We start from the raw sequence: 57671 nt of genomic DNA, 5'->3' as shown, positions 1-57671 counted from the left end.
CACAAATGTGATCGGCGGTACGTTGATCTTCGTCGTTTTGCGGGACCACGGAGAACTCGACGTCATCGATCTGCAGTGGCTTGAGGAACAACGATTGCGCGTTGTAAATACGGTCGAACTGCGAGAGCTCCTTGCCCCGCCCATACACCGAAACAACGTCCAGAAAGGCCGCACACTCTTCCGCCGTACAGCCGTAATCGCCTCGCAACTCTTGAAACAGGCCAATAGAGCGCATCGTGTCATCAGTGATCCAGATGACTTTGACGCGCGCCGATCCTCCACGGTTTTCGGCGTTGATTGACGCAATGATCAACTGGTCAGTCTCGTAGGCCGCCAGACCCAGCCAGCGATCCAGACGCACCTTGCGATTGATGCGGTCAAAACGATGCTGGTTGCTGCTGTCAAGATTCCGCAGCCTGAAATTCACTGCGTTGCCGCTGCTCACCCTTTGCAGATAGATCGGCTCTCCCTGGCCACCATTGACATACACCGATCCGAAATCGACCGGGGTGGTCGGCGCGGCAGGATTGGTTTCGTCGATCGGCCTGAGCAGGGCCGGGGCATTGGGAGACAACACAGGGGCAAACTCCCCAATGGAAAACAGCGCCTCCACCCCGGTCTGATCAAGCTGAGTGGCCCGGCTGAATGCATCGAGGTCCAGCAAATCCTGATAGCGCTCACAGTTGAAGTTGTCCCGAAAAAAGTCCTCGAGCGGGGTATTCGAGGGCTCAACGACATGCCGGGTTCGCGGGTTGACCCAGGGCACCACTGGACTTTTATCACCGAGGGAGGACGAGGCGGGCGTGTGCCCAGGCTCGGTCAACAGCGCCTGCTGTCCGGGCGCCAGGCCTGACGTCATGCGCAAGGCAATATCGGAATTGGCACCACGGGCCCCCGTTTCCTTGAAGTACGGATACTGCAAGTCAGTCAGGCGCACGATATCGCCCAGCAGGTTGGAGGTCCTGCGAGCCTTGACGGAAGATTCAATGGTTTGCCAGGAGCGGTCGAAAGGTAATGTGTTCGGGTAGCGCGTGGTGATCAGCAAACCGTCGATGTCCAACGGAATCTGCTTGTTGGCCTCGATGTTGGCCATCAACACCTCGGTCACGATACTGATCGCCGGTTCCACACGATTGACCGCACCCTCGTCGATCAAAAGAGCCCACAGATCGGGACGTCGCATGTTCAGACCAATGCTTTGCCCTGGCGCCCCGCTGGGCTCAATATTGAGTAACGCCCATTGAATGATCGACATCAGGTACGCCACCGGGGAAACGCTCGATTCAATAGACCCGGCGGGGCTGCTGTTGGCCAGATCCGGCTTGAACAGATCGGCGAACGTCGGCCCGTCAACCAGCGCTCGCACGCCGGTACGCGGCCCGCGGCCGGCATCCTCGTGGCGCGTTAAACGCTGCTCGCGGAACTCACGCGCCAGGTACCGGGCCAGGCTGTAACTGCGCTGCAGCAACAGACGCCCCTCGTGCGCGGTGAGTTTGAACTCCTTGCACAGATCGGCCTGGCGTCGCTGCACCAGATCGAACACGTTACCGCCCTTGTCCATGAACGCCTGCAACGTGCCCAACCGGGCAATGCGCGCCTCATCGAAGAGATTAACCAGCAGTTGCTGGCTGGGACGAAGACTGGAACCTGTCATTGTCATGCTCCTTGATTGACCGATAGCGCCGAGCATCGGCCTGGGCGCTTGAAAAGCGCACACTGTGGGGGAGATTCAATACCTGCACCGGACCCTCGTCTACTGTCATAAATGACAGTAGACGCGACCATTTGTCTGAAGTTTCACGCATCGGGATGACACGCTCATTCAACCCGCGTTAACCACCCGCAACTGGACGTTTACCGGCATCCAGTCAGAAGCTGTCCCGGTTTTGGTTACATTCCCGTTAAGAACAAACAGGCCCACTGGCAACACACGTGTGACGATCGCCCAATGCCCCTGAGCGTCCGCCACACCCGTGCCGTAATCGGTATGACGGTCACCGCTCTTGCGCAGGTTCACGGTCGCCCCAGGCAATGCGGTGCCGCGGATCAATGAGCGAGGGGAGACTTGAGCATTGTTCTGTGGGCTGAGCACGACCAAGGGGCTGATTGTGGTGGTCACGGTGACGCTGATCGGGGCGCAATAGACTGAGAACTGGCCGTCGATAAACTGTCGCGCCACCATCTCATACAGCCCAGAATCCAGCACAGGAAGACGAAGCGACCACATACCCTGTGCATTCACGATGGCGCTGGCTTGGACCTGCGTCAGGTTGTTGTGCTTGTACACATCGACACGGGCACCCGGCATGCCAGTACCGTTGATCTGTGGCTGCACTTCGACTTGTTCGTTCATCTGCGGCCCGGTAATGACGGGGCCTGGAAAATTGGCGGCTACCTGAACCACAGTGAAAGCCTGATTTGACGGCCGCAAGGCCGACGACACTTCATCCCGGAGCTGACGAACTGAATAGGTAAACGCCTCTTCCGGCAACGCTTCCTTGAAGCTGGCCGTCCAACGACCCTCGCGGTCCACGAAACCACTGGCCAATTCGTTGAGGGCGTCTGCTTTAAAAATCTGAACATAAGCCCCTGGCACACCACTGCCCGACATCACCGGCTTGCGCCCTACGCGGTCACCTGACTTTGGGTAATCGACCGTCGGTGCCGCGAAGTCCCTGGCCATTTTCTTCACCATAAAACGCCCGCTTTCGACCCACTCCGACACGACGCCCCCAGAGATTTGTCGCACCACGACCCGGTAAGCCCCCTCCGGCAACGTTTGCGAGCTCTGTATTTCCCATCGCCCGTTGGCATCGGCAGTCGTGGACGCCAGCACCAGCGCAGGGTCGAAGCAGGAGGCAACGATGATCGCCGCCCCCGGGGTGGCCAGCCCCCGGTAAAACGGTTGGGCGCCCACCCAGTCACCGGCGGCCGGTTCGTAAAGGGTCGGCCCGGCAGCGAGCAACGTCACAATGCTGACGATACTCCAGTCTGACGTCGTTCCACCGAGGCTACTGCGTGCAATAAGCGAGTAAGGATTTTCCCCCATCAGCGTTTTGGTCAATTTGCCAGACCAGTAACCATGTTCATCCACCACAAAACTACCAATGACATCCATGATACCGTCCCGCATCACGCTCACCGTATCGCCGGGATAACCCGCCCCGGACGCCACTACCCACGCTGGCGTGACGAATTCGCCCCCGCCCGGGCTTTCGATCACCGGCGCATTCGATACGACGGTGAACACACGATCGATACTGGCCCGCTTCCCGCCCTTGTAACTCTGCTCGGCCACCATTGTTGTCGGGCCCACAGTCGGCAGGTTGACAGTCCGGCGCCAATGGCAATCCGCGCCCACCTCAATGTCGGATGCAATCACCTCGGTGCCAATCTTCAGCGTGACCAACGCTCCGGGTATACCGGTGCCCGCCACCTCGCTGCTGCGAGCAAACCGGGCATTAGCAGCGGGCGTGGTAATGACCGGCAACCCCACCTTGACGTTGAAGGTTCTCTCGACACTGCGTTCGGATGGATACGTCCCGAACTGTTGCACGACATAGATAACCTGCTGCCCCTCTTTCTCGAACTCCTTCTCGAGCTCAACCGCCCAGGCATCCGTGGTCAATACAGTCGTTTGCCCCAGCACCTTGCTGCTGCTCGTAGCGTCGAACACTTTGATCGTGCTGCCCGGGAAAGCGTTCGCGCCCCGGACGATGAGTTTGAAACCCACCTCGTCATTGTTCTGCGGGTAAGTAATGCCCGGCACGGGGGTTTTGACCGTGAAGGTGTGATCCTTCCAGTCCGATGTCTGGCCGCCAAACTTCGCTTGTACCTGAACGGTGATCCGGCCGGGAGACGTCAGCGTGGCGTTAAAACTCCACGCCCCTGTCGTGGCGTTGGACTTGAACTTATGGATCTCCGCGCCATCCTTGTAGCGCACGACGACCTCGGCATCCGGCCAGGTGGCGCCCACGAATAGTGTCGTCAGCGCCACGGACGCGTTGGCAGCCGGTTGGGTGACGCTCGGGAGGTCAGGTTTGATGATCAGATTGGGCGCTGTTGCCGCAGTGGACCAGAGGTTGTTCATCCACTGCAAGACAGTGACCGTGTAAGTACCGGGGGGCAACTTGGCAGTAGCCCTGACAGTCCATGTACCGTTAGTGGCCACATTTGTTAGCGGCAGAAGGAGATGATCGTTGCCGTTGAGCTGGACTCTGATCCTGGCAGCGGCCTGCCCCGCCCAGACGTTGCCTCGCCCGGTGAACGTCGGGACCTGCCCGTTCAGGGTGGATTCCAGGAGCACAGGTTTGGGGCAGATCACACTCGCCCGTACGTTGGTCCAGAGCGTACATTGGATTGTGCCGCCGCCGCCGTCAGGCACAGTCTGTTTAAGGTCGAAGGAGTATTCAGCAGCCCGTGGCAAAATCCCCGTGATGTCCTTTGTCCAAGTACCGCTTGAGCCATCGCCAACCCACAAGGCTGGAGTCACATTCGAGATATAGAGGTGGACCCGCGTTCCCATAGCCTTATGCGCGCTGCCTGAGAAGCGCAGGGTAGTCTCGTTGGGGTAAGTGACCGTGACCGCGGGCAACTGGGGGGGGCGGACTTTGAAGGTCAGAGGTGCACCACGCGGTGAAGGCGTTAAAAGAAACGTCTGCATAGCCGTGAGGGTGATCGTGCCAGGGTCGAGATCGAAGAGTTGCATCCTCCAGCGATCGGGGTCCGGGTCGGGCTCGCTACCGATATACCCCACGACCGAAGTACCTAAACGGTTTTCTGTTACGTCCTGAAATACCTGAACATAGGCCGTATTGAGCCCAGTGCCCTCAATCGTCAAGTCCCTTTCGACGGTTTCGCCGTTCTGATGACTGTCGATTACGGGAGGCTCGATCTTGATCGCCTCGTACTCGTACGTAAAGGTGACGGGATCACTTTCATATTCAGAGTCGAGGTATTTGGCGACAATCGTCTTCACTCCCGAGCCTGTGGTCGAGATCCATGTCGCCGACCAAACCAGGAGCCCCCCCCCCACTGCCACCAGCACACGCTTGTTATCGACTATTTCAAATACCTGAACCCAATAATTGGTGGTTGGCCCAAATCCACTGGCATAAACCACAGGACCTTTGAGGGTGCTACCTCTAGTTGGATACAGGATCGCCGGCCCGCCAATTGTGTCCCTACTTAGCGTCGGGTCCTGCTCAGAAACATTAGTGTCTGATTGATCTGATTGATCTGGTTGATCTGGTTGATCTGGTTGATCTGGTTGATCTGGTTGATCTGGTTGATCTGGTTGATCTGGTTGATCTGGTTGATCTGGTTGATCTGGTTGATCTGGTTGATCCAACATGATGGCGCTCCGATGCGAGGCGTACAGCCACTTTATTGAAGCCATTTAAAACCTGAAGGCTGTGCGCAAAACACCTGTAAAAAATGACAGTTCCGACGAACGGCAACCGTCTCCAAGCCCCATTTCCCGGCGTTTCCAACCCCCTCAGTCAACGGCTACATCGCCTTGCGCCGTTGCCTACAGATCCGCCAGAATCCGCCGGCTTGTGCGCCTTGGTATTGCCCCGTAACGTGATCCGCGTCGCTGCCAATCAGCGGCCGGGTTTAGTCGCCCGGGGTTGTTAGTAAGGTGCATAAGCGTCATCCAGTCAGGTATTCCCTATCCCTGCACTTGATGGTGGCTGTGCGCAGGGCGCCCTCGGGCGCGCCGGTTTTGCTAACTCCCCCGGTCGACTAACCTGCGTCCAGCCGCCACCCTACGTTTAGTCGCGATGTGGTTGCAGCCCTTTTATGGAGTTTGCATCTATGTTCAAGGCAACACCCAATCCCCCCGAAACCGACTCGGTTTCCCCCTACGCCACCCTCGATTCAAAAAAGCTCCACGCCGCCGACAAGGCGCTGGACCATTACCTCAAACCCGAGATCAACCACCTCCCTTCATCCCAGGACCGTGCCATGGAAATGTTCACCGTCGTCCCCGATGCAAATGCAGAAGCCCTGACTATCCAGACCTACGAAACCTTTTCGTCGGTCAGCATTCTGCTGCTCGACCTGGCCGAAAGCCTGGACGATAAGCCGCGACATCTGGCGATGGCGATTTATCGGATGAGTGAGTTGGGGTTGATGCTGGTGGAGAGGTCGCTGGAGATCGAGACGGCGATCAAGACGACGTAGCAATAAATATGTAATTGAATGGACTCGCCCTCGCTGTCGTTGGCTGTTTAGACTGCCACCGTGGCGCATTGACGCCTCGGCGTGGGCGAGTCCATTCAATTACAGGTTGTTGGCGTTCAGGCAGAGGCAGGCAACGGCTGAAAACTGAAGTACTGCTTCAAGGCATCCACCAATTGCCCATACTCCGGCGGTGCCCGTTGCAGGCTGAACCCGGCGTCGTAATGGAGAGGGGTCGTGTCTTCATGGCACCAGAGGCAACACGCCTGAAGATCAATGACCTGCATGCAGCCATCGCTGGCGGGAATTTTCAGGCGCAAATCGAAATCGGCGCCGATCATCATCGGCAACTGACTGATCAGCATCAGCCCGTCTTCGGACACGTTGCCCAGAAAACCGATGGGTTTGTCGGTGACGCTGTTGAACACTCTTAGAAAATACGGCAGTTGATGCCGCTCGATCCGGCGGTCAGTAAACATGTGCAAATGGCCCAGCAAGGCCCTTAAGCAGGGCCGCACTAATGCTTCGGAACGGGCCTGCTTCTTTTTATACAGAGGCCTAGGCGCGCTCTCCCCGATCCCGGTGCGACAGTCCATAAAGCCGCTGTCGCTTACTCCTGCCGATCACAGGTGTTGCGTCGATCAGAGGCAAGGCTCTAAACCGATCTATTCGACTATAGCTCACCACCGCCGGTGAGCCAGCCTTTGACAATCAGAACTGCGTCGGGCGCACGACCGCAGCCGCACTGCGCAGCGGATAGTGGCCCAGCGACTGCAAGGTTTCCAGGCGGGCGCGGGCGCGGTAGGCGTATTCACTTTGCGGGTACGAGGCGATGATGAACTGATAGGTTTGCGCCGCATCGACAAACAGTTTCTGCCGTTCCAGACACAAACCGCGCATCATCGATGCTTCCGGCCACACGTAAGGCCGAGCCCGGCTGGCGCGTTCGACTTTGGACAGTTCGAGCATCACCTGCTCGCAATTGCCACGGTCATAGGCGCTGTAGGCGTTATTCAAATGATGGTTCATCGACCAACGGGTGCAGCCCGTGACGCTGAGGACACTGATGGCAAGGGCGGCAATGAGCACGAATCGCATGGGGGTTCTCCTGTCTTGAGCTCTGTATCGACCCGTGGCGCGAAATCTTCAGGAATGTTCGTTTCAATAAACAAACGAATAAGTAGTGCATATGAACAATGACTACAACCGGAGACCATAGTAGCCTCACTCAGCGCTTGAACTCAGGAGTCTATGCATGTCCGTCCGTCGCACCAAAATCGTCGCTACCCTTGGCCCGGCCAGTAACTCGCCGGAAGTTCTCGAACAGCTGATTCTGGCTGGCCTGGACGTCGCCCGCCTGAACTTCTCCCACGGCACCCCCGACGAGCACAAGGCTCGCGCGAAGCTGGTGCGTGACCTCGCTGCCAAGCACGGCCGCTTCGTCGCCCTGCTGGGTGACCTGCAAGGCCCGAAAATCCGTATCGCCAAATTCGCCAACAAGAAGATCGAGCTGAAGATCGGTGACCAATTCACCTTCTCCACCAGCCATCCTCTGACCGAAGGCACCCAGACCATCGTCGGCATCGACTACCCGGATCTGGTCAAGGACTGCGGCGTGGGCGACGAGCTGCTGCTCGACGACGGCCGCGTGGTCATGCGCGTTGATACCGCCAACGCCACCGAGCTGAATTGCACCGTGCTGATCGGCGGCCCGCTGTCCGACCATAAAGGCATCAACCGTCGCGGTGGCGGCCTGACCGCTCCGGCCCTGACTGAAAAAGACAAGGCCGACATCAAGCTCGCTGCCGAAATGCAGGTCGACTACCTCGCCGTGTCCTTCCCGCGTGACGCTGCCGACATGGAATACGCCCGTCAACTGCGCGACGAAGCCGGCGGTACCGCTTGGCTGGTGGCGAAGATCGAACGCGCCGAAGCCGTGGCCGACGACGAAACCCTCGACGCGCTGATCAATGCATCCGACGCGGTCATGGTTGCCCGTGGTGACCTGGGTGTGGAAATCGGCGACGCCGAGCTGGTGGGCATTCAGAAGAAAATCATTCTGCACGCACGCCGCCACAACAAAGCTGTGATCGTGGCGACCCAGATGATGGAGTCGATGATCCAGAACCCGATGCCGACCCGCGCCGAAGTGTCCGACGTAGCCAACGCCGTGCTCGACTACACCGACGCCGTGATGCTCTCGGCTGAAAGTGCTGCCGGTCTGTACCCGCTGGAAGCGGTGCAAGCCATGGCGCGCATCTGCATCGGCGCTGAAAAGCACCCAACCAGCAAGACCTCCAGCCACCGCATCGGCAAGGTCTTCGAAAGCTGCGACCAGAGCATCGCGTTGGCGGCCATGTACACCGCCAACCACTTCCCGGGCGTGAAGGCGATCATCGCCCTGACCGAAAGTGGCTACACGCCGTTGATCATGTCGCGCATCCGTTCCTCGATTCCGATCTACGCATTCTCCCCGCACCGCGAAACCCAGGCCCGCGCGGCCATGTTCCGTGGCGTCTACACCGTACCGTTCGACCCGGCATCGCTGCCGCCTGAGCAAGTCAGCCAGGCCGCGATCGACGAGTTGCTCAAGCGCGGCGTAGTCGAGAAAGGCGACTGGGTCATCCTGACCAAGGGCGACAGCTACCACACCATCGGCGGCACCAACGGGATGAAAATCCTGCACGTTGGCGACAAGATGGTCTGAGTTTCAAATCGCTGAAAAACAAAAGCCCCGCCATGTGAATGGCGGGGCTTTTTGCTTTTTGTGTGGAGGTGTTTGGCTTGAGTTTTGTGTCGACTTTCAGATCCACCCCCCTCACCCCAGCCCTCTCCCCCCAAGGGGGGGCGAGGGGGAAAGGGAGCAGATCGGGGGCGTTTCAGGTCCTGAGTTCGGCTCGATCGTTCAGGTCGATGTAGTTAGCGCAAACAACTCGGTCGGCCCCCTCTCCCTCGGGGAGAGGGCTGGGGTGAGGGTAGGCTTTTCAGTGGCGTTTGATAAACCCGGTCAACGCCGCCATCGCTTCCGGAGAGCGCAACCGTTGGGTGAACTGTGCGCTCTCTTCTTCTATTGCCTTGCGCAGTTGCTCGCGGTCCGGGGTTTTCATCAATTGCTTGCTGATGCGCACCGCTTCCGGTGGCAGCGACTCGAAACGCAACGCCATCTCCCGCGCTTTGGCCAGCGCCTCTTCGCCACTGCCCAAGGCTTCAGTCGCAATCCCCCACTGCGCGGCCTGCTCACCGCTGAAGCCTTCGCCCAGCAGTAACAATTCCGCCGCTTTGGCCTGCCCGAGCAGTCGCGGCAGGATCAGGCTGGAACCAAACTCCGGGCATAACCCGAGATTAACGAACGGCATGCGAAGGCGCGCATCGCGGCTGACATACACCAGATCGCAATGCAGCAGCATCGTCGCGCCAATGCCCACGGCTGCACCGGCCACGGCAGCGATCACCGGTTTTCGGCATTCGAGCAGGGTGAGCATGAACTGAAACACCGGGCTGTCGAGGTTGCTCGGTGGTTGCTGGATGAAATCGGCGATGTCGTTGCCAGCGGTGAAGCACTCGGCGCTGCCAGTGATCAGCACGGCGTTGATTTCAGGGTCGGTATCGGCCAGTTTCAACGCTTCAGCCAAGTGGCTGTACATGGCACGGGTCAGGGCGTTTTTCTTGTCCGGGCGGTTGAGGCGCAGGATCAGCAGGCCGCGCTCACGTTCAAATTTGATGGCATCGCTCATGGTCGGTCTCGCATCGAAAATCAGCGCTTAACCGCGGAGAACAAAGACGTCCGCCAGCAGTTGATTGCGCGGCAATCCCGCCAGGTACAAGCGCCGGGCAAAGGCGTCGACGCTGTCAGGGGCCCCGCAGAGTAAGGCCAGGGTTTGCCGTGAAACAAGCCGCAGTTGCGCCAAAGCCGCGGGCAACTCGGCCGCTGTCCACAGTTCAATGCTCAGGTTCGGGCGGCTGGCGGCCATGGCTTGCAGGGGTTTGGCCAGGTAATGCGCCTCGGCATCATGGGCCAGATGAATGACACGAATGGCACCTTGGTGATCTTGCCGTAGTGCTTCACGCAAGATACCGAACAACGGCCCCAAACCCGTGCCGGCGGCCAACAGCCAAAGCGGTCGGGTGTTCCAGTCCGGGTCGTAATGCAAGGCCCCGCCGCGCAACTCGCCGAGACGGATCGAATCGCCGATTTTCAGCTGACGGGCCGCGTCGCTGAATTCACCCGGCTGGCGACAATCAAGATGGAACTCCAGAAAGCGATCCTCTTCCGGCAGGCTGGCGAGGGAATATGGCCGTGCCACGTTGCCCGCCCACAACACCAGATGCTGGCCGGCGCTGTAGCGCAACGGACGCTCGGGGGTCAGGCGCAAACGCAACACGCTGGCGCTTAACCAATCGACAGCCGCCACCTCGGCCGGGCGGCCATCCTGCTGAGGATCGAAGGTGTGCACCTGCAAGTCCTCGACCACCTGACACTGACACGCCAGGCGCCAGCCTTGCTGTCGTTGGTCTGCGCTCAGGGCGTCGGGGCGGCTGTCACTCGGCAGCCCTTGTACACATTGCACCAGACACGCATGGCAACTGCCGGCGCGACAGCTGTAGGGCACCGATACGCCGTTCTGATTCAACGCATCGAGCAGGTTGCTGCCCGCCGCCACCGACCATTGGCGTTCGCCGACCCGTAACTCAGGCATCGACGTTCTCCCACGCGGCCGCACAACGATTGCGGCCGTCACGCTTGGCGCGATAAAGCGCCTGATCGGCGCGCTGCAAGGCTTCATCGAGATCGTCGCCCAGTTCGAGCAACGTCATACCCGCCGACAAGCTGAGATGGGCGACGTTGAGTCCGACCAGCTCTACATCGGTGAACGCAATGCGCAGCCGCTCGCAACAGGAGGTCAAGCGCTCGGGGTTGCAATCGGGCAACAGCACGACGAATTCTTCGCCACCGTAACGGGCCAGAACATCGCCATCGCGCAAGCAGGCGGTGGCCACGGCGGCAAAGGCTTGCAGCACCTGATCACCGGCGGCATGGCCGTGCACATCGTTGATGCGTTTGAAATGGTCGAGGTCGATCAGTGCCAGGCCATGCATGACATCGACGTCCATGGCCTTCAGCTCACGGGAGGCCAGGCGCAGGAAATGCCGGCGATTAAACAGCCCGGTCAGTTCGTCGGTGGCCACCAGGTCTTCGAGCTGGCGCATCATCCCGCGCAGGGTGTCCTGATGCGCCTGCAAGGCAAATCGGCGCTGACGCATGCGTTGACGGGAGGCCTGGACGTGACGGGCATAAAGTTCCAGCCAGACCAGCACGATGAGCAGCACGCACACCTGCAACGCGGCCAGTGCCGGGTCGGGTAACTGGAAGTGGTAGCCCTCCCACAGCGTGATCGCGCTGAAACTGACGAACACCAACAGCGCGCACCGTAAGAAGGCAAAGCGCGAAAGATGGAACAACCCGAACAGCAGAATCAGCACGTAGAACACCAGGAACGCGCCGCGTGCCTCGTCCAGATGGGCGATCAGCCAGGTTTGCCAACCCAGCCCCATCAACACTTGCGCTTCAGTCAGGCTGGGGTCGGAAAAACGCAGGTTGCAGCCGCTGTAAAACACCGCGAACAACGCCGCCTGACTGATGACCACCAGCGCACTGCCGATGGCCACGTTGGACAGGGATTCATCGTAATGACCGGTGAAAAACGCCAGCCACAACAGCAACAAAGCCAGGGCGTAGGTGCCGGCTGCGAGGGCAAAGCGTTTGAGCAACAAGCGCTGGATGGCGTTATGGGTCAATCGTTGACTCACCGTGCGAAGGGAGGCTGCTTGAGTGTCCTACTCTACAGACCGAATGCCACTTTAGTAGCGTGCCTGATAAATGACCATTCAATTTTAAGGGCGGAAAACTGGCGCCAATGTCATGACTGCGCGTGTAAACCATTTCCCCTCACCCTAGCCCTCTCCCCAAGGGGCGAGGGGACTGACCGAGGTGATTAAAAGCTCTACATCGACCTGAATTACCGAGTCGATCTCAGGATCTGAAAGCCCACGATCTGCTCCCTTTCCCCCTCTCCCCCGTGGGGAGAGGGTTGGGGTGAGGGGGTGGATCTCCCTACCCCCCCAATCCTATGCGACCAACGATTGACTACCGGCGGGTGTGCCCGGAACCGAGGCGCGTTATACTGCCGCGCCTTTTTAGCGTCGCGCCAGCAGCCCCGGCGTGCCTTGTAAAGGTGCTTGCAACCGACCGATGCACCCAAGCTGCAAGCACCTTATTGAATGTTCCCGTCTTTTAGAGGAGCGCGACTCATGACCGTGATCAAGCAAGACGACCTGATTCAGAGCGTTGCCGACGCCCTGCAGTTCATTTCCTATTACCATCCCGTTGACTTCATCCAGGCGATGCACGAAGCCTACCTGCGCGAAGAATCGCCAGCGGCCCGTGACTCCATGGCGCAAATCCTGATCAACTCGCGGATGTGCGCCACCGGCCACCGCCCGATCTGCCAGGACACCGGCATCGTTACCGTCTTCGTTCGCGTGGGCATGGACGTACGTTGGGATGGCGCCACCATGGGCCTGGACGACATGATCAACGAAGGCGTGCGCCGGGCTTACAACCTGCCGGAAAACGTCCTGCGTGCCTCGATCCTCGCCGACCCGGCGGGCGCTCGTAAAAACACCAAGGACAACACCCCGGCCGTTATCCACTACTCCATCGTTCCGGGTAACACCGTGGAAGTGGACGTGGCGGCCAAGGGCGGCGGTTCCGAGAACAAGTCGAAAATGGCCATGCTCAACCCGTCCGACTCGATCGTCGACTGGGTGTTGAAAACTGTTCCGGAAATGGGCGCCGGCTGGTGCCCACCGGGCATGCTCGGCATTGGCATCGGCGGCACCGCCGAGAAAGCCGCCGTGATGGCCAAGGAAGTGTTGATGGAATCCATCGACATTCACGAGCTGAAAGCACGTGGCCCACAGAACCGTATCGAAGAGATGCGCCTGGAGCTGTTCGAGAAGGTCAACCAACTGGGCATCGGCGCCCAGGGCCTGGGTGGCCTGACCACCGTGCTCGACGTGAAGATCATGGATTACCCGACCCACGCCGCTTCGTTGCCGGTGTGCATGATCCCGAACTGCGCCGCCACCCGTCACGCGCACTTCGTGCTCGACGGTTCCGGCCCGGCCTCGCTGGAAGCGCCACCGCTGGACGCCTACCCGGAAATCGTCTGGGAAGCTGGCCCATCGGCCCGTCGCGTCAACCTCGACACCCTGACTCCGGAAGACGTGCAGAGCTGGAAGCCGGGCGAAACCGTCCTGCTCAACGGCAAAATGCTCACCGGTCGCGACGCTGCGCACAAGCGCATGGTCGAGATGCTCAACAAGGGCGAAACCTTGCCGGTAGACCTCAAGGGTCGCTTCATCTACTACGTCGGCCCGGTTGATCCTGTGCGCGAAGAAGTAGTGGGCCCTGCCGGTCCGACTACCGCGACGCGGATGGACAAGTTCACCCGTCAGATCCTTGAGCAGACCGGCTTGCTGGGCATGATCGGCAAATCCGAGCGCGGCCCGACCGCAATCGAAGCGATCAAGGACCACAAAGCCGTTTACCTGATGGCAGTCGGCGGCGCGGCTTACCTGGTGGCACAAGCCATCAAGAAATCCCGCGTGGTGGCTTTCGCCGAACTGGGCATGGAAGCGATCTACGAGTTCGACGTCAAAGACATGCCAGTAACTGTTGCGGTCGACAGCAAGGGTGAGTCGGTACACATCACCGGTCCTGCCATCTGGCAGAAAAAGATCAGTGAAAGCCTGGCGGTAGAAGTGCAGTAAGCGCTTCAGCCTGCCATTACGGCCGGGTCGTCTTATAGATGATCCGGCCGTTTTTTTGCGTGCCACTTTTACTATTCGCAATAAAGCGCAGCGTTTTTCACAGTATTAGATCTAAAAAAACCCGCCTCACCTGTCAGATCTGACAGGTCACACCTTCCCCTGATTTTGTTAGCGTCGCTCTATCACGCGACTCCGTTGCTACGGGAGAGCGCCAAGCCGACACAGGATCAGCCCCATGGAAGAACAAGCCTCCCTGAGCATCACTGAGCCCTCCATCGCCAAGAGCGCTTCCATTGCCACGATTGGCAAAAGCTGGGGATCGGTCGGCGTGACGGGCAGTGCTTCATTCGAGTTACCGTTGCCCCTTTCAGGAGGACGCGGTTTCGACCCCGCCATGGCGCTGAGCTATGACAGCCAGGGCGGTAACGGTCCGTTCGGTATTGGCTGGCGTTTGGGCGTCGGTGCTATCACCCGCCGGACCAGTAAAGGCGTGCCTGATTACCTCGCCACCGACATCATGGTCGGTCCCGGTGGCGAGGAGTTGATGCCCGAGCTGGATGACGAGGGCAAGTTAAAGTCCAGAATCGAGACCCAATACGGCAAACTCGATGATATTGGCGAGCACCGCGTGGTGTGCTACCGGCCGCGGGTCGAGAGTTCGTTCGACCGGATCGAGCTCTGGCAACCGGAAGAAAAGCTGCCCTTCTGGCTGGTGCACGGGGCCGATGGCAGTCTTCATGTCTACGGCAAGACCGACGCTTCGCGCCGTGCAGAGCCTGTCGACCCGGTCACCCCTGACGCGCCGCAGCGTATCGGTGTGTGGTTGCTGCTCGAAAGCATGACCCCCCATGGCGAACACATCTGTTTCGACTACAAGCCCGAAGATCAGGCTCACTCCCCGGATGACTCGCACGACTATCGTGCCCAGAGTTTTCTGCACCGGGTGTATTACGGCAATGCCCTGGCCAGCAAAGACCTGTACGCCTGGACGGTGGAAAACCCGGCAACTCTGAACTGGCATTTCCACCTGGTGTTCGACTATGGCGAGCGGACCCTGGATCTGGAAAAGAAGCCGCTCTACGGCCCGCCGTTCGATGCGCCCCCCGAGGATTATGGTGAGTGGCAGCTGCGCAAGGATCCCTTTCACAGCTACACCTACGGATTCGAACTGGGTACCCGACGCCTGTGCCATCAAGTTCTGATGTTTCATCATTTCCCCGAGCAGTTGGGCCCGAATCCGGTGCTGATTCGACGATTACTGCTGCAATACCAAACGACTCCTCTGGGGTACACCCAACTGGCAGCAGCGCACTATCAGGCGTACGACGCCAGTGGCACCGTGGAAAACATGCCGCCGGTGGAATTCGACTATTCGGGCTTCGAACTCAATAAGCAGTCGAGCCCGTTCTTTCCGTTCGAAAACATGCCCGGCATCGAGGACGGCGTGCACCATCAGTGCGTTGATTTGTTCGGTGAAGGCGTGCCCGGATTTATCTGTCGTTACGACAAGAGCTGGTATTACCGCGAACCCTTGCGTGCGCTGACGGGGGCGGATGACATCCACTATGGCCCATGGACAGAACTGTCCCGAATTCCCGTGGCAGATCGCAATCAAGCGACCTATCAGGCGCTGACCGATCTGACCGGCGACGGCCGGCTCGACTGGATCCTCGCCTCACCCGGCATGAGCGGTTTCCACACCCTCAACCCCGATCGCAGCTGGTCAGGGTTCATTCCCTTTTCGGCATTCCCGGTGGAGTTCTTCCACACGCTTTCACAGTCTGGCGACTTGATGGGCGACGGGCTCAGCTCGATGGCGCTGATCGGCCCGCGCAGCGTGCGCCTGTACGCCAATCGGCGTGAGGACGGTTTTGCCCAGGGCCAGGACGTCGAGCACACACCAGACACCGATCGCCTGCCGCTGTTCAGCCATTCACGCAGCGAACTGGTGATGCTGGGTAACTTGCTGGGCAGCGACATGACCGAGCTGTGCCGCATCCGGCACGACGAAATCAAATGCTGGCCGAACCTCGGTCACGGTCGGTTCGGCAAGGGTTTTGTCATGAGTGCCCTGCCCTTCGACTACGCGACATTCGATGGGGCGCGTGTGCGAATTGCCGACCTCGACGGCTCCGGCGCACCGGCACTGATTTATTTGAAGTCCGACAGTTTCGAGATCTATTTGAATCACGGCGGCAATGGTCTGGAGCAGATCCCCGTCACGGTCCCCTGGCCCAATGGCATTCGTTACGACAACTTGTGCCAGGTCACCATCGCCGACCTGCAAGGCCTGGGGTGCGCGAGCCTGATCCTGACCGTGCCGCACATGAAGCCGCGGCACTGGCGCTACGATTTCGTCGGCGCCAAGCCTTACATGCTGGTCGCCAGTAACAACAACATGGGTTGCAGTACCGAGGTGGTTTATCGCAGTTCGGCGCAGGAATGGCTGGATGAAAAACCGGCAACCGACCCGGTATGCTACCTGCCGTTCCCGGTGCCTGTGGTCAAGCAACAAAGCCAGCTCGATGAAATCACCGGCAACTGCCTCAGTCAGAGCTTCCAGTATTTTCAGGGTTACTACGATGGCCGGAACCGGGAGTTTCGCGGTTTCGGGCTGCTGCGCCAGACCGACAGCGAAACCGCTGCAATTGAAGATGACATCGGTTTTACCGCCCCGGCGCTGGTCTGCACCTGGTTTCACACCGGACGGCAAATCGACCTGCCACGCGATGGCTATTTCAACCGTGACTCCGAAGCGTGTGATTTGAAACCCACGCTGTTCTGCCAGTATCACCGCAACGACGATTTTGATGACCCGATCCCGCCACCCGATGACACCACCGTTCACGAAATCGCCCGCGCCCTCGCTGGTTCAGTGTTGCGCGTGGAGACCTACGCTGGCGACGATGACCCGTCCACGGCGGTGCCGTTCGCGGTGGAGGAAAGTCGTTACAAGGTCCGCGAACTGCGCAAAAAGGGAGACCATGACGCTTACCCGATCATGCTGCCCTTGCCACTGGAGAAGATCAGCTATCAGTACGAACGCTTTGTGAATGATCCTCGGTGCCGGCATGAAACCATCTTGGGCCATGACGAGTTCGGTCTGCCCATCCATTCCTTCGCCGTCTGCTATGCACGGCGAAGGACCAACACCAAGATAGAAAACCCCTTCGAAGATCCCGACGAAAGAACATGGTGGTCGGATGCCCACGACCCGGCGCAACAGTCTTATTACCTGAGCGAATCCCGCGCCGAGTTCATTCATTTGAAGGAGGACCTGCAAAGCTGGCGACTGGGTCTGCCCTATCTGCAACGGGGCAACGCAATGGTCTTGCCCAAGGGGCCGGCACCTGCAGGACTTACCCCGGCAGATATCTCCCATGAACGGTTTATCGAGCTGTACGCCACGCCCGAATGGGCCGCACAGAGGTTGCTGACCACGCAGTCGGTACATCGCTACCTCAAGACCGACAATCAGACACCCCTTGCCGATGGCAAGGCCGAGTTCGAGGCACTGCGGGCACCGCTGGAAATTGCACAACTGGACAAGACCGCGCTGGACGCCTACGACACAGTGCCGCCAATCGTTATTCGGGACGAACTGGAAAAGATCGGCTATTCGGCCATGCCTCTGGTGCTGGGGGTAGACAAGGTGGCAGACGAGGAAGAGGACAAGGAGAGAAATCTATGGTCGTCCCGGTATGGTTTTGCCAAGTACGGCAAGCTCGACAGTTTTTACAAAGTGATGGAGTACAACGAAACGTCCAGTCACGGCACCACGACAGCCTGCTACGACGACTACTGTCTGCTGCCGAAAAGCATCACGCAGCCGGACAAGTGCGAAGCCCGTTTCGAATATGACTATCACGCGCTGCAACTCATGCGCAGCATCGATGCCAATGACAATGTCGAGGAAGCCCTTTACGAGCCGTCCGGGCAACCCCTTGCCATCAGTTTTTATGGAACTGAAGACCGCGAAAAAATGGGTTTTCGCCCCCTCGACGAACACGAACGTCCTATAGACCATCGTCCGGACCCGGCCATCGAAGATCCGAAAGGCGCCCTGCAAAAGGCGGCCAGCGTATTGCGCAAGGACCTGTTCAGCTGGATGGGCGAACTCCCCCATTCCGTCAGGCAGACACCTGACTGGCTGACCACCTGGATTGCGCAAGGTTACGTGCTACCCACCCTGCATATTCGCGCCAGCGCCCGCCTTCGCCTGTCCCGGCTCAAGTCCCTGACCGGGCCTGAACAAGCGCTGCTCGACCTGATCCACTCGACTCCCCGCGAGCCGGTGCACAGTGTCGTCCTCACCGCTGACCGCTATTGGGACGATGAGCTGCAGCAAATCCAGATCGTCAAAGCCTTCGTGGATGGTTTCGGCCGGCCACTGCAGATCAAACAATTGGTCGAGCCCGGTCCGGCTTTTGTGGTGGAAAACGGTGAGCTGGTGATTGAAAACGGCGAGCCAAAAATTGCGCACGCCGATCCGCGCTGGCGCGTCAGCGAACGTGTGGAATACAACAACAAGGGATTGCCCGTTCGGGCGTATCGCCCTTACTGCGCCAATGAGCACTGCTATATCAAGGACCATTCCTTTCATGAGTTCGGCCATCACGATCAGAACTATTACGACGTGTTGGGTCGCCGGAACAAAGTCATCAACGCCAAAGGAGATGTCGCGCTCGAGATCATCCATCCCTGGTACACCACCAGCCTGGACTTTAATGACACCTACGTTGCGCCGCCTGAAAGTGGGCTGAAGGCAGGCAAGCCGTGACGACCTCGGTTCATTGGCGCACCCCGAATGTGACGGCCATTGATAGCCGGGGGTTGCCGGTTTGCCAGATCGAATACTTGCGCAAGGTCGCTGCCGGTCCAGTGGAAACCCTGATCACCCGTCAGCACTACGACGCCGCCGGGCGACTGCTCGAACAATCGGACCCGCGACTGTTCGGTGTCGTCCCCAACCTGATCACCGTACACCGCTTATCCGGCGAGCCGTTGAAGGTAGATTCCGTCGACGCTGGCTGGCGCTTGAGCCTGGCCGGACTGGCCGGGGAGGCGCTGCAGCACTGGGACCAACGCGGCAGTCATTGGCGCACCACCTACGACGCTCTGTTGCGCCCGCTCAGCATCGAGGAAAACGGCCTGCCGAACGTCGAAACCTTTACCTATGCCGATGCCTCCGCCGACCCTGGTTTCAACCTGCGCGGTCAGTTGACCGAGCAGCTCGACCGCTCCGGCACCTTGAGTCTCGACAGCTACAGCCTGCTCGGACAGCCGCTACGCGAAACCCGAACCCTGCTCAAGAGCAAGCCCTACCGCAGCAGCCGGATTTATGGCCCCCTTGGCACGGTGCTGAGCCAGACCGATGCCGGTGACCACCAGCAACAATCGCGTTACGACATTGCCGGGCAGCTCAAACAGGTTGAACTGCGACTAAAAGGCAGCCCGAACTGGCAGCCGGTTCTCAAAGACGCGCAGTACAACGCCGCCACTCAGATCATCGAACAACGCGCCGGCAATGACGTGCTGAGCACCTGGACCTACGACCCGGCCGATGGCCGCCTGTCCACGCAACGCGCGCAAAAAAACGCCGAACCGGCGCTGCAAAACTTCGAGTACTTCTACGATCGCGTTGGCAACATCACGCGCATCGAAGACCACGCGTTCAAACCGATTTACTTCGCCAACCAGCTCATCGACGGTCACCGCGATTTCACCTATGACTCGCTGTACCGGCTGACCCGCGCCACCGGTTACGACGATGCCCCGCCGTCGGACATTCCGGGCCGGCCCCTGCCCGGCGATCCGAACAATCGGCTCAACTACACGCAACACTATGATTACGATCACGGCGGCAACCTGATCAAACTGCGTCACGTGCGGGCGGGTGCCTCACATACCCGCGAGATGTTCATCGACCCCACCAGCAACCGCGGTGTGCGCTGGAAAGAGGGGGATCCTGTACCCGATTTTCCCGAATTGTTCGACCGCCACGGCAATCTCCAGGACTTGCAGCCGGGCAAAACCTTGCAGTGGAACAGCCTGGACCAACTGGCATCGGTCACGCTGGTCAAACGCGCCAACGCCCCTGATGACCAGGAGTTCTACCGCTACAGTCAGGGCGTGCGCGTGTACAAACGCCATGAAACCCATACGCCCTCGCGCACTCATTTCCAGGAAGTCATCTACCTGCCGGGGCTGGAAATCCGCACCCGCGACAGCGGCGAAGAACTGCACGTGATCACCCTGCCCGGCGGGCACGGCAGCGTGCGTTGCCTGCACTGGGTCAGCGGCAAGCCTGCCAACATCGCCGCCGATCAATTGCGCTACAGCCTCGATGACCACTTGGGTTCCTGCGCGCTGGAGCTCGATCAACAGGCGCAGGTGATCAGCGAGGAAGGTTATTACCCATTCGGTGCCACGGCCTGGTTCGCGCGGGGCAGTGAGGTAGGCGTTGACTACAAAACCATCCGCTATTCAGGCAAGGAAATGGATGACAGCGGGCTGTACTACTACGGCGCGCGCTATTACGCCCCGTGGTTGCAGCGTTGGGTGAGTGCCGACCCGGCGGGGGATGTGGATGGGCTGAATCTGTACGCGATGGCGGGTAACAATCCGATCGTTTTTACAGACACCGATGGACAGGCTTTTGAGAACTTCAAGAACAGGTTCCTTGAAACGAACGAGCAGCGAACCACAAGAAAAAGTCAGAGTGCAGCAGATCAAATTCAATACAGAGCCAATATGAGCTTATCGGGGGCTATCGTACGACATACGAAAATCCTGGAGCTCACCACCCGAAGAGCCCAGGAAGCTGAGACACAAATTCTCAACCACCAGTCAGCGACGGCACATGGACAATCCGCAGCGATAAGGACGGTGGCGCACATCGGAGGACAATCCATCAGTTACGCAGCGGGCATCGGCATCGGCACCGCAGCAGCAGCACTGGGAAGCGTCACAGGACCTGTCGGTGTCGCCGTTGGCATCTTTCTTGGGTTCGTGGCAAAAAAAGCGGTGAGCCTGGGGGTAGATTTTGCTTCAGAACGCTCGAGCCTCGGCGCCTCGGTTAAATTCAAGGCAAGCAAACTGGACCCAAACCGAATAGTGACCAAAGGCGAATACAAGACCATGAATTATGGCTCATACGCTATTAACAAATTCAGGGGAATAGGCCGCGGCATCATTGAACTGAACAAAAAGGGGTGGCTAAAGGGAGGTAAGGAAGCAGTGAACGTTGGCGCTGGCATCGGTATGAAGGCTTCCGGCACCCCCTTTGCCAGTGAAATCAGCGCTGCGCTCAGTACCGTGACAGGCATATTTGAGATACTGGATGAAATCGCAGGAGCAGGTGCTGAGCTCACTCAGGAGAAAATAGGCAGAGCGGACGCAAACATCAGCGGGATGATCGAGGTATTGAACGCTGGGGTAAGTGAACTTGAAAGCCTGTTTGACCAAGCCGGACGCAGTTCAATTCATACCTATAGTCCGCTCAGTAAAATTTTCGGGAAGTCTCCCGGCGACACACGCGCAAGCGTGAGGAGCGCTACAGACGCAACCATTGCACAATTGAGGCGGACACAAACCATGCTCAGGGCGGCCTGATCGGGCGGCAACACGTCACGCTTTGCGTGCTATCGTGCTCGCCCTGTCTTTCGCCTGATACTTCCATGCTTGCGACTTCACGTTCCTTGCGTTTGATGCTTTATACCCTGCTGATTGCCGCCGGCGCCGCACTGGCTGCGGGTTTCGCCATGCGTCACGCCGAACGCCAGGCGCTAGTCGAAGACGCCGCCCGCGCCAATCAGCAACTGGCGCTGTACGCCAATTCCCTGCATACCCTGATCGATCGCTACCGCGCTCTGCCCGCCGTATTGGCGCTAGACCCGGAGTTGCGCGGCGCCCTCGACGGCTCGGTATCCGCTGAACAACAGGACGCACTGAACCGCAAACTGGAAAAGATCAACGGCGCGGCGCAATCCTCGACCCTCGAATTACTGGATCACACCGGCCTGGCGGTGGCCGCCAGTAACTGGCGCCTGCCCAGCAGTTACGTCGGTCACAACTACGGTTTTCGCCCCTATTTCAGCCAGACGCGCACCCAAGGCACCGGGCGCTTTTACGCGGTGGGCGTAACCAGCGGCATTCCCGGTTACTTCCTGTCCAGCGCAGTCACCGGTGACGACGGCCAGTTCCTCGGCGCGATGGTGGTGAAACTCGAATTTCCGGAACTGGAGCGCGAATGGCGTCAGGGCAGCGACACGCTGCTGGTCAGCGATGCACGCGGGATTATCTTCATCGCCAACCAGCCGGGCTGGCGCTATCGCCTGTTGAAACCGCTGAGTGACAGCGATCACGCCGAACTCAAGGCCACCCGCCAATACGACAAACAACCGCTGACACCGCTCGAGTATCAATCGGTGCGGCGCTTCGACGACAACAGTGATCTGACGCGGGTCGTGGGTCCTGACGGGACGGCGAATTACCTGTGGGAATCGCTGCCGCTGAGCACTGAAGGCTGGACGTTGCACCTGCTGCGTCGCCCGCAACTCGCGTTCGAGGACAGCCGTAACGCCGGACTCGCCGCCGCCGGGTTGTGGCTGGCGGTGGTGTTTCTGTTGCTGTTCCTCAATCAGCGCTGGCGTCTGGCCAAGCTGCGCCAGCGCAGTCGCGAAGAGCTCGAACAACTGGTGGAAGAGCGCACTCGCGACCTGCGCACCGCTCAGGACGGTCTGGTGCAATCGGCCAAACTCGCCGCGCTCGGCCAGATGTCTGCCGCGCTGGCTCATGAAATCAATCAACCGCTGACCGCCCAGCGCATGCAGCTTGCTACTCTGAGGCTGCTGCTCGATCACGGTCGGGTCGACGACGCTTACAAGGCGCTCAAACCGGTGGACGACATGCTGACGCGCATGGCCGCCCTCACCGGTCACCTGAAAACCTTCGCCCGCAAAAGCCCCAGCGGCCTGCGCGAACGGCTGGATTTGGCGGCGGTGGTGGACCAATCATTGCAGCTGCTCGACACAAGGTTGCGCGATGAACAGGTCAGCACGGTGCTGCACCTGACGCGCCCGGCCTGGGTGCGTGGCGATGCGATTCGCCTGGAACAGGTGCTGATCAATTTGCTGCGCAATGCCCTGGACGCCATGCAGGACAAACCCTGCAAACGCCTGGAAATCCGTCTCGAAGCCGATGAACAACTCTGGCGCCTGACCGTCGCCGATAACGGTGGCGGCATTGCCGAAGAGCATTTGGCCAACGTGTTTGATCCGTTCTTCACCACCAAACCGGTGGGTGATGGCCTGGGCCTCGGGCTGGCCGTATCCTTTGCCATTGTTCACGAATCGGGCGGACGCCTGAGCGCCGACAATCATGCCAACGGCGCGGTGTTCACCGTGACCTTGCCCATCGACCTGGAGGCTCCTGGCTCATGCTGAATTCAGTGATGGTGGTCGACGACGAAAGCAGCATTCGCAGTGCCGTTGAACAATGGCTGAGCCTGTCGGGGTTCGAGGTGCAGCTGTTCAGCCGCGCCGATGAGTGCCTGGCGCAGCTGCCGAAGCATTTCCCCGGGGTGATCCTCAGCGACGTGCGCATGCCTGGCATGACTGGCCTGGAACTGCTGGCCGAGGTTCAGCGGCGCGACGCCGACTTGCCGGTGATTCTGCTGACCGGTCACGGCGATGTGCCGATGGCGGTCGAAGCGATGCGCGATGGCGCCTACGACTTCCTTGAAAAACCCTTCAGCCCCGAAACCCTGCTCGGCAGTCTGCGCCGTGCGCTGGACAAGCGGCGGCTGGTGCTGGAAAACCGCGCCCTGCACGAGCAGGCGGACAACCGCGCCAAACTCGATGCGACGTTGCTGGGCGTGTCCCGTGGTTTGCAGACGCTGCGTCGGCAAGTGCTGGACCTGGCGACGCTGCCGGTCAATGTGTTGATTCGCGGTGAAACCGGCAGCGGTAAAGAATTGGTTGCCCGTTGCCTGCACGACTTTGGTCCGCGTGCCGACAAGCCGTTTGTGGCATTGAACTGTGCGGCGATCCCCGAGCAGTTGTTCGAGGCCGAGCTGTTCGGTCACGAGAGCGGCGCGTTTACCGGCGCTTCGGGCAAACGCATCGGCAAGCTCGAGTACGCCGACGGCGGCACGCTGTTTCTCGATGAAATCGAAAGCATGCCGCTGGCCCAACAAGTGAAATTGCTGCGGGTGTTGCAAGAGCAGAAGCTGGAGCGGTTGGGCTCCAATCAGAGCATCCGCGTGGATTTGCGGATCATCGCCGCGACCAAACCCGACTTGCTCGACGAAGCCCGGGCCGGACGTTTTCGCGAAGACCTGGCCTATCGGTTGAACGTGGCCGAGTTGCGGTTGCCGCCGTTGCGCGAGCGGCGTGAAGACATTCCGCTGTTGTTCGAGTCGTTTGCGCAAAATGCCGCCGAGCGTTTGGGGCGTACGTTTCCACCGCTGAGCGGCCCGCAGTTGAGCCACCTGCTGAGCCACGACTGGCCGGGCAATGTGCGCGAATTGGCAAACGTCGCCGAGCGGCAAGTGTTGGGGCTGGGCGAGCCGGAACCTGCGGGCATTGATCCTGGGCAATCGCTGGCGGCGCAGCAGGAAGCGTTTGAAGCGCATTGTCTGCGCGCGGCGTTGACCCGGCATAAGGGCGACGTGAAAGCGGTGCTTGAAGAACTGCAACTGCCGCGCCGGACCTTCAATGAAAAGATGCAGCGTCATGGCCTGACCCGCGAGATGTTCCTGCAAGACAGCTGAGTTTTGCGTTGCCTGACCTGGCCTCTTCGCGAGCAAGCCCGCTCCCACAATGGTCCGGTGTACACAGTTCAAATGTGGGAGCGGGCTTGCTCGCGAAGAGGCCGGCACAGACAACGCACTTCATGACCTATAAGCAATTTTCCGCTCACACACCATCCAGCATAAGCGGATTTCCGCTCACGAAATCTTAAAAACCCCTCTAAACCGGCCCTCCTCCCGTTGGCACAGCTCCTGCTATAGCCCAAGCAGGCTGCGTTTCAACGCGCTCCACAAAAACAATTAAATGAAGGATCCGTCATGGATAACTCACAAACCCTGCCTCTTGGGTCGGCAGCTACGCCTGCCAAAGAAAGAACCACTGCCAGTCGCATCAAATCGATCTTCAGCGGCTCTGTCGGCAACATGGTCGAGTGGTACGACTGGTACGTCTACGCCGCCTTCTCCCTGTACTTCGCCAAGGCCTTTTTCCCCAAAGGCGACACCACCGCACAACTGCTGAACACCGCCGCGATCTTCGCCGTGGGCTTCCTGATGCGCCCGATCGGTGGCTGGTTGATGGGCCTCTACGCCGACAAGGCCGGTCGCAAGAAAGCACTGATGGCTTCGGTGTACCTGATGTGTTTCGGCTCGCTGCTGATCGCCCTGAGCCCGGGTTATGAAACCATCGGCATCGGCGCACCGATCCTGCTGATTTTCGCCCGTTTGCTGCAAGGCCTGTCGGTCGGTGGCGAGTACGGCACCTCGGCAACGTACCTCAGCGAGATGGCGACCAAGGATCGTCGCGGTTTCTACTCCAGCTTCCAGTACGTGACCCTGATCTCCGGTCAGCTCATCGCCCTGGCCGTGTTGATCGTGCTGCAACAGACCCTGACCACTGAAGAGCTGTACGCCTGGGGCTGGCGCATCCCGTTCGCCATCGGTGCGCTGTGTGCAGTGGTCGCGCTGTACCTGCGTCGTGGCATGGAAGAAACCGAGTCGTTCACCAAGAAAGAGAAGGCCAAGGAAAGCGCCATGCGCACCTTGATGCGCCATCCGAAGGAACTGATGACCGTGGTCGGCCTGACCATGGGCGGCACCCTGGCGTTCTACACCTACACCACGTACATGCAGAAATACCTGGTGAACACTGTCGGCATGAGCATCTCCGACTCCACCACCATTTCCGCTGCCACGCTGTTCCTGTTCATGTGCCTGCAACCGATCATCGGCGGCTTGTCGGATAAAGTCGGTCGTCGGCCGATCCTGATTGCCTTCGGTATTCTCGGGACGCTGTTCACCGTGCCGATCCTGACCACCCTGCACACCGTGCAGACCTGGTGGGGCGCGTTCTTCCTGATCATGGCAGCGCTGATCATCGTCAGCGGCTACACCTCGATCAACGCGGTGGTCAAAGCCGAACTGTTCCCGACCGAAATCCGCGCCCTGGGCGTCGGCCTGCCGTACGCGCTGACCGTGTCGATCTTCGGCGGCACCGCTGAATACATCGCACTGTGGTTCAAGAGCATCGGCATGGAAACCGGTTACTACTGGTATGTCACCGCGTGTATTGCCGTGTCGTTGCTGGTCTACGTGACCATGAAAGACACCCGCAAACATTCGCGGATCGAGACGGACTGAGTCCGCCAGCGACATAAAAAAGGGGCAGACCTGGCAAAGGTCTGCCCCTTTTTCATTGGCGCTGAAAGCGTGCGATCAAGACAAGTCAGTGCGCCACGAACATTTTGTCACATAAGCAAAAGAGCGAATTAATCAGCGGTTAACGCCCTCCACGGACTCTCCTCGCCGATTCATTGCATTGTGCAAGCGAACCTGGAGTACACACCATGAAAACCCAACTGATCCTCGCCCTGACCCTCTCTGTACTGGCCGCCAATACCTTCGCCGCTGACGGTTACGATCGCACCGGCTCTGCCGCTTTCACCTTAGGAAGTGGCGCTGCAGTCGCCTCCGCTGGAAACGATCGCACTGACTCAGCCGAGGTCGCTTCCGACGGCGCCGATCACACCGAAGCAACCCGTACCAACTGATCTCACGCTGGAAATTACTCGTCAGCCCTTGCACTATGGCCGTCTTCGCTACGAACCGAATTCAGGAACCCCATGCCATGGCTGACGACATCCATTACTACGAACCCGCCAACGGCCACGGCCTGCCGCATGACCCGTTCAACGCCATCGTCGGCCCGCGTCCCATTGGCTGGATTTCCTCTCAGGATGCCAATGGCCGCCTGAACCTGGCGCCTTACAGTTTCTTCAACGCGTTCAACTACATTCCGCCGATCATTGGGTTTTCCAGTGTCGGGCGCAAAGACAGCCTGAATAACATCGAGCGAACCGGCGAATTTGCCTGGAACCTGGCGACCCGTCCGCTGGCCGAGCAGATGAACCAGTGCTCTGCCATGGTCAGGCCTGAGGTCAACGAGTTCGAACTGTCCGGGCTAACCCCGGCAGCGTCGAAAATCATTCAGGTGCCGCGCGTCGCCGAAAGTCCGGTGTCCTTCGAGTGCAAGGTCACGCAGATCATTCAGTTGCAGCGGGCCGATGGCAACGTGGTGCCGAGCTGGCTGATTCTCGGCGAAGTGGTCGCCGTGCATATCGCCAAGTGGCTGTTGAAGGATGGGGTGTACGACACCGCCGCAGCAGAACCGATTCTGCGCGGCGGTGGGCCAGCGGATTATTTCCAGCTGGGGCCTGAGGCGTTGTTCAAGATGTATCGCCCGGGGGCGGTCAAGTAATTACCAGATCAGGTCGCCGTCTTCGCTGACGTCCCTGAGACGGGTCAGTTCCTTGGCTGCGGCCTCATCGGCCTCATGGGCAGTTTTGAAGGTCTGTTCTTCGAGCAGCTTGTGAAAGCGCGGCGCACCCGAACCACCGATGGCTTTGGTGGCGATTGCGGCGTGATAACCGCCTTCACGGGGTACTACGGCAGATACGGCTTCGAAGGTTTCAAAGGCTTTGCGTGCCATGTCGCGGATCCTGGCTGAATGGAGAATTGAGCCATTAAACCCTCAACCCGCCATTTTGTGTACCCACGACTGGGACTGCCCCAGCGCCTGGGCAGCCGACACGTCCTTGAAGGTATGAAAATCCAGGCTGTTGACCACCAGGTCTTGCACCAACTCGGCAAAAATCTGCATCGCCGGGGTGCTGAAGTAAGCGGTCATGGCCTGCTGGTTCGTCCAGAAACCGGACACCAGCCACAACTCCGGATCGCACTGTGAATGTTGCAGGGCAAAATTCAGGCAACCCGGTGCGCTGCGGGACGGCTCGATCAAGGCGCTCAGGCGCGCGCCGAGCTCCGCCGAACGGCCGGCGCGAGCGCGGACAAAGGCCATATGACTGACGGGGATCTGCGTAGACATGTTCAACCCTCCCAGGTACTCGAGTGGCAGCCGTGGGACGGGCTGCGACAGGATCCAAGATTAAGCGCGCAGGTAGAAGCGCGGTTAGTCGATTCCTGCCGGCTTATTGCACAATCCTGCGCGGTTTCTCGAAAAACCCGTATCAACCTGTAAAAGCTTTCGTGCCAATGAAACAGCGCTTTCAAGCAAGTTTCCCTTGGGTTGCCCTGTCATAGAGGCACCGTTAATCCACGCCATGCAGAATCAGGCAAGCTTGAGGCAGGATGTGTCTACCGCTGTTGCTTGCACAAACTTAAGCTCAGCTCATTACCAACGCCTTGCAGAGGATGCCGTGCATGTCGTCGCTCGATCACTTTGAAGCCCCGCTGGACGCCGACATGGAGAAACAGCGCGCGGAACTGGCCGCTATCATTCGCCATAACACGGCGGAGGATGGCACTTATGCGACTGCCGTCGGCTCGCTCTTCATTTCTCGCCATAGCAAGTCCCATGAGTTTGCCCCGGTACTGGCGCAACCCGCGCTGTGCATCATGGCGCAGGGCCGCAAAGAGGTCAGGCTGGCCGATGAATACTTCAATTACGATCCGCTGAATTACCTGGTGGTGTCGGTCTCGATGCCACTGAGCGGGCGTGTGGTGAATGTCACGTCTGAAGAACCGATCCTCGCGGTGCGGCTGGATATCGACCCGGCGGAAATCACTGCGCTGATTGCCGATGCCGGCCCTCTCGGTGTGCCAACCCGGCCGACGGGACGCGGCTTGTATGTCGAACGGATCGACACCGCGATGCTCGACGCGGTGTTGCGTCTGGCACGCTTGCTGGATGCACCGAAAGACATCGCCATGCTCGCACCGCTGATTCGCCGGGAAATCCTGTATCGACTATTGCGTAGCCAGCAGGGTCATCGGCTGTACGAAATCGCAATCGCCAACAGCCAGAGCCATCGCATCAGCCAGGCGATCAAATGGCTCAACGGCAACTATGAACAGCCGTTGCGCATCGATGATCTGGCGAAGGAAGTGAACCTGAGCGTGTCGACGTTGCATCACCGGTTCAAGGCGATGACGGCGATGAGTCCGTTGCAGTATCAGAAACAACTGCGCCTGCAAGAAGCGCGACGGTTGATGCTGGCGGAAGGGTTGGAGGCTTCGGCGGCGGGGTATCGGGTCGGGTATGAAAGCCCCTCGCAATTCAGCCGGGAGTACAGTCGATTGTTTGGGGCACCGCCGTTAAGGGATTTGGCGCGGTTGCGGTTGACGGTTTGATCTGGTTTTTGTGCTGGTTTTGCCGGCCTCATCGCGAGCAGGCTCACTCCCACATTGGACCGGTGTACACCAGACCACTGTGGGAGCGAGCCTGCTCGCGATGGGGCCAGTCAATCAGGCGCCGAGTACGCGGCACGCCTCGGCAGGAAGGGTCACCGACACCGGATTGCCAATGCTCAACCCAAACCCCTGACACGGCGTGCTCAACGCCGTAAACGACACCCCGGAACACTCCACGGTCGTTTCAATCGTCGCGCCAATATCGCGCACGAACGTCACCTTGCCGAGCAACCGATTCCCCGCCGTCGCCTGTGGATGCGACAGTTGCAGGTCCTCAGGGCGAATCAGCATTTTGACTTTCTCCCCCACCACAATGCTGCTGCAGATCGGCACTTCCAGCGCATCGCCGCCCGGTAACCCAACCTTCCCGTTACCCAGCGCCGTGGCCGGGAAAATATTGCCCGAGCCGATAAAGTCCGCGACAAATTCATTGGCCGGGTGACGATAAATCTCAATCGGCGTGCCCACTTGCTGCACGCGATGTTCACCCAATACCACAACGATATCCGCCATGGTCATGGCTTCACGCTGGTCGTGGGTCACCATGATGGTGGTGATGTTCAAGCGTTGTTGCAGCTGACGGATTTCCACCTGCATCGATTCACGCAGCTTGGCATCCAGCGCCGACAGCGGTTCGTCGAGCAGGAGGATTTTCGGGTGATTGGCAATCGCCCGGGCAATCGCCACGCGCTGACGTTGGCCACCAGAAAGTTTCGACACCGGACGGTCGATCATTTCCTGCAACTGAATCAGTTGCAGCAACTCCACCACCCGCGCCTGCTGATCAGCCTTGCTGACCCCACGCAGTTTCAGCGGATAGGCGATGTTCTCCCCCACCGTCATGTGCGGAAACAGCGCCAGCGATTGAAACACCATGCCGAAGTTACGTTGATGCGCCGGCGTATGGCCGATGTCTTCACCGTCCAGGCGAATCTCGCCGCCGCTCAGGGTTTCGAGCCCTGCGATCATGCGCAGCAACGTGGTTTTTCCGCAGCCCGACGGGCCGAGAAAACACACCAGTTTGCCCTCAGGTAAATGCAGGTTTACATCCTTTACCGCGCAGGCCGAGCCGTAATGTTTCTCGACGTTTTCCAGAATCAGACCAGTCATGTTGCACCTCAAGAATCAGAACGAAACGCCACCTTCACCAACCAGCTTCTCCAACGCCCAGATCAGGACGAAGTCGATCAGCACGATCAGCACGGCAAACGAGAAAACGGTTGGGTCGAGCGAAGACACAGTGCGGCTGTACATCCAGATCGGCACGGTCATGACGTCGATGGTGTAGAGGAAGTAGGTCACGGTGAATTCGTTGAACGAGACGATGAACGCCAGCAGCATCCCCGCCAGAATCCCCGACTTCATCAACGGCACCACCACATCGATAATCGCCCGGGTCGGCGAAGCACCGAGCATCTGTGCGGCCTCTTCGACTTCGCTGCCGATGGAGAGCATCGCAGCGGTGCAGTTTTTCACCACGAACGGTAACGCCAGGATCACGTGGGCAATCACCAGTCGCGACGTCGTGATTTGAAAGGGCAGGCTGTCGAACACCAGCAGCAACGCCAGCCCCAACACCACCATCGGAAACACCAATGGCAGCGACATCAGTTGCAGCGCCACGGCTTTGCCGCGGAACTCGCAACGGGTCAGCGCGTAAGCTGCCGGCACTGCGACGATCGTCGCAAACACCATGGTCAGGCACGCGACCATCAGGCTGGTGGTCATGGCCTTGCCGAGGCTCAGCACATCGCTGGAATCCGGCGACACGAAGGTGTTCCAGGCAGCCTTGTACCATTGCAGGCTGTAGCTGCTCGGCGGGAAGTCGAGGTTCGACGCACCGCTGAACGACATCACGATCATGGTCAGGATCGGCAACACCGCCAGCAGCAGGATGAAGCCCGACAGGATGCCAGCAAACTTGCCGGTCTCGCCGGGCAGCAGCCCATAACGTTTCTTGATCAGGGTGCTCATTGGGAAGCCTCCAGCATGCGCCGACGACGGCCAGTGATGTATTCGGACAAGGTCATGATCGCGAGCGTGGTGACAATCAGCACCACACCGGCAGCGGACGCGGCGGGCCAGTTCATCAGCGGGGCGATCTGGTCATGCACCATCACGGCCAGCATCGGCACACGTCGGCCACCGAGCAGCAAAGGCACAACGAAGCTGCTGGCGTTGTAGGCGAATACCAACGTCGCGCCGGTGATGATCCCCGGCATGCTCATCGGCAGCACCACCTGACGGAACACCTGCAAGCGACTGGCGCCCAGCGTTGCGGCAGCTTCTTCGTAGGTACGGGCGACGCCGCGCATGGCGCTGGCAATCGGCAGCACGGCCAACGGGAACGCGGTTTGCACCAGGCCCATCAATACGCCGTTCTGGTTGTAGAGCAGCATGATCGGGCGCTTGATCAGGCCCAGGCCCATCAGCGCCTGATTGAGCATCCCGCCAGGTCCCAGAATCACCAGCCAGCCGTAGCTTTGCAGCAACAGGTTGACCAGCAACGGCAACAGCACCGCGGCGAGGAAGATCCGTCGCACAAACGGTGAGGTCAGGCGCGACATGGTGTAGGCCACCGGGATCGCCAACACGACCGCGATCACCGCGCTGATCAGCGCCAGACGCAGGGTCAGCAGCAAGGATTTGAGGTAATACGGTTCCAGCAGTTGGGCGTAACTGGCCAGGCTGAACCCGGTCCATTCCGCGCCTTTGGTGCCCACGCTCATGCGCAGTACCAGCAGGCTGGCGGCGATCAGTACGCCCAGAAACAGCATCGACGGCGAGAGAAAAATCCAGGCACGCGTCGTCGGCGAAACACCCCGATTGACGCGCACAGGAGCGGCGGCGACCGGATGAGTCAGAGGTTGGTGTTCCATAGCAAGGGTCTCGTCAATGGAAAGCAGCTGACAAACACAAGTCTTGAAACCACGACGTTCTAGCGTGGGAGCGGGCTTGCTCGCGAAGGGGCCGTGTCAGTCGACATCAATGTTGAATGTCACACCGCTTTCGCGAGCAAGCCCGCTCCCACATTTGATTTGTTGTGCTCTTGGGGCTTGTGTTCGTCACTCGATCAGGAAGAAAAGATTTCCGTGTAACGACGAATCCATTGGTCATGCACGGAGGCCAGGAAGGCGTTGTCGTGCATGATCGCTTTCTCGGCAATCTGCTCAGGCGTGAGGATGTACGGGCTCTTGCGCGCTTCGGCGGAGATGATCGCCTTGGCGTTGACCGGACCGTTGTAGATGTCCTCAGCCATCTTGCCCTGCACCAGTGGGTCCAGAGAGTGGTTGATGAAGGCGTAGGCCAGGTCGGTATCGCCCGGACGATTCTTCGGCATCACCGAGAGCATCAGGTCGGTGTAGAAACCTTCCTTCATGCCGAACGTAGCGCCCAGACCGTATGCCGGGTCGCGGATCTGTTTCGGGAAAAACGCTGGCGCGTACAGGCCACCCATGTCCAGCGAGCCGGTGCGGAACAGCTCGGCGATCTGGTTAGGGTTTTCACCCAGGGTCACCACACGATCTTTCAGCTCGGCGAGTTTCTTGAAGCCAGGCTCGATGTTGTGTTCGTCACCACCGGCCAGTTTGGCGGCGATGATGATCAGGTCCATCGCTTCGGTCCAGTTCGGCGGCGGCAGGAAGATGTTCGGTGCCAGCTCGGGATCCCACAGGGAGGCGTAGCTGTCCGGCGCTTCTTTGATGGTGCGGGTGCTGTAGACCAGGCTGTTGCACCAGAGCAGGTAACCGATGCCGTGACCGTTGGCGCCGGTGCGGTATTTCTCCGGTACGTCGACCAGGTTGGGAATGCGATTGAGGTCGGGTTTTTCCAGCAGGTTGGCCGCGGCCAGGCCTTCGGCACCGACGCCTGCCAGGGTGATGATGTCGTACTGCGGACGATCACCGCCGGCCTTGAGCTTGGCGACCATTTCCGAGGTGCTGCCGGTGCGGTCAGCGATGACCTTGCAGCCGTACTTGTCTTCGAAGGTTGCCGCGATGTTGCGCAGTGCGGCCAGACCGGTGTCATCCGACCAGGTCAGCAAACGCAGGGTCTTGCCCGCAAAGCGTGTGTCGCTGGCGTTAGCCTTGATGAACGGCATGCTCATGGCGGCCGCTGCCACCGAGGCTACGCCCACGGTTTTGATGAATTGACGTCTGTTCAGATCATGCTCGCCCATTACGGACTCCCTTTGTTTTTGTAGGTATGAGGCTGGTCGCAACCGTTGCATCTGCGCCGCCAGATCTGCTTAAAGCCCCCGTATTCACGGGGTTTGCGCTGAGCCGACGGGTTCATCCTGAGGTCGTGCAAAACACCTGACTATCGATAAAAACTCATTGAAGCCATGACGCCAGCGCATGCCTCATCACGAGGCATGTGCTGACCCTTTTCGAGCCGTCAGACCGCTCGAATCACGTGTTTGATTTCCTGGAAAGCCTGCAAGCCCCACGGCCCCAATTCGCGGCCGATGCTGCTCTGTTTGTAGCCACCCCAAGCGGTCTGCGGGAAGATCACTTGCGGCGCGTTGATCCACACAAGCCCCGCCTGCAAAGCGTTGGCAACCCGATCTGCCGCTTCGGCGTCGCGGGTGACCACGCTGGCCACGAGGCCGAACTGGCTGTCATTGGCCAGGGCAATCGCCTCGGCTTCGCTGGCAAAACTGCGCACGCAGATCACCGGACCGAAAATCTCTTCGCACCACAGCGCACTGTCGAGGGGCACTTCGGTAAAAATCGTCGGCTGCAAAAAATAGCCGCGCGACAGGTCTGCCGGACGATTGCCGCCGCAAACCAGCTTGGCGCCAGCACTCAAACCACGATCGATGTGACCAAGTACGCGCTGGTATTGCGCTTGGTTGACCAGTGCGCCCATTTCCACGTTCGGGTCGAACGGGTCGGCCACGCGAATGGCTTCGGCGCGGGCCTTCAACCGGATGAGGAATTCGTCCGCCAGTTCATCGGCGATCAGCACACGACTGGTGGCCGAGCACATCTGCCCGGCGTTGAAGAAACCGCCGCCACAGGCCACTTCCACGGCCAGTTCGATGTCTGCGTCTTTGAGCACCACCAGCGAGGATTTTCCGCCCAGTTCCAGGCTCACGCCCTTCACGGTTTCTGCGGCACGTTGCATGACTTGAACACCGACGGCGTTGCTGCCGGTGAAGGAAATCTTGGCGATGCGCGGGTCAGCCGACAACGGCGCACCGACGGCCAGGCCAGTGCCGCAGACCAGGTTGAACACACCCTTGGGCAGACCGGCCTCGGCGATGATCGTCGCCAGTTCCAGTTCCGGCAGCGGCGTCACTTCGGACGGTTTGAGCACCACGCAGCAGCCGGCAGCGAGGGCCGGGGCGAGTTTCCACGCGGTGGTGACCATCGGGAAATTCCACGGCACGATCAGGCCGACCACACCACACGGCTCGCGGCGCACACGAGCGCTGAAGTCGTCGGTTGGCAGCTCCACGTTGCTGTCTTGCTTGGCATCGAGCCCTTCAGCCAGACCGGCGTAATACTCGAAGGTGGCGATCACGTCGTCGACGTCGATGGCCGCTTCGAACAGTGGTTTGCCGTTGTTGCTCGACTGCAAATGCATCAACTGTTCACGACCGGCCTGCACGCCCGCAGCGATTCTGCGCAGGATCGCGCCGCGCTCGGCGCCGGTGGTTTTCGACCATTCCTTGAAAGCATTGGACGCGGCAGTGACGGCTTGATCGACAGCACGTTCATCGCCGCCGTTCACGGTGGTCAATAAGGCTTCGGTCGCCGGGTTGATCACGCGTAAGTGTTCATTGCCGGCCGACCATTGACCGTTGATGAACAGGCCATCCAGCGCCGTTGGGAAAGTCATGCGGAAAGTCATTTCGACACCGCCTTCATCCACACAGCCTGATCGATTTCAATCAGTGTCGGGCCCTGGCGATCGGTAGCGGCACGCAGGGCGCTGCGCAGTTGCTCGACACCGCAGACGGCTTCAGCTGCACAGCCCAGCGCCTTGGCCACGCCGATGAAGTCCGGGGTGTAGATATCTACGCCAACCGGCTCGATGTCGCGGTTGACCATGTATTTCTTGATCTCTTCGTAGCCTTGGTTATTCCACAGCAGGACGATCACCGGGGTGCGCGCTTCAACGGCGCTGGCCAATTCCGGCAGGGTAAATTGCAGGCCGCCGTCGCCGATCAGGCACACCACCGGAGGACGTGCGCCGTTTTCAACGCTGCCGCCGAGCCAGGCGCCGATGGCTGCCGGCAAGGCGTAACCGAGGGTGCCGTAACCGGTGGACGAGTTGAACCAGCGACGCGGGCGTTCCGGGTTGAAGGTCAGGTTGCCGGTGTACACCGGTTGGGTCGAATCGCCGACGAAGACTGCGTTTGGCAGTTCGTGCAAGACGGTTTCCAGGAAACGGGTCTGGGCCAGGGTCGGAGCGTCCCACGTGGCAGCCAGTTCGTCGCGCAAGCGTGCGGCACGGACCTGGCCCCAATCGTTACGGCGCTCGGCCAGCGAGTGGTGGGACAGTTCGCTCAGCAAGGCTTGAGCGGCGTTGCGCGAGTCAGCTACCAACGCAACTTTCGGCGGGTAGTTGCGCACGGTCTGGTCGGGGTCGATGTCCACACGCAGCAGCACACCAGGAATTTCGAAACCGCCGGCGAAGGTCACGTCGTAATCGGTCTCGGCCAGTTCGGTGCCGATCGCCAGCACCACGTCCGCTTCAGCCACCAACGCACGAGTCGCGACCAGGCTCTGGGTCGAGCCGATCAACAACGGATGGTTGGATTCGAGCATGCCTTTGGCATTGATGGTCAGGGCCACCGGGGCGTCCAGCAACTCGGCCAGTTCAGTCAACTCGGCGGCGGCATCGATGGCGCCGCCACCGGCGAGAATCAGTGGGCGCTTGGCACCGGCCAGCAGCGCGGTCATGCAGCTGATTGCGCTCGGCGAGGCACCGGCGCGGTCGATGTTCACCGGTACGCTGGCGAGCAGGTCATCGGCCTCTTCGACCAATACGTCCAACGGAATTTCGATATGGACCGGACGCGGACGGCCGGCCTGGAACAGTGCAAAAGCGCGAGCCAGGACGCCCGGCAATTCAGCCGCCGACATCAAGGTGTGGGAGAACGCCGCCACGCCACCGACCAATGCGCTCTGGTTCGGCAGCTCGTGCAGCTTGCCGCGACCGCCGCCCAACTGGCTGCGCGATTGCACGCTGGAGATCACCAGCATCGGGATCGAGTCGGCGTAGGCCTGGCCCATGGCGGTGGTGATGTTGGTCATGCCAGGGCCGGTGATGATGAAGCACACACCCGGTTTGCCGCTGGTGCGAGCGTAACCGTCGGCCATGAAACCGGCGCCCTGTTCGTGACGCGGAGTGACGTGGTTGATGCTCGAACGGGCCAGCCCGCGATACAGCTCCACGGTATGAACCCCGGGAATGCCGAACACCTGCTCAACCCCGTAATCTTCGAGTAACTTGACCAATACTTCGCCGCACGTCGCCATGTCTTTGCCCTTCTTGTTCGTTTGAGACGCCGGACCTGCGCAGTGTTTATGATGAGTGGGCAGGTCCAGGGATGGCCTCATTGGAACGGGCGACACGTAGCCGCAACAATGGATAAAAAGTCATACTAGCCATGTCCTCACGTCATACCTTGGATCCCAATGAAACGATTGCCTCCCCTGCCGGCGCTGCACACCTTTCTGATTACCGCGCAGTGCTGCAACTTCACCCGTGCTGCCGAACAGCTGTACATCACCCAAGGTGCGGTGAGTCGGCAGATCGCCGGGCTGGAAGAACATCTGGGTTATGAACTGTTCATTCGCCAGGCCCGAGGCCTTGACCTGACGGCCGAAGGACGGGAATGGCTGCCACGGGTCCAGCAGATTTTCGGCTTGATCGACGAGGCGGTGGAGCAGATCGGCGAGAAGCGCGAAACCCTGCAACTCAAGGCCCCGACGTGTGTCATGCGCTGGCTGTTGCCACGGCTGTTGCAGTGGCAACGTGAGCGCCCGGATGTGCCGGTGGAATTGACCACCACGGTCAAGCACGGTGTGGATTTTCATCGCGAGCAGTTCGATGCGGCGGTGATGTACGGCGCGCCGCCGGACAGCGCGCTGGCCTCTTTTCATTTGTTCGATGAACAACTGACACCGGTCTGTTCCAAGCCGTTGCTCGAAGGTCCAGTGCCGCTGATGACGCCGGAGGATCTGGAGCAGCACATGTTGCTGCACCCGACACGGGATGAACGGGACTGGAAAGCCTGGCTGGCCACTGCGGATATTCGCTTGAGCAATGTCGGCAAGGGTCAGCATTTCGAAACGCTGGATCTGGCGATGTCGATGGCGTCCCAAGGGACAGGCGTGGCGATCGGGGATTGGTCGTTGATTGGCGATGATTTGAGTGCGGGGCGGCTGGTCATGCCGTTTGAATTGAAGGTGAAGACCGGGTTGGCGTATTACCTGGTTTTCCCGGAAAAACCCGGGCCTTCGCCGAAGTTGCGCGAGTTGATGGGGTGGTTGGTGGAGCAGGCTCAGGCGCGGTGAATGTGTGTGGCGTGGTGTGTCAGTTAGATCCACCCCTCACCCTAACCCTCTCCCCAGAGGGGCGAGGGGACTGATCGAGTTGTTCTTTCAAGCTACGTCGACCTGAAATATCGAGTCGAACTCAGGCTTTGAAAAGCATGGAGATCGGCTCCCTTTCCCCCTCTCCCCTATGGGGAGAGGGCTGGGGTGAGGGGTGGTTTTCAGCTCAATACCCGACTGTGAACCGCTGGCGGGAATGCTTTGGCGCTTCCACTTCATCCAGCACCGCAATCGCATAATCAGCAAAAGTGATCCAGCTCCGCCCTTCGCTACTCACCAGCAAATCATCTTTGCCGATCCGAAACGTCCCCGTGCGTTCACCTTCGACAAACTCTGCCGACGGCGACACAAAGGTCCAGTCCAACTCTTTTTCCTGCCGCAGGTTTTCCAGAAACAGCGCACCGGCACTGGCCTCAGCCTTGTACGCCTGCGGAAAACCCTCGCTGTCGATGACGCGAGTGCCGTCCGGCAGCAACAGCGATCCGGCACCGCCCACCACCAGCAAACGTTTCACACCGGCCTTCTGCACCGGCCCGACAACGGCGCTGGCAGGAAGGGTCGCAAAGTGCGCAGCGCTGATCACCACGTCATGGCCCGCGACTGCCGCTTGCAACGCTTCGGCATCAAGGGCATCGACATTCTTGGTGACCACACCGGCACGCTGACCGATCTTCAAGGTGTCGCGGGCAATGGCGGTGACGCTGTGACCACGACGCAGGGCTTCTTCCAGCAGTTGGCTACCGGCACGACCGGTGGCACCAATGATTGCGATTTTGCTCATGACGTTCTCCAGCTGTTTGAGTGGCTTATGTGTTACCTGTGGCGAGCGAGCTTGCTCCGGGCGGCGTTCCGACGCTGGGCTGCGCAGCGGCCCCAAAATCCTGCGAGTGCTACGCACTCGAACGGGAGCAAGCTCCCTCGCCACAAAAGCGGTTCAGCTTCAGGTACGGCGAGTTACCACTTCATCTCGCCCTTGGCGACTTTGGCGCTCAGTTCCAGGGAGCTTTCTTCACCCAGCTTCGGGTAGCGTTTTTTCATCGCGGCGATCAGCGCGGCAGCGTCCTTTGCCTTGGCGGTTTCTTCGTCGAAGGCCTTGATGTAATCGGCGGTGAACTGCACGGCGGCCAGCGAACGAGCGCTCTCACCGAGGTAATGGCCCGGCACGATGGTTTTCGGTTTCAAGGTTTCGATTGCATGCAGCGTAGTCAACCAATCGGCGTGGGACTGCGGCGTCTGGGTGTCGGCCATCCACACGTGGATGTTTTCCGCGACGACGACGCCACCAACCACGGCCTTGATCGACGGAATCCAGACAAAGGTGCGGTCCGGCTGCTTGCCCTCAAGCCCCACCACCTGCAACTTCTGCCCTTCGAGCATCAGGCTGTCGCCTTTGAGTACCTGCGGCACGATGGTTTTGGCAGGCACGTCGGTGCCCATTTTCGGCCCCCAGAACGCCAGTTTGCCGTCGACGGTTTTCTGGATGTGATCCACGGTCGGCTGCGAGGCGAGCACTTTGGCGTTGGGGAATGCGGCGGTCAGGGTGTCGAGGCCGAAGTAGTAATCCGGGTCACCGTGGCTGATGTAGATGGTGGTCAGTTGCTTGCCGCTGGCGCGGATCTTCTCGACCACTTGCTCGGCCTGGGATTTGCCAAATTGCGCATCCACCAAAATCGCGTCTTTCTCGCCGCTGACCAACACCGAGGTCACCGGGAAGATCGCCTTGTCGCCCGGGTTGTAGACGTCCAGGGTCAGGGTCGAGGCTGCCGCTGCGTGGGCGGCGAAACCGAGGGTGGCGGTGGCCAGCAAAATACGTTTAAGCGAGGTGAAGCCGATCATCTGTTGCTCCGTTGTTCAATTGCCGTGCTTGGCGATGGGACAGAGCTTAGTTGCATGACTCAGTACAAAAAATGCGATGCTTGAACATAGTTTGTTTCTGAAAGCGGGCAAATCATGGATCGTCTACAAGCAATGCGGGTGTTCGTCACGGTGGTTGACCTCGGCAGCCAATCGGCCGCCGCCGATCACCTGGACCTGTCACGGCCAGTAGTTTCGCGCTATCTGGCGGAGCTGGAGGATTGGGTCGGCGCACGCCTGATGCACCGCACCACGCGCAAGCTGAGCCTGACCGCCGCCGGCAGTGAAATCCTGCCTCGATGTCGGCAGATGCTCGACCTGTCCACGGACATGCAAGCCGCCGTCAGCGAACCGGACGAGGCACCGCGCGGCCTGCTGCGGATCAGCGTCAGCACTTCGTTTGGTCAGGCACAACTGGCGGATGCCATGGCCGCTTACGTCAAACGTTACACCGGCGTCAGCATCGACCTGCAGATGCTCGACCGCACGGTGAACCTGGTGGATGAACGCATCGATCTGGCGATCCGCACCAGCAACGACCTGGACCCGAACCTGATCGCGCGACGGCTGACGGTCTGCCGCTCAGTGATCTGTGCCTCCCCCGCTTATCTGCTCGAACACCCGACGCCGCTGCGGGTCGAGGATCTGAGCCAGCACAATTGCCTGACCCACTCCTACTTCGGCAAAAGCCTCTGGCATTTCGAGGAGGACGGTGAGCAGGTGTCAGTGCCGGTGCAGGGCAACATCAGCGCCAACGAAGCCAGCACGTTGTTGCGCGCGGCGATGGCCGGCGCCGGGGTGGCGATGCTCCCCAGCTATCAGGCCGGCGTGCATATTCACAGCGGCGAACTGATCCGCCTGCTGCCCCACGCCGAACCCCGGCAAATGAACGTTTACGCGGTGTATGCCTCACGCAAACACATGCCGGCGGCGTTGCGCAGCATGCTGGATTTTCTGGTGCTCAGATTTCCGGAAGAGCCTGCGTGGGATATCGGCCTGTGAACACATTCCCCCACACAACTCACTGGCGCTGACCTATGCTGAAAGTAGTACCGAAGGGTATTCGTTCAGAGGTCAACGCCATGAACATCAAAACAAGAAGATACCTCGCGATTTTCATCACCTGCGCAGCCACGCTCGCGCTGTATGGCACCGCGGCCTGGCGCGTCGAGCAGTTGCGACAACTGCCCCGTGAATACGCGAGCTGCAACTTCGAACGCTGCATTCCCCACAACGCGACCCTCAACGCCCTCAAGTAACGAAGGGGATCAGGCCTCGTTGTCCTGATCGGCCTTCAAGCGGTCGCGAAATGCCTTGGGCGAGATCCCCACTCGACGTCGGAACAGGCGCGTGAAGTTGGTCGGATCAGAGAACCCCAACACGTCGGACATTTCATAAATGGTCATGCTGGTATAGGTCAGCAAACGCTTGGCCTCCAGCAATTGACGCTCGTGCATGATCTGCAACGCCGGTTGTCCCGCCAGCTCACGGCAGGTGCCATTGAGGTGGGACACGGAAATCCCCAGCCGATGGGCCAGGTCTTCGACCTTGACGTGTTGGCGATAGGTCTCTTCCACAAGCTGGATAAACCCGTTGAGGTATTCCCGGGCACGCTGCAGACGCTGGCTGGCGTTGCGACGGGAAATCACCTGGCGGCTGACCCACACCATGATCACGCTGACCAGCGAATGCATGAGCATTTCGCGAGCCGGTTGGTGGCCGGTGTATTCGTCTTGCAGCGCTGAAAACAGGCTGTTGAGGTATTCACCTTCCTTGCCCGCCGGATAACTTTCGGCCTGGGCCAGGGCGTTCACCGAGTTACCCAGTTGCGCCTGAAGATGGGCGACCAGCGGCGCAGCCAGGGTCACGACAAACCCTTCGACGTCCTCGGAAAACCGGAAGCCGTGAACGGACAGCGGTGGCAGGATCTGAATCGCCGGCTCGGTCAGCTGCGTACGTTTGCCTTCGATTTCAAGCTCTGCCTGACCTTTGAATACGAAGAGCAACTGGCACAAGTCGGCGTGGCGGTGGGGTTTGATTTCCCATTGGTGTTCGCGGCTGCGTTTGGAAATGGTTTCACAGTGCAGCAAGTCCGGGGTCGGCCAATCCAGGCTTTCACCGTAGAGCTTGAACACTGGAATCGAAGGTAGGTCAGGCTTGTTCATCACTTCAATCCAGGCCTCGGGGGTAGGCGGGCGATAATCGCACCGATTGGCAGAATGTACAGGTATCGGCTCAGTTTTCCCCTTCAATTGACAGACTCGCGAGAGAAAAATGCAAGCACTCGATCCATAAAAATTGTTCACCGGCCCTTGTCGCGTGAAGCTTGCGAGTCATAAAAACAATGAAAACGCTGAAAACCCAAATCGCCATCATCGGCGCCGGTCCGTCCGGTTTATTGCTTGGCCAATTGCTGCACAACGCCGGCATCGACACCCTCATTCTCGAACGCCAGACCCCGGACTATGTGCTCGGACGAATCCGTGCCGGCGTCCTCGAACAAGGCATGGTAGAGCTGTTGCGCCAGGCCGGGGTGGGTCAGCGCATGGACGCCGAAGGGCTGGTCCACACAGGCTTCGAACTGGCCCTCGACGCACGCTGCGTACACATTGATCTGCAAGCCCTGACCGGTGGCAAAACGGTGATGATCTACGGCCAGACCGAGGTCACCCGCGACCTGATGGCCGCTCGTCGGGAGGCCGGTGCGCAGACGATTTACGAGGCCAACAACGTCGTTCCTCACGGGATGAAAACCGAAGAGACGTTCGTGACTTTTGAGAAGGACGGCGAGCTGTATCGACTCGATTGCGACTACATCGCCGGGTGCGACGGTTTCCATGGTGTGGCTCGGCAGTCGATTCCTGCCGAGTGCCTGAAAGTGTTCGAGCGGGTCTATCCGTTTGGCTGGCTCGGCATCCTCGCTGACACGCCGCCTGTTCACGAAGAGCTGGTCTACGCCCGGCATGAGCGCGGTTTTGCCCTGTGCAGCATGCGTTCGGCCACCCGCACTCGCTATTACCTTCAGGTACCGGCCGACGAGCACGTCGAGAACTGGTCTGATCAGCGCTTCTGGGATGAACTCAAATCCCGTCTGCCTGGCGCGTTGGCAGCATCGTTGGTCACTGGGCCTTCCATCGAAAAAAGCATCGCGCCGTTACGCAGTTTTGTCGTCGAACCGATGCAGTACGGACGGATGTTTTTGGTCGGCGATGCCGCGCACATCGTCCCGCCTACCGGCGCCAAGGGCCTGAACCTGGCGGCCAGCGACGTCAGTACGCTGTTCAACATTCTGCTGAAGGTTTACCGAGAAGGCCGTGTGGATTTGCTGGAGAAGTACTCCGAGGTCTGTTTGCGCCGGGTGTGGAAAGCCGAACGGTTTTCCTGGTGGATGACCTCGATGCTGCACTGCTTCGACGATCAAGACGCCTTCAGTCAGCGGATTGCCGAGTCGGAATTGGGGTATTTCGTCGACTCCGAGGCCGGTCGAAAAACCATTGCAGAAAATTACGTCGGCCTTCCATACGAGGCTATCGAATAGCCTGCTACCGACTTACACTGGCGAGCATCCCCGCTCGCCTTGCTCCTTGCGGGTCAATCACTGTCCGCAGGTTCTAACCCGTGACCAATCTCAACCAGCCTGAAACGCCCAAACCGGCCATTCGTAGCGTGTTGATCGCCCTGATGCTGGCAATCTTTCTTGGCGCGTTGGACCAGACCATCGTCGCCGTGTCGATGCCGGCCATTTCCGCACAATTCAAGGACGTCAGCCTGCTGGCTTGGGTGATTTCCGGCTACATGGTAGCGATGACGGTAGCGGTGCCGATCTACGGCAAACTGGGCGATCTGTACGGTCGCCGCAAGTTGATGCTGTTTGGCATGGGGTTGTTCACGGTCGCTTCGTTTTTCTGCGGCATGGCCCAAAGCATGGAACAGCTGGTGCTGGCGCGAATTCTTCAGGGCATCGGCGCCGGCGGGATGATTTCGGTCAGCCAGGCGATTATCGGCGACATCGTGCCGCCCCGGGAACGCGGCCGCTATCAAGGCTATTTCAGCAGTATGTATGCCGTGGCCAGCGTGGCCGGTCCCGTACTCGGCGGTTACATGACCGAGTACCTGTCGTGGCGCTGGGTATTTCTGATCAACCTGCCGTTGGGCCTCGGTGCCTGGCTGGTGGCCAATCGAACGTTGGTGGGTTTGCCAGTGCCGCAACGCAAACCGATCATCGATTACCTCGGCACGTTGCTGATGATCATCGGCTTGACCGCCTTGTTGCTGGGCATCACCCAGGTCGGCCAGGGCCATTCGTGGCGCAGTGCGCAAGTGCTGGGCCTGCTCGGTTGTGCGGTGTGGGTACTGGCGCTGTTCGTCTGGCATGAACGCCGGGCGCGGGAACCGCTGCTGCCGATGCATTTGTTCGCCAATCGCAATGCGATCCTGTGCTGGTGCACGATCTTCTTCACCAGCTTCCAGGCGATCTCGCTGATTGTGTTGATGCCGCTGCGCTTCCAGAGCGTTACCGGCGCCGGGGCCGACAGCGCCGCATTGCACCTGTTGCCGCTGGCGATGGGCTTGCCGATCGGGGCGTATTTCGCCGGCCGCCGGACGTCTGTGACCGGGCGCTACAAACCCATGATCCTGACCGGCGCCCTGCTTATGCCGATCTCGATTCTCGGTATGGCGTTCAGTCCTCCCCAGGCATTTGTGCTCAGTAGTCTGTTCATGTTGCTTAGCGGGATCGCTAGCGGCATGCAATTCCCGACGTCCCTGGTCGGAACGCAGAACTCGGTGCAACAGAGGGATATCGGTGTCGCCACCAGCACCACCAACCTGTTCCGCTCATTGGGCGGGGCGGTGGGTGTGGCGTTGATGTCGGCCCTGCTGCTGGCGTTGTTGCAAGACTCAAGTTTTGCCCACCTGGCCGGCTCTTCGATGATTGCCGAGGGCAGTTCCGGAAATGTCTTGCTCGATGGTTTGAACGCCGCGCCGGGGGATGCGCAGAACGCCTTGCGTGCCGAACTGCTGCTGACCTTTCAACATTTGCTGATGGTCAGTGCGGCGGTGTCGCTGCTGGGGTTGGCGGCGGCGGTTGCCATGCCGAATATGGTGTTGCGGGGGCGGGAAGACAAGGTTCGATAGGAAGACCGAGTCGCCTGCATTCGCGAGCAAGCCCGCTCCCACATTCGACCGAGTTCGCACAGGGGAATGCGATCCAATGTGGGAGCGGGCTTGCTCGCGAAAGCGGTCTGTCAGGCACCGCCATTCAAGGGCTGTAATACCCGACAGCCACCAGAAAATGCCCGACCTTTTTCAGGTAGGCATGCTTGTCCTCGACCTTGCCCGTCACCGGGTTTTTCCAGCGGTACTCGTATTCGCCGGAGTCCTGCGAGGCCATCAGCGCCAGGATCGGCTCGCCAACCGGTTTGCCATCAGGATCATTGATCTTGCTGAAATCGGTATTGATCAACCGCAGGTTGGTGCCGTGGGCGACATATCGCTGGTTATCCAGGTCGACGACGAAGACGTACAGGTCATCCTGCAAGTAACCACCCTTGAGGGAGTTGATGGCCGTGAGCGTGCCCTTCTCGTCCTTGGCCAGATCGGCTGCTGCTTTGTTCAGCAAGGCCATCGCCTGTTCCGCTGAGGCCCGTGGCAAGTAGTACCCCACCGCCAGGATCCGCTGACCGATGCGCTGGTAGAACACATGCTTGCGTTCGACCTTGCCGTCGGACCAGTTCTGCCAGCGATATTCGGCCTGCTGAATGCCATTGCCCTCCGGCACTTTCAAGGCGTCTTTGAAGGCTTTCTGCAAATCCGGCCCGAGCACATCGGACACATCACGGCCAATCAACGCCGAAGACGGTCCGCCGCTGGCAAGCATCACGCCTTGGGTGTCGACCACGAACACGTAACGATCCTTGTCGACAAACTCCCCCTGACGACTGAAAGCAGCGAAGGCCTTGTCGCCATTATCGTGGTAGTACGCCAGGGCTTTTTCCAGCAGGGCTTTGGCAGCCTGGCTGTCGTCCTTTTCCGTGCCGGCGGCTTGAACCTGACCCAGGCACAGCAAAAGCATCACGCCCAGCAAGGCCAACCTATGCAAAAACCCCATTGCGCATCCCTCGTTCTTGTCGGTGTTTCAAGAGCGTAGACGGCAATGGGGTATGTATGGATATTCAGCGAATGGCAGTGTGTAAGGAAATCATTCCCGGAGAATCCGGGAATGATTCATGGCTCAAGGCCGGGCGCGCAGCTGCTGTTGCAGATTCTGAATCTGCGCCTGAAGGGTGTTGATGTTGCGGGTGACCTGGCTACGGAAGGCGTCGAATTCGGCGGTATTGGTCCCGCCTTGAGACGCGGCCGGGCGATTGTCCTGTTGGCTTTTCAGGATGATGACTTCCTGCTCCAGACGTTCGATGGCGGCGCTCGGGTTGCCTTGTTTCCTCAGTGCAACGATATCGGAGCCAAGGCTCTTGAGTTGCGCGTCGAATTTGTCTGTGTCCGCCAGGTTGCTTTTCAGCATGGCTACATCGCTGTTCAAGACTTTGACCTGAGCCTGCAACTGAATGGTGGCGGTCTGTTGTTCGGTGCCTTGCTCGGTTATCTGCGCCAAGCGCTTATCCAGATCGGTGGTTTGTGCGCTCATCAGTGCCAGGCGCTTGTCCAGATCGGTGGTCTGGCCGACAACGCCTTGCTGTTGTTTGCTTTGATCCTGGAGTTTGCTTTCCAGCTGTTTGATTTGCAGCTTCAAGGCTTCGCTGTCGCTGCTGACGTTGGTCTGACTGGCGACAACCTTGCCGGAAATGTCCTGCAAGCGCCCCGCCGCATCTTCACTGATACGCGCGAAACTTTCCTGGGTCGCCACCAATTGCTGTTCCATCAGCGAGAGCTGCTGAAAGCTCCACCAGGCAAGGCCGGCGAAAGCAAAGAACAAGGCGCCAACCAACGCCCACAGCGGGCCGGTGCTCGAGCTTTTGACTTTGACGACTGGCGCGGTCCGCGAATGCACGGAGTTACGAGCCGTGGTCGGAAAATCATCATCGTCGAGGCTGTCGGCACGCAGGCTCGGTACATCGAAGTCGTCGTTGGCATCATTACGCATGGACATTGAGTCAACCTTTGTGGAACGCGGTGATGGCTTGATGCGGCGCAGTATAACCCCCACTGCCGCATCGATTGACCCTCAACCCCGAACTCGGTTCAGTGTGGCGGCGCTAACCCGCGCGTCAGCGGATGTCCTGTGCCTTCCACCAGCCGCAGAATTCATCGAGGGCGGTCCAGAGACTGACTTTGGGATCGTAGTCCAGATAATGCCGGGCGCGACTGATGTCGAGGGTGAAATTTTTGTTCATGACCTGCATGCCCAGGCGTGACAGGGTCGGCTCGGGACGACCCGGCCACAACTTGCACACCCCCTCGTTGAGCGCCGCTACGGTGTAGGCCAAGCCGTAGGAACGGTAGCGCGTGACCTGTGGGACATCCATCTTGCGCATCACGTAATTGACCACGTCCCACAACGGCACCGGTGTGCCGTTGCTGATGTTGTAGGCCTTGCCCAACGCCGAACCACTGGCCAGCAAACTGCTGAGCAACGCTTCATTGAGGTTTTGCACGCTGGTGAAATCAACCTTGTTCAGGCCGTTGCCGATGATCGCGAGTCGTCCCTTGCGCTGCATTTTCAGCAATCTCGGGAAGATGCTCATGTCACCAGCCCCTGTCACGAAACGCGGGCGCAGGGCCAGGGTTTCGAGGCCGAACTCCTGAGCGCCGAAAACTTTTTGTTCGGCCAGGTATTTGGTCGCGGCGTAGGGATGCTTGAAGCGCTTGGGCACCTGTTCTTCGGTCAGCCCCAGATGATCGCGGCCATCAAAGTAGATCGACGGCGACGACAAGTGAACCAGTCGCCGAACCCGCTGTTTCAGACAGGCCTCGACCACGTTTTCAGTGACCTGGACATTGCCTTGATGGAAGTCCTGATAACGCCCCCACAAACCGACCGCACCGGCGCAATGCACCACGGCTTCGACGTCTGAGCACAGATCGCGTGCCAGTTCCGGGTCGCTCAAGTCCCCCTGGATGAACTCGGCGCCACGGCGCACCAGATGCTCCACACTTTCGGCCCGGCGACCGTTGACCCGCACGTCCAGGCCCTGCTCCAGGGCAAAACGCGCAAAGCGCCCGCCGATGAAGCCGCTTGCGCCGGTAACCAGAATCTTCATGAATTGCTCCGAATATTTCGTTTTGCGTATTGCGTGAGGTCTTGACGCTGCCCGTCAGTCCAACGGCACCAGCCATTGCTTCGACGAACGCACCAACTGATCGGTGAGTAACCCCAGCAACTGACCGCCATTGCGCCAATGATGCCAGTACAGCGGCACATCGATCGGCTTATCGGGCAAAAGCTCTACCAATACACCGCGTTCCAGTTGCTCGCGCACCTGCAGTTCAGGCACCAGGCCCCAACCGAGTCCCGCTTCCGTGAGGCGGATGAAGCCTTCGGACGAGGGGCATAGATGGTGTTCGAATCCGCCATCGACGCCGAGGGACGCGAGGTAGCGATGCTGTAGGAAATCGTCCGGGCCAAACACCAGTGCGGGCGTTTTCGACAACAGATCGGCGCGTACACCTTCAGGAAAATGCCGGGCGATAAAGGCCGGGCTGGCCAACGCACGGTAGCGCATGGCCCCCAGCAAAACGCTGCGCGCGCCGGCCACCGGGCGCTCGCTGGCGCAGACGCACGCCGCGACTTCACCGGCGCGCATGCGTTTGAGGCCGACGGTCTGGTCTTCGACTACCAGATCGAGCAGCAAATGCTGCTGCGCACAAAAATCCCCGACCGCCACGGCCCACCACGTGGCGAGGCTGTCGGCATTCAAAGCGATGCGCAGACGTTCCGGCAGACCTTCTTCGTCGAGTGCCGGCACCAGTGTTTGCAAGTCCCGTTCAAGCAAACGCACCTGCTGCACATGGTTGAGCAGCCGTCGGCCGATTTCGGTCGGGGCCGGCGGTGTCACCCGCACCAATACCGGTTGGCCAACTCGCGCCTCGAGCAATTTGATGCGCTGGGAGATCGCCGATTGCGACAAGCCGAGCACCTGAGCCGCACGTTCGAACCCGGCCTGCTCGACCACCGCGGCCAAGGCAGAAAGCAATTTATAGTCGAACATCAGTTTTCCTAATGAGCGATCAGCATGATTGATTTTTCTTATACAGCCTGGCACCAGAGAATGGCCAGCAAGAACTCTTCAACAAGGATCATCGACATGGCTGGCGAAACTTCATTGGCAACCTTGCTGCGCAGCATGAGCCCGCAACTCAACGTCGGCGAATACGTGTTCTGCACCCTGCGCGACGGCAAGTTGCCGGCAGGTCTTGAGATTGTCGGCAGCTTTCGCGAGCAGGAAGGTCTGACGGTGATTCTGGAACGATCCCACGCCGAGAAGGCCGGTTTCAGTTTCGACTACGTCGCGGCCTGGATCACCTTGAACGTGCATTCGGCCCTCGAAGCCGTCGGCCTGACCGCCGCGTTCGCCACGGCATTAGGCCAGGCCGGCATCAGCTGCAACGTGATCGCTGGCTATTACCACGACCATTTATTCGTCGGCCAGGCCGATGCCGAACGCGCCCTGCACGTGCTGCGGGATCTGGCGGCCAACGCGGAGTAAACATCTTATGTGGCAAAGCTATGTGAACGGCCTGTTGGTGGCCGCGGGGCTGATCATGGCGATCGGCACTCAGAATGCGTTTGTGTTGGCTCAGAGCCTTCGACGCGAACATCACCTGCCCGTGGCGGCACTCTGCGTGACCTGCGATGCCTTGCTGGTCGCCGCCGGGGTATTCGGCCTGGCGACGGTGCTGGCGCAGAACCCGACGTTGTTGGCAGTCGCCCGCTGGGGTGGCGCGGCGTTTCTGATTTGGTATGGCAGCCTGGCGTTGCGTCGGGCCTGCTCGAAACAGAGCCTGCAACAAGGCGAAAACCAAACGGTGCGCTCGCTGCGCGCGGTGATGCTCAGCGCGTTGGCCGTAACGCTGCTTAACCCGCACGTTTATCTGGATACCGTGCTGCTGATCGGCTCCCTCGGCGCCCAACAAACCGAGCCCGGCGCTTATGTCGTGGGCGCGGCCAGTGCGTCGTTGCTGTGGTTTTTCACCCTGGCGCTCGGCGCGGCGTGGTTGGCGCCATGGTTGGCTCGGCCAAGTACCTGGCGAATCCTTGATCTGTTGGTGGCAGTGATGATGTTCACCGTGGCGTTTCAATTAATCGTCGCCAGCTGATTATTCCAAAAGGCTCTGGAACCTCTATTCCACACAGTTGTTGCGTGGTTATGCCGCACCCCCGGTGCTATGATCCGATCCGATGCGCCGCAAAGAGTACAAACTCCCCGGCGCTTGTCTGGCCGCCCGTGATCGGCCTTGCGCTCACCGCAACTGACCTGATTAGGAGAATCATCATGGCTTTCGAATTGCCGCCGCTGCCTTACGCACACGATGCCCTGCAGCCGCACATTTCCAAGGAAACTCTGGAATACCACCACGACAAGCACCACAACACCTACGTCGTGAACCTGAACAACCTGGTGCCAGGCACCGAGTTCGAAGGCAAGACTCTGGAAGAAATCGTCAAATCTTCCTCGGGCGGCATCTTCAACAACGCCGCTCAGGTCTGGAACCACACTTTCTACTGGAACTGCCTGGCGCCAAACGCCGGCGGTCAACCAACCGGCGCACTGGCTGACGCGATCAACGCAGCCTTCGGTTCGTTCGACAAGTTCAAGGAAGAGTTCAGCAAGACTTCCATCGGCACCTTCGGTTCCGGTTGGGGCTGGCTGGTGAAAAAGGCTGACGGTTCCCTGGCCCTGGCCAGCACCATCGGCGCCGGCAACCCGCTGACCAACGGCGACACCCCGCTGCTGACCTGCGACGTCTGGGAACACGCTTACTACATCGACTACCGCAACCTTCGTCCAAAATACGTCGAAGCGTTCTGGAACCTGGTCAACTGGAAATTCGTGGCTGAGCAGTTCGAAGGCAAAACCTTCACCGCTTAAGATCGACGCCAGTCAAAAAAACCCGGCTTTTGCCGGGTTTTTTTATGGGCTCGGGAAAGTCCAGGAAGCGGGTACATCCATGAAAAATGTGTCGATTGTCCGGCCGTCTTCGCGAGCAAGCCCGCTCCCACAGGGGGAATACATTTCAAATGTGGGAGCGGGCTTGCTCCGGGCGGCGTTCCGACGAAGAACGATGACGCGGTAGAACTGACTGAACGCCTATTCCTGCGGGTCGACGATATCCAACGCCCGATTAACGGCTAAGTCCGCCAACATGACGATCTGCGCGATGGCCAACGCCGTACTGCGCTGGGAGCCGGTCAGGTAGGTGGCAAAGTCGCTGGCCAGAACACTTGCCGAGGCCAATGACTCACAGGCGTGTGCCAGGAGGGTTTCGGTGTTCATGTCCGGGGAGATCAGGAACATGGGGCTGGGGTTGTAGGGTTTGGAGCTGTTGAAGGGGGGATCGGGGATTAATTTATCCAAGGGAATGCCTATGATGTTGGGTGCCATTCCCTCGCCGTTTCTCACGCGACGAAGAGGTGGCAGCTATGTGCGAGGTGAGAAACCGGTCATAGACACCCGGCCAGACCGAAGTCTGCCCGCACACAGCCGCCATAACGCATATGCAGCAGATAAGCTGGCGGCAATTATGCGGATACTGGCGATGGATGACTATGACTTGCCGGGTTCTCACACCCGATCGCTGAGTTTTCAGCGACAACCAAAAGGTAATTGAACCCGCTTCCTACGGGCAACCTGAAAACCTCGTGGGAAAGGTCTGGTTTTTTTACCGCTGTTTAAACGGACGCATCCGTTGCCTGTACGGCCGCCATCGCGAGCAAGCTCGCTCCCACAGGGATTGGATGTTTGGCAGGAAGAGATTGGTCGGCTGTCAGGCCGCCTTCGCGAGCAAGCCCGCTCCCACAGGGGGATCGGTGTTCGCCTTCTGCTTCTCACCACTCAACAGGCCGAGCGTTAGCTCGCCTGCAGCCCTTGATCTTGATCCACCCGCCCCTTCACGCCCTGAGCCTCTCCGTCAACCCGCAGCCTCCTCCATTGGCGCCTCTATCAACGTTGATCCGCGCCGCGTTAAAGCCTGCAAGTAAGCCTTTTCGTCATAGAAGGTGCTGGTTTTCCAGCACCGATAAACGATTCTGATCCACTTGAAAGCGAGTGCTCTGAGGGCCGCTTGGTATGAGCAGCCTTTAGCCCGCTGCTGCCGATAAAAAGCCTCGGCCCACCTTGATTGAGTGATGCTGTGAGCGGCCCATTCGACAAAGGTCTGACGCAAAAAGGTTGAGCATTGGTAGCGCCAATACACGACTTTCTTCTTTCCGCTACGCTGGGTAACCGGTGCGATTCCGGCATATCGCTGCATCGCATTGGCGTCGCTAAATCGATCACGCTGTTCACCAAAAGCCACCATCAGGCGCGGTGCAAGATGTTGGCCGGCGCCAGGGAGTGCCTTAAAGATCGGGTAATCGGCCAAGCTGTTGGCCGTTTCTTCGATCTCGCAATCAAAATCCTTGATGGTGGAAATGAGCCCTTTGAGTTGCGACGCCAAGGCTGTTGCGTACAACTGCGAAGGACGTATTACCCCCGGGTCCTGCGTCAAAGGCATCGCTTTGGTGATGATTTCCCAGCGCGCTTGATTGAGTTGAGGGTGACGAGCGTTGTGCTCGTTAAAGAACTTGAGAAAGGCACTGTGACGAGAACGCTTGATGTGTTCAAGCGTGGGCCAGCGCATCAGAAAGTCACAGAACACCACGGTGTCATGATTGCTAAACAGCTCCAGGGCCAATGGATAATACTGTTTGAGCGTGCAGATCAAGCGGTTGCTGACCTTCACTCGCTCATTGACCAGTGCGCGCCGATGCTCTGTCAGGCTGGCCAAAATACGCATGGTCGGGCTTTGCGGCATCAGCTGCGCAAACCGTTGAGGATAGGTGAGCAACAACTCAAGGGCCCATTGAGCATCGGTCGGATCATCCTTGGCACCGCTGCGGACAAAGGTTTTACGGTGTTTGGCCAAGGTGCTCGGATTTATTGGAAACAGGCAAAAGAACTCGTACTTCTGCAGGGCCGCCACCAACGGGCCCTTGTCGAACTCAAGAGCAATCGCAATCGGAGCGCCGTAGCGCTCAAACAACGATTTCGCCCAACGATCAATCGATTGGGGTGTGTGGTCGATGACAGAGAAGTGCCGCAGGGTTTCCCCAGCGACCTGCAAACACACGTCGTGCTTGGTATCTGCCCAATCTATTCCGATATAAGCAGTGAATCTCTGAGACAGGAGCGTTTTCATCAACAACCTCCACAGGCGCTAAAGTACATGCAGGGACATGCATGCTTACGTCCAGCGAAAGCGATATAGAGAGCCGTGTCGGGCTTTCCCTGAGGATTCGTTAAAGGGCGCAAGCGCACCTGTGGGCTCGAAGGTGAAGGGGAAATCATCGCGTGCTAGAGAGGCATATTCGTAGCCCACAGGTGCATGTTCCTTCCTTGATCAAAACTGACTTCCAGACAGCGAAGTATGGAAGAAGAAAGGAACGGACAATCTATATCGGGAGGCTGAGTGGAGGTGTTCATCTGGGGGGAAGGCGCGCAGCGCCGTTCGACGAAGTCGAACACATCGAGAGGAGGTCGAAGCGAAGCCGACCGGAGGCGATGCCCCCAGATGAATGCCGGAGCGAAGGAACGCCGAGCCTAAGCGAGGGGCCGGACGCTCGGGGCGAGACCTTTGCTTCCTTTGGGGCGTTTGCCAAAGGGAGTCGCCGTAAGGGCGAAACCATTAGCAGCCGTTACCGCAGAAATGGATATACACACCAGACCAAATCCCCCCAGCGAACCCTTGCCCCAACGCCACAGCCGTCTAACATCAACCAAAAGGAAAAATAGTCCCAATCCCCCTCAAGTTGAAGGACCCAACAACCGACACAGTACAACCAGTACAAATACTCCAAACCACAGCATTTCGGCCAAGCTACAGGCAAAACCCCATGTGATTGATTGTCCCTTTGACTGCCATCACCGGATTGCCAATACTCATGGCAACTTGACGCTACCCGCACGGAACAAGGAATGACTCTTTGAAGCTGGAACTCAAGAACAGCTTGTCGGTGAAGTTGCTCCGGGTCGTGCTCCTGTCGGCATTGATCGTTGGCGTGGTCTTGAGCTGCGCGCAGATCGTTTTCGATGCCTATAAAACACGCCAGGCCGTGGCCAGCGATGCCCAACGCATCCTCGACATGTTCCGCGACCCCTCGACCCAGGCCGTCTACAGCCTGGACCGGGAAATGGGCATGCAGGTTATCGAAGGCCTGTTTCAGGATGACGCTGTGCGCAAGGCCTCCATTGGCCATCCCAACGAAGCCATGCTCGCGCAAAAGTCTCGCGAGTTGCAGCATTCCGACAGTCGCTGGCTGACCGACCTGATCCTCGGCAAGGAACGCACCTTCACCACCCAACTGGTGGGTCGCGGTCCTTACAGCGAGTATTACGGCGACTTGAGCATCACCCTCGACACTGCCACCTATGGCCAGGGTTTCATTGTCAGTTCGGTGATCATCTTCATCTCCGGCGTTTTGCGTGCGATGGCCATGGGGCTGGTGCTGTACCTGGTCTATCACTGGCTGCTGACCAAGCCGCTGTCGCGGATCATCGAACACCTCACGGAAATCAATCCGGATCGCCCCAGCGAACACAAAATCCCGCTGCTCAAAGGGCATGAAAAGAACGAGCTGGGGATCTGGATCAACACCGCCAACCAGTTGCTCGAGTCCATCGAGCGCAACACCCATTTGCGCCACGAAGCGGAAAACAGCCTGCTACGCATGGCCCAGTACGACTTCCTCACCGGCCTGCCGAACCGTCAGCAATTGCAGCAGCAACTGGACAAAATCCTGGTAGACGCCGGCAGGTTGCAACGTCGGGTCGCGGTATTGGTGGTCGGCCTGGACGACTTCAAGGGCATCAACGAACAATTCAGCTACCAGACCGGCGACCAACTGCTGCTGGCCCTGGCCGATCGCCTGCGCGCTCACAGCGGACGCCTTGGCGCCCTCGCCCGTCTCGGCGGCGACCAGTTCGCCCTGGTTCAGGCCGACATCGAACAACCCTACGAAGCGGCCGAACTGGCCCAAAGCATTCTCGATGACCTGGAAGCGGCATTTGCCCTCGATCATCAAGAGATTCGCCTGCGCGCCACCATCGGCATCACCCTGTTCCCCGAAGACGGTGACAGCACCGAGAAACTGCTGCAAAAAGCCGAGCAGACCATGACCCTGGCCAAGACTCGCTCGCGCAACCGTTATCAGTTCTATATCGCCAGCGTCGACACCGAGATGCGCCGCCGTCGCGAGCTGGAAAAAGACCTGCGCGACGCCTTGGCCCGTAGCCAGTTCTACCTCGTCTATCAGCCACAGATCAGCTATCGCGATCACCGGGTGGTGGGTGTCGAGGCGCTGATTCGCTGGCAGCATCCCGAGCACGGGCTGGTTCCGCCGGACTTGTTCATCCCCCTGGCCGAGCAGAACGGCACCATCATCGCCATCGGCGAATGGGTGCTGGATCAGGCGTGCAAGCAATTGCGCGACTGGCATGACCAAGGTTTCGTCGACCTGCGCATGGCCGTGAATCTGTCCACGGTGCAGCTGCACCACGCCGAGTTGCCACGGGTGGTCAACAACCTCCTGCAGATGTACCGCCTGCCACCGCGCAGCCTGGAGCTGGAAGTCACCGAAACCGGCCTGATGGAGGACATCAGCACGGCCGCCCAGCACCTGCTGAGCCTGCGCCGCTCCGGTGCGCTGATCGCGATCGACGACTTCGGCACCGGTTACTCGTCATTGAGCTACCTGAAAAGCCTGCCACTGGACAAGATCAAGATCGACAAGAGCTTCGTCCAGGACCTGCTCGATGACGACGACGATGCGACCATCGTTCGGGCCATCATCCAGCTGGGCAAGAGCCTGGGCATGCAGGTGATTGCCGAAGGCGTGGAAACCGCCGAACAAGAGGCCTACATCATCTCCGAGGGCTGTCACGAAGGTCAGGGCTATCTCTACAGCAAGCCGCTGCCGGCGCGGGAATTGAGCGCGTATCTGAAACAGGCCCAGCGCAGTAACGCCGCTATTTTGTAGAGATCCGAAAATCGCAGCCTCGTTTCACTCTGTAGCAGCTGTCGAGTGAAACGAGGCTGCGTTCTCTTGATCCACGACATAACCCCCGCGCGAATAAGAAATATTTCCACCTGCACCCTTTACACATAATGCGAAAGATTTGCATTATGTCGCAGTTTTGCGCGCTTGCTGCGCCATTCCACCCCTCTCGAAGCAGGATGTTCGCCATGATTCGTATGCCTCTGGCTACCGCCAGTCTGTTGGCCATCGCTATTTCCCTCGCCGGTTGTGGCGAAGGCAAAGACAAAGCTGTCGCTGCGCAAGCACCGACGCCGGCCGCCAGCACCACGGCCCCGGCTGCTGCACCTGCCGCTGTCAGTAAAGTCGACGAAGCCGCCGCCAAAGCCGTTGTCGCGCATTACGCCGACATGGTCTTCGCCGTTTACAGCGATGCCGAATCTACCGCGAAGACCCTGCAATCCGCCGTCGACGCCTTCCTCGCCAAGCCGAACGCCGACACCCTGAAAGCTGCCAAGGCTGCCTGGATCGCTGCCCGCGTTCCTTACCTGCAGAGTGAAGTGTTCCGCTTCGGCAACACCATCATCGACGACTGGGAAGGTCAGGTGAACGCCTGGCCACTGGACGAAGGCCTGATCGACTACGTCGACAAATCCTACGAGCACGCACTGGGTAACCCGGGCGCCACGGCCAACATCATCGCCAACACCCAGGTTCAGGTCGGCGAAGACAAGGTCGATGTGAAAGACATCACCCCGGCAAAACTTGCCAGCCTGAACGAGCTGGGCGGTTCCGAGGCCAACGTCGCTACCGGCTACCACGCTATCGAATTCCTGCTCTGGGGCCAGGACTTGAACGGCACCGGCCCTGGCGCCGGCAACCGTCCAGCTTCCGACTACCTGGAAGGCAAAGGCGCAACCGGCGGTCATAACGATCGTCGTCGCGCTTATCTGAAGTCCGTGACCCAATTGCTGGTCAGCGACCTGGAAGAAATGGTCGGTAACTGGAAGCCGAACGTGGCCGACAACTACCGCGCCACCCTGGAAGCCGAGCCAGCTGAATCCGGCCTGCGCAAAATGCTGTTCGGCATGGGCAGCCTGTCCCTGGGCGAACTGGCGGGCGAGCGCATGAAGGTTTCCCTGGAAGCGAACTCCCCGGAAGACGAACAGGATTGCTTCAGCGACAACACCCACAACTCGCACTTCTACGATGCCAAAGGCATTCGGAACGTGTACCTGGGCGAATACACCCGCGTCGACGGCACCAAAATGACCGGCGCCAGCCTGTCGTCCCTGGTGGCCAAGGCTGACCCGGCTGCCGACACCGCGCTCAAAGCCGACCTGGCCGCCACCGAAGCCAAGCTTCAGGTCATGGTTGATCACGCCAACAAAGGCGAGCACTACGACCAACTGATCGCCGCCGGCAACACCGCTGGTAACCAGATCGTCCGCGACGCTATCGCCTCCCTGGTCAAGCAGACCGGTTCGATCGAAGCCGCCGCTGGCAAACTGGGCATCAGTGACCTGAACCCGGACAACGCTGATCACGAATTCTGATCAACGCTGGCTGAATAAAAAGGCGACCT

The 57671-nt window shown here is 59.4% G+C and carries 44 protein-coding genes and 1 pseudogene (1 of these 45 cut by a window edge); 21 read left to right on the top strand and 24 right to left on the bottom strand.

Going from position 1 to position 57671, the window contains the following annotated elements; genetic code table 11:
• Together KGB23_RS06015 and KGB23_RS06010 are read right to left on the bottom strand one after the other, a co-directional pair.
• On the bottom strand, positions 1–1654 hold the 5' portion of the coding sequence (locus KGB23_RS06015; RefSeq protein WP_223430290.1) for a Tc toxin subunit A. 3074 nt of this gene lie to the left of the window's left edge; the window shows 1654 of its 4728 coding nt (coding positions 1–1654); the start codon lies at positions 1652–1654; the stop codon falls past the left edge of the window.
• Between the two features lie 168 nt (positions 1655–1822).
• On the bottom strand, positions 1823–5353 hold the full coding sequence (locus KGB23_RS06010) for a hypothetical protein (RefSeq protein WP_223430289.1): 3531 nt from the start codon (positions 5351–5353) through the stop codon (positions 1823–1825).
• A 464-nt stretch (positions 5354–5817) separates the two neighbouring features.
• On the opposite strand from KGB23_RS06010, the gene KGB23_RS06005 reads away from it, so the two are divergent.
• Positions 5818–6186, top strand: coding sequence for a DUF6124 family protein (locus tag KGB23_RS06005; RefSeq protein WP_223430288.1), 369 nt, complete (start codon positions 5818–5820; stop codon positions 6184–6186).
• Between the two features lie 116 nt (positions 6187–6302).
• Here the strand turns inward: KGB23_RS06005 and KGB23_RS06000 are convergent, their stop codons facing one another.
• Positions 6303–6662 (bottom strand): PilZ domain-containing protein, encoded by a 360-nt coding sequence (locus KGB23_RS06000; RefSeq protein WP_223430287.1) that lies wholly within the window; start codon positions 6660–6662, stop codon positions 6303–6305.
• A gap of 232 nt (positions 6663–6894) precedes the next feature.
• Positions 6895–7281 carry a tetratricopeptide repeat protein gene (locus KGB23_RS05995; protein ID WP_095133145.1) on the bottom strand — a complete coding sequence of 129 codons (387 nt, stop codon included), beginning with the start codon at positions 7279–7281 and terminating at the stop codon, positions 6895–6897.
• 157 nt (positions 7282–7438) lie between these two features.
• On the opposite strand from KGB23_RS05995, the gene pyk reads away from it, so the two are divergent.
• The gene (pyk, locus tag KGB23_RS05990) at positions 7439–8890 is read left to right on the top strand and encodes a pyruvate kinase (RefSeq protein ID WP_046049690.1); all 1452 of its coding nucleotides are present in this window, start codon (positions 7439–7441) and stop codon (positions 8888–8890) included.
• Between the two features lie 277 nt (positions 8891–9167).
• Here the strand turns inward: pyk and KGB23_RS05985 are convergent, their stop codons facing one another.
• Genes KGB23_RS05985 through KGB23_RS05975 form a run of 3 tightly spaced genes read right to left on the bottom strand, consistent with a single transcriptional unit; the run spans position 9168 to position 11979 of the window.
• Positions 9168–9917 (bottom strand): enoyl-CoA hydratase-related protein, encoded by a 750-nt coding sequence (locus KGB23_RS05985; RefSeq protein ID WP_223430286.1) that lies wholly within the window; start codon positions 9915–9917, stop codon positions 9168–9170.
• Between the two features lie 27 nt (positions 9918–9944).
• Positions 9945–10880, bottom strand: a complete 936-nt coding sequence (locus KGB23_RS05980) for an iron-sulfur-binding ferredoxin reductase (protein ID WP_223430285.1) — start codon at positions 10878–10880, stop codon at positions 9945–9947.
• The gene (locus KGB23_RS05975) at positions 10873–11979 is read right to left on the bottom strand and encodes a GGDEF domain-containing protein (protein WP_223430284.1); all 1107 of its coding nucleotides are present in this window, start codon (positions 11977–11979) and stop codon (positions 10873–10875) included. Before KGB23_RS05975 ends, KGB23_RS05980 begins: the two co-directional genes overlap by 8 nt.
• A gap of 513 nt (positions 11980–12492) precedes the next feature.
• Here KGB23_RS05975 and KGB23_RS05970 point away from each other — a divergent pair.
• From KGB23_RS05970 to KGB23_RS05935, 8 genes and pseudogenes are all read left to right on the top strand, one after another.
• On the top strand, positions 12493–14016 hold the full coding sequence (locus KGB23_RS05970; protein WP_129437918.1) for a fumarate hydratase: 1524 nt from the start codon (positions 12493–12495) through the stop codon (positions 14014–14016).
• 235 nt (positions 14017–14251) lie between these two features.
• Positions 14252–18796, top strand: coding sequence for a SpvB/TcaC N-terminal domain-containing protein (locus tag KGB23_RS05965; protein WP_223430283.1), 4545 nt, complete (start codon positions 14252–14254; stop codon positions 18794–18796).
• Positions 18793–21630: an RHS repeat domain-containing protein gene (locus KGB23_RS05960; protein ID WP_223430282.1), complete on the top strand. Its 2838-nt coding sequence runs from the start codon at positions 18793–18795 to the stop codon at positions 21628–21630. Before KGB23_RS05965 ends, KGB23_RS05960 begins: the two co-directional genes overlap by 4 nt.
• 65 nt (positions 21631–21695) lie before the next feature.
• Entirely contained in the window at positions 21696–23462 is a 1767-nt protein-coding gene (locus KGB23_RS05955; protein WP_223430281.1) for an ATP-binding protein, read from the top strand.
• A complete protein-coding gene (locus tag KGB23_RS05950) occupies positions 23456–24790 on the top strand; it encodes a sigma-54-dependent transcriptional regulator (RefSeq protein WP_223430280.1) in 1335 nt (444 codons plus the stop codon). Before KGB23_RS05955 ends, KGB23_RS05950 begins: the two co-directional genes overlap by 7 nt.
• Positions 24791–25087: 297 nt before the next feature.
• Entirely contained in the window at positions 25088–26407 is a 1320-nt protein-coding gene (locus KGB23_RS05945) for an MFS transporter (RefSeq protein ID WP_095133165.1), read from the top strand.
• A gap of 206 nt (positions 26408–26613) precedes the next feature.
• Positions 26614–26802: pseudogene (locus KGB23_RS05940) on the top strand (hypothetical protein); the annotation flags it as partial.
• Positions 26803–26894: 92 nt separating this feature from the next.
• Positions 26895–27524: a flavin reductase family protein gene (locus KGB23_RS05935; protein WP_223430278.1), complete on the top strand. Its 630-nt coding sequence runs from the start codon at positions 26895–26897 to the stop codon at positions 27522–27524.
• On the opposite strand, the gene KGB23_RS05930 is transcribed toward KGB23_RS05935, so the two are convergent.
• Together KGB23_RS05930 and KGB23_RS05925 are read right to left on the bottom strand one after the other, a co-directional pair.
• Positions 27525–27755 carry a hypothetical protein gene (locus KGB23_RS05930; RefSeq protein ID WP_008156042.1) on the bottom strand — a complete coding sequence of 77 codons (231 nt, stop codon included), beginning with the start codon at positions 27753–27755 and terminating at the stop codon, positions 27525–27527. It lies immediately after the preceding gene.
• A 42-nt stretch (positions 27756–27797) separates the two neighbouring features.
• On the bottom strand, positions 27798–28151 hold the full coding sequence (locus tag KGB23_RS05925; RefSeq protein ID WP_134417483.1) for a putative quinol monooxygenase: 354 nt from the start codon (positions 28149–28151) through the stop codon (positions 27798–27800).
• A 335-nt stretch (positions 28152–28486) separates the two neighbouring features.
• On the opposite strand from KGB23_RS05925, the gene KGB23_RS05920 reads away from it, so the two are divergent.
• Entirely contained in the window at positions 28487–29416 is a 930-nt protein-coding gene (locus KGB23_RS05920) for an AraC family transcriptional regulator (RefSeq protein ID WP_223430277.1), read from the top strand.
• A gap of 114 nt (positions 29417–29530) precedes the next feature.
• On the opposite strand, the gene KGB23_RS05915 is transcribed toward KGB23_RS05920, so the two are convergent.
• The 6 genes from KGB23_RS05915 to KGB23_RS05890 all read right to left on the bottom strand — a co-directional run bounded on the left by KGB23_RS05915 (position 29531) and on the right by KGB23_RS05890 (position 36966).
• Positions 29531–30586, bottom strand: a complete 1056-nt coding sequence (locus KGB23_RS05915) for an ABC transporter ATP-binding protein (RefSeq protein WP_150658566.1) — start codon at positions 30584–30586, stop codon at positions 29531–29533.
• Between the two features lie 15 nt (positions 30587–30601).
• Entirely contained in the window at positions 30602–31450 is an 849-nt protein-coding gene (locus KGB23_RS05910; RefSeq protein ID WP_008156049.1) for an ABC transporter permease, read from the bottom strand.
• Positions 31447–32355 (bottom strand): ABC transporter permease, encoded by a 909-nt coding sequence (locus tag KGB23_RS05905; protein WP_046049702.1) that lies wholly within the window; start codon positions 32353–32355, stop codon positions 31447–31449. Before KGB23_RS05905 ends, KGB23_RS05910 begins: the two co-directional genes overlap by 4 nt.
• Before the next feature lie 194 nt (positions 32356–32549).
• Positions 32550–33653: an ABC transporter substrate-binding protein gene (locus KGB23_RS05900; RefSeq protein WP_223430276.1), complete on the bottom strand. Its 1104-nt coding sequence runs from the start codon at positions 33651–33653 to the stop codon at positions 32550–32552.
• Positions 33654–33871: 218 nt separating this feature from the next.
• Positions 33872–35320 (bottom strand): aldehyde dehydrogenase family protein, encoded by a 1449-nt coding sequence (locus tag KGB23_RS05895; RefSeq protein ID WP_223430275.1) that lies wholly within the window; start codon positions 35318–35320, stop codon positions 33872–33874.
• 8 nt (positions 35321–35328) lie between these two features.
• On the bottom strand, positions 35329–36966 hold the full coding sequence (locus tag KGB23_RS05890; protein WP_223430274.1) for a 5-guanidino-2-oxopentanoate decarboxylase: 1638 nt from the start codon (positions 36964–36966) through the stop codon (positions 35329–35331).
• A gap of 159 nt (positions 36967–37125) precedes the next feature.
• On the opposite strand from KGB23_RS05890, the gene KGB23_RS05885 reads away from it, so the two are divergent.
• Positions 37126–38007, top strand: coding sequence for a LysR substrate-binding domain-containing protein (locus KGB23_RS05885; protein WP_008156058.1), 882 nt, complete (start codon positions 37126–37128; stop codon positions 38005–38007).
• Positions 38008–38212: 205 nt separating this feature from the next.
• On the opposite strand, the gene KGB23_RS05880 is transcribed toward KGB23_RS05885, so the two are convergent.
• Both KGB23_RS05880 and KGB23_RS05875 read right to left on the bottom strand, forming a co-directional pair.
• On the bottom strand, positions 38213–38827 hold the full coding sequence (locus tag KGB23_RS05880) for an NAD(P)-dependent oxidoreductase (RefSeq protein WP_223430273.1): 615 nt from the start codon (positions 38825–38827) through the stop codon (positions 38213–38215).
• A 173-nt stretch (positions 38828–39000) separates the two neighbouring features.
• Positions 39001–39882 (bottom strand): MBL fold metallo-hydrolase, encoded by an 882-nt coding sequence (locus tag KGB23_RS05875; protein WP_223430272.1) that lies wholly within the window; start codon positions 39880–39882, stop codon positions 39001–39003.
• Positions 39883–39996: 114 nt separating this feature from the next.
• Between KGB23_RS05875 and KGB23_RS05870 the strand changes: the two genes are divergently transcribed.
• Complete coding sequence (locus KGB23_RS05870; protein WP_223430271.1) at positions 39997–40902, top strand: LysR family transcriptional regulator; 906 nt, start codon at positions 39997–39999, stop codon at positions 40900–40902.
• 35 nt (positions 40903–40937) lie between these two features.
• On the top strand, positions 40938–41159 hold the full coding sequence (locus KGB23_RS05865; RefSeq protein ID WP_046049710.1) for a hypothetical protein: 222 nt from the start codon (positions 40938–40940) through the stop codon (positions 41157–41159).
• 9 nt (positions 41160–41168) lie between these two features.
• Here KGB23_RS05865 and KGB23_RS05860 read toward each other — a convergent pair whose 3' ends face one another.
• Positions 41169–42065: a helix-turn-helix domain-containing protein gene (locus KGB23_RS05860; RefSeq protein WP_223430270.1), complete on the bottom strand. Its 897-nt coding sequence runs from the start codon at positions 42063–42065 to the stop codon at positions 41169–41171.
• Between the two features lie 179 nt (positions 42066–42244).
• Between KGB23_RS05860 and pobA the strand changes: the two genes are divergently transcribed.
• Together pobA and KGB23_RS05850 are read left to right on the top strand one after the other, a co-directional pair.
• Positions 42245–43438 (top strand): 4-hydroxybenzoate 3-monooxygenase, encoded by a 1194-nt coding sequence (gene pobA, locus KGB23_RS05855; RefSeq protein WP_223430269.1) that lies wholly within the window; start codon positions 42245–42247, stop codon positions 43436–43438.
• An 80-nt stretch (positions 43439–43518) separates the two neighbouring features.
• Positions 43519–45036 (top strand): MDR family MFS transporter, encoded by a 1518-nt coding sequence (locus KGB23_RS05850; protein WP_223430268.1) that lies wholly within the window; start codon positions 43519–43521, stop codon positions 45034–45036.
• 124 nt (positions 45037–45160) lie between these two features.
• Here the strand turns inward: KGB23_RS05850 and KGB23_RS05845 are convergent, their stop codons facing one another.
• From KGB23_RS05845 to KGB23_RS05830, 4 genes are all read right to left on the bottom strand, one after another.
• A complete protein-coding gene (locus KGB23_RS05845) occupies positions 45161–46009 on the bottom strand; it encodes a cache domain-containing protein (protein ID WP_223430267.1) in 849 nt (282 codons plus the stop codon).
• Between the two features lie 123 nt (positions 46010–46132).
• Entirely contained in the window at positions 46133–47005 is an 873-nt protein-coding gene (locus tag KGB23_RS05840) for an ATPase (RefSeq protein ID WP_150658579.1), read from the bottom strand.
• Between the two features lie 118 nt (positions 47006–47123).
• Positions 47124–48116, bottom strand: a complete 993-nt coding sequence (locus tag KGB23_RS05835) for an NAD-dependent epimerase/dehydratase family protein (protein ID WP_134417453.1) — start codon at positions 48114–48116, stop codon at positions 47124–47126.
• 54 nt (positions 48117–48170) lie between these two features.
• Complete coding sequence (locus tag KGB23_RS05830; RefSeq protein WP_056741339.1) at positions 48171–49064, bottom strand: LysR family transcriptional regulator ArgP; 894 nt, start codon at positions 49062–49064, stop codon at positions 48171–48173.
• Positions 49065–49160: 96 nt separating this feature from the next.
• On the opposite strand from KGB23_RS05830, the gene KGB23_RS05825 reads away from it, so the two are divergent.
• From KGB23_RS05825 to KGB23_RS05815, 3 genes are all read left to right on the top strand, one after another.
• Positions 49161–49562 (top strand): ACT domain-containing protein, encoded by a 402-nt coding sequence (locus tag KGB23_RS05825; RefSeq protein ID WP_033057513.1) that lies wholly within the window; start codon positions 49161–49163, stop codon positions 49560–49562.
• A 7-nt stretch (positions 49563–49569) separates the two neighbouring features.
• The gene (locus KGB23_RS05820; RefSeq protein ID WP_223430266.1) at positions 49570–50172 is read left to right on the top strand and encodes a LysE/ArgO family amino acid transporter; all 603 of its coding nucleotides are present in this window, start codon (positions 49570–49572) and stop codon (positions 50170–50172) included.
• A 176-nt stretch (positions 50173–50348) separates the two neighbouring features.
• Positions 50349–50945 carry a superoxide dismutase gene (locus KGB23_RS05815; protein ID WP_095133215.1) on the top strand — a complete coding sequence of 199 codons (597 nt, stop codon included), beginning with the start codon at positions 50349–50351 and terminating at the stop codon, positions 50943–50945.
• 219 nt (positions 50946–51164) lie between these two features.
• On the opposite strand, the gene KGB23_RS05810 is transcribed toward KGB23_RS05815, so the two are convergent.
• Together KGB23_RS05810 and KGB23_RS05805 are read right to left on the bottom strand one after the other, a co-directional pair.
• Positions 51165–51431: a DUF6124 family protein gene (locus KGB23_RS05810; protein WP_223430265.1), complete on the bottom strand. Its 267-nt coding sequence runs from the start codon at positions 51429–51431 to the stop codon at positions 51165–51167.
• A 553-nt stretch (positions 51432–51984) separates the two neighbouring features.
• Positions 51985–53253: an IS110 family transposase gene (locus tag KGB23_RS05805; protein ID WP_223430264.1), complete on the bottom strand. Its 1269-nt coding sequence runs from the start codon at positions 53251–53253 to the stop codon at positions 51985–51987.
• Positions 53254–54037: 784 nt separating this feature from the next.
• Here KGB23_RS05805 and KGB23_RS05800 point away from each other — a divergent pair.
• Both KGB23_RS05800 and KGB23_RS05795 read left to right on the top strand, forming a co-directional pair.
• A complete protein-coding gene (locus KGB23_RS05800; RefSeq protein WP_223430263.1) occupies positions 54038–56089 on the top strand; it encodes a putative bifunctional diguanylate cyclase/phosphodiesterase in 2052 nt (683 codons plus the stop codon).
• A gap of 206 nt (positions 56090–56295) precedes the next feature.
• Entirely contained in the window at positions 56296–57642 is a 1347-nt protein-coding gene (locus KGB23_RS05795; protein ID WP_223430262.1) for an imelysin family protein, read from the top strand.
• Positions 57643–57671: the final 29 nt, after the last annotated feature.

This window comes from Pseudomonas sp. GL-B-26 (assembly GCF_019947405.1).
Lineage (GTDB): Bacteria > Pseudomonadota > Gammaproteobacteria > Pseudomonadales > Pseudomonadaceae > Aquipseudomonas.
Note: the sequence above shows the minus strand (reverse complement) of the source record. Positions and strands in the feature narration are given on the sequence as shown.

Coding starts and splice junctions, on each gene's coding strand:
- KGB23_RS06010 (WP_223430289.1), bottom strand. CDS start 5,353: ATGTTGGATCAACCAGATCAACCAGATCAACCAGATCAACCAGATCAA.
- KGB23_RS06005 (WP_223430288.1), top strand. CDS start 5,818: ATGTTCAAGGCAACACCCAATCCCCCCGAAACCGACTCGGTTTCCCCC.
- KGB23_RS06000 (WP_223430287.1), bottom strand. CDS start 6,662: ATGTTTACTGACCGCCGGATCGAGCGGCATCAACTGCCGTATTTTCTA.
- KGB23_RS05995 (WP_095133145.1), bottom strand. CDS start 7,281: ATGCGATTCGTGCTCATTGCCGCCCTTGCCATCAGTGTCCTCAGCGTC.
- pyk (WP_046049690.1), top strand. CDS start 7,439: ATGTCCGTCCGTCGCACCAAAATCGTCGCTACCCTTGGCCCGGCCAGT.
- KGB23_RS05985 (WP_223430286.1), bottom strand. CDS start 9,917: ATGAGCGATGCCATCAAATTTGAACGTGAGCGCGGCCTGCTGATCCTG.
- KGB23_RS05980 (WP_223430285.1), bottom strand. CDS start 10,880: ATGCCTGAGTTACGGGTCGGCGAACGCCAATGGTCGGTGGCGGCGGGC.
- KGB23_RS05970 (WP_129437918.1), top strand. CDS start 12,493: ATGACCGTGATCAAGCAAGACGACCTGATTCAGAGCGTTGCCGACGCC.
- KGB23_RS05965 (WP_223430283.1), top strand. CDS start 14,252: ATGGAAGAACAAGCCTCCCTGAGCATCACTGAGCCCTCCATCGCCAAG.
- KGB23_RS05955 (WP_223430281.1), top strand. CDS start 21,696: ATGCTTGCGACTTCACGTTCCTTGCGTTTGATGCTTTATACCCTGCTG.
- KGB23_RS05950 (WP_223430280.1), top strand. CDS start 23,456: ATGCTGAATTCAGTGATGGTGGTCGACGACGAAAGCAGCATTCGCAGT.
- KGB23_RS05945 (WP_095133165.1), top strand. CDS start 25,088: ATGGATAACTCACAAACCCTGCCTCTTGGGTCGGCAGCTACGCCTGCC.
- KGB23_RS05935 (WP_223430278.1), top strand. CDS start 26,895: ATGGCTGACGACATCCATTACTACGAACCCGCCAACGGCCACGGCCTG.
- KGB23_RS05930 (WP_008156042.1), bottom strand. CDS start 27,755: ATGGCACGCAAAGCCTTTGAAACCTTCGAAGCCGTATCTGCCGTAGTA.
- KGB23_RS05925 (WP_134417483.1), bottom strand. CDS start 28,151: ATGTCTACGCAGATCCCCGTCAGTCATATGGCCTTTGTCCGCGCTCGC.
- KGB23_RS05920 (WP_223430277.1), top strand. CDS start 28,487: ATGTCGTCGCTCGATCACTTTGAAGCCCCGCTGGACGCCGACATGGAG.
- KGB23_RS05915 (WP_150658566.1), bottom strand. CDS start 30,586: ATGACTGGTCTGATTCTGGAAAACGTCGAGAAACATTACGGCTCGGCC.
- KGB23_RS05910 (WP_008156049.1), bottom strand. CDS start 31,450: ATGAGCACCCTGATCAAGAAACGTTATGGGCTGCTGCCCGGCGAGACC.
- KGB23_RS05905 (WP_046049702.1), bottom strand. CDS start 32,355: ATGGAACACCAACCTCTGACTCATCCGGTCGCCGCCGCTCCTGTGCGC.
- KGB23_RS05900 (WP_223430276.1), bottom strand. CDS start 33,653: ATGGGCGAGCATGATCTGAACAGACGTCAATTCATCAAAACCGTGGGC.
- KGB23_RS05895 (WP_223430275.1), bottom strand. CDS start 35,320: ATGACTTTCCCAACGGCGCTGGATGGCCTGTTCATCAACGGTCAATGG.
- KGB23_RS05890 (WP_223430274.1), bottom strand. CDS start 36,966: ATGGCGACGTGCGGCGAAGTATTGGTCAAGTTACTCGAAGATTACGGG.
- KGB23_RS05885 (WP_008156058.1), top strand. CDS start 37,126: ATGAAACGATTGCCTCCCCTGCCGGCGCTGCACACCTTTCTGATTACC.
- KGB23_RS05880 (WP_223430273.1), bottom strand. CDS start 38,827: ATGAGCAAAATCGCAATCATTGGTGCCACCGGTCGTGCCGGTAGCCAA.
- KGB23_RS05875 (WP_223430272.1), bottom strand. CDS start 39,882: ATGATCGGCTTCACCTCGCTTAAACGTATTTTGCTGGCCACCGCCACC.
- KGB23_RS05870 (WP_223430271.1), top strand. CDS start 39,997: ATGGATCGTCTACAAGCAATGCGGGTGTTCGTCACGGTGGTTGACCTC.
- KGB23_RS05865 (WP_046049710.1), top strand. CDS start 40,938: ATGCTGAAAGTAGTACCGAAGGGTATTCGTTCAGAGGTCAACGCCATG.
- KGB23_RS05860 (WP_223430270.1), bottom strand. CDS start 42,065: ATGAACAAGCCTGACCTACCTTCGATTCCAGTGTTCAAGCTCTACGGT.
- pobA (WP_223430269.1), top strand. CDS start 42,245: ATGAAAACGCTGAAAACCCAAATCGCCATCATCGGCGCCGGTCCGTCC.
- KGB23_RS05845 (WP_223430267.1), bottom strand. CDS start 46,009: ATGGGGTTTTTGCATAGGTTGGCCTTGCTGGGCGTGATGCTTTTGCTG.
- KGB23_RS05840 (WP_150658579.1), bottom strand. CDS start 47,005: ATGTCCATGCGTAATGATGCCAACGACGACTTCGATGTACCGAGCCTG.
- KGB23_RS05835 (WP_134417453.1), bottom strand. CDS start 48,116: ATGAAGATTCTGGTTACCGGCGCAAGCGGCTTCATCGGCGGGCGCTTT.
- KGB23_RS05830 (WP_056741339.1), bottom strand. CDS start 49,064: ATGTTCGACTATAAATTGCTTTCTGCCTTGGCCGCGGTGGTCGAGCAG.
- KGB23_RS05825 (WP_033057513.1), top strand. CDS start 49,161: ATGGCTGGCGAAACTTCATTGGCAACCTTGCTGCGCAGCATGAGCCCG.
- KGB23_RS05820 (WP_223430266.1), top strand. CDS start 49,570: ATGTGGCAAAGCTATGTGAACGGCCTGTTGGTGGCCGCGGGGCTGATC.
- KGB23_RS05815 (WP_095133215.1), top strand. CDS start 50,349: ATGGCTTTCGAATTGCCGCCGCTGCCTTACGCACACGATGCCCTGCAG.
- KGB23_RS05805 (WP_223430264.1), bottom strand. CDS start 53,253: ATGAAAACGCTCCTGTCTCAGAGATTCACTGCTTATATCGGAATAGAT.
- KGB23_RS05795 (WP_223430262.1), top strand. CDS start 56,296: ATGATTCGTATGCCTCTGGCTACCGCCAGTCTGTTGGCCATCGCTATT.